Here is a 57,671-nt window from a genome sequence, read left to right on the forward strand (position 1 = left end):
CTGCAATGGGGCATCCACGTAATGGTTTCACAAAATGGAGGCGGTGAGTTGACCATAGGTGATTCGCACGAATATGGGCTGGTACATGATCCATTTGATAAAGCATTTATTAATAATTTAATAACCGACTACTTACATACGTTCGCCAATTTTAAGGACTGGAAGCTGATGCAATCATGGCATGGGATATATCCAAAAATGATGAATGGACAAACTGAACTGATCATTGAAACTGAGCCGGGAGTAACTGTTATCAATGGACTTGGAGGCAATGGTATGACGCTATCCTTTGGATTGAGTGAGCAGTTTTTTGCAGCAAGATAATTTAATATGCAGATGTGCGAATGTGCATATATGCGGATGATATTTGATTCATAATTTTATATAAAACTTGCAAATCTGCACATCTGCATATTTGCACATTAAAAATTCACATGAGCGACTCAAGAAGAGATTTTCTTAAAAAAGCAGCTTTATTAGCCGGTGCTACCGGCTTTGCTAATATTATACCTGCGTCCATACAAAAAGCAATGGCTATCAACGCCGCTGAGGGAAGCACCTATATGGATGCCGAACACATTGTGATATTGATGCAGGAGAACCGCTCTTTCGATCATACCTATGGTACACTGCAGGGTGTGCGTGGTTACAATGATCCTCGCGCTATTGATCTGCCAAACAAAAATAAAGTTTGGCTGCAATCGAATGCCGAAGGCGAAACTTATGCCCCTTTCCATCTCGATATAAAGAATACCAAAGCGACCTGGATGAGTTCGCTGCCGCATTCCTGGGCCAACCAGGTAAATGCGCGTAATGATGGCAAATTTGATCAATGGCTCAACGTAAAAAAGAACAGCATCAAAGAATATCGCCACATGCCGTTAACATTGGGTTATCATAACCGTGAGGATATCCCTTTTTATTATGCTCTGGCTGACGCTTTTACTGTATGTGATCAAAACTTTTGCTCGTCATTAACCGGTACTAATCCTAACCGGCTTTACTTCTGGACAGGCACAGTGCGTGAAGAACAGCATGAAAATTCAAGGGCGCATGTATGGAACGAGGATATGGATTATGGCACGCTGAAATGGAAAACTTTTCCTGAACGTTTAGAGGAACAAGGCATATCATGGAAATGTTACCAAAATGAAGTTGCTATTGATACAGGATTTGACGGAGATGAAGATCCATGGCTGTCTAATTTCCAGGATAATCCATTAGAGTTTTTCGGTCAATACAATATCCATTTGCACCCAAAACATATTGATGCATTAGAGAAAAGGACTACGCAGTTGCCTAAAATGATAGACGATCTGCAAAAAAAGATTGATGCTTTACCTGCCGGTGATGCCCACATCGATCATTTAAAACATCAGCTTAAGGAATTGCAGGAGTACCTTGAAGGTGTTAAAAAAGAAAAAGAAACTTATAAAGCCGGCCAGTTTGATAAATTATCTGACCATGAAAAGACCTTGCATTTGAAGGCGTTCGACACAAATTCAAATGACCCGAACCATCGCGAACTGATCACTTTTAAATATGATGATAACGGCACCGAACGCGAAATGCAAGTACCTAAAGGTGATGTGTTATATCAGTTCCGGGATGATGTTAAAAACGGCAAACTACCAACGGTATCATGGGTTACAGCACCAGAACACTTTAGCGATCACCCAAGTTCAGCATGGTACGGGGCGTGGTATGTATCTGAAGTTCTTGATATTTTAACGCAAAATCCGGAAGTATGGAAAAAGACCATATTCATACTGGCTTATGACGAAAACGACGGTTATTTTGATCATGTGCCTCCATTTGTGGCGCCTCATCCTCATAAAGAAAGCACCGGAAAAGTTTCTAAAGGTATAGATACAAGTGTTGACTTTATTACACTGGAACAAGAAAAGGAAAGGAAAGGTTTTCCTGAGCCATTTGACCGGGAATGTTCAATCGGGCTTGGATTCAGGGTACCATTGGTTATTGCTTCACCATGGAGCAAGGGCGGGTATGTAAATTCAGAAGTGTTTGACCACACCTCTACCTTGCAATTTTTAGAACATTTTTTATCCAAAAAAACAGGCAAAAAGATAACCGAATCAAATATCAGCGATTGGCGGCGTACCGTTTGCGGTGATCTTACCTCCGCATTCAGGCCATATCAAAATGAAAACATTGAGAAGCCTGAATTTGTAAAAAGAATCCCTTTTGTTGAAGGCATTCATAAAGCGCAATTCAAAAAACTGCCTACGGATTATAAATTGCTTACTAAAGAGGAAATAGACCAGGCAAATCGCGAGCCACATGCTTCACCGTATTTACCGCAGCAGGAAAAAGGAATTCGTCCGTCATGCGCTTTACCTTATGAATTATACGCAGATGGCAAACTGAATGCTGATAAAACCGCATTTGAAATGATATTCGCTGCCGGTAATAAAGTATGGGGAGATAAATCTGTTGGCGCGCCTTTTAATGTATATGCGCCGGGCAGTTACCTGCATCAAAAAGAAAACGGGCAAACTGCGTTTGAAAATGTACGCACATGGTCATACGGTTTAACTGCTGGTGATACTTTAGCAGATACCTGGCCAATAGCTGAGTTTGAAGACAAGAACTATCATTTGAGAGTTTACGGGCCAAACGGATTTTTCCGCGAGTTTAAAGGCAATGCCCAAGATCCATCAGTTCAAATCGATTTTAATTATCAGCACGCACTTACAGACAGTAAAAAACTGACCGGCAATATAGAATTGGTAGTGACAAATTTAACCAACCAACCACAAACCATTGAAATAACCGATCATGCTTATAAAAGTAATAACCATAAAAAAGTATTGCCCGCTTCTGGCAAAATAACGATGGCTCTTGATCTCAAGGACAGTCATAACTGGTATGATTTCGGAGTAAGAATCGCAGGACATCAGTCATTCGAAAAAAGATACGCCGGTCGGGTAGAAATCGGGGAACCGGGTTTCAGTGATCCATTTATGGGCAGAGTGATAGCCTGATCTGCTCAAATACCTTATCAGAGTAAAAAGAGACGACTTTTCAATCGTCTCTTTTTTTATTAAATCAACCGGATAGTCAAACAAAATCAGATTGAAATTAGTTTCATAAAGCATCCCGGGTACACTTTAATTAATTGCTTTATTTTCAAATTAAAGGCTAAAACATCTTATGTATATGGCCCAAGTCAACCAGTCGAAAAATAATGATTACCCATTTTTAAGAGACGGTGGAGAAATGGGCAATTTGATCCGCTCGATGGATTGGAGTTTGAATGTGCTTGGGACGCCCGAAAGCTGGCATATTGCTTTAAAACAATCAGTCAGCATGATGTTAAAAACCAATTTCCCTGTACTCATTTGCTGGGGGCCGGATTACATTCAATTATATAATGATGCCTTCCGGCCAATTAATGGCACCCACAAACACCCACAGGCCATGGGCAGCAGCGCCCGGGAAACTTATGCAGAAATATGGGATATTATAGGGCCAATGTTTAAAAGTGTGATGGCCGGGAATACAGTCAGTTTTCCAAACTTCATGGTTCCGCTTGATCGGAATGGTTATATAGAAGATTGCTATTTCGACTTTTCTTACAGCCCGATATCTGACTTAAATGGCAATATTTGCGGGGTGTTGGTTATCTGTGTAGAAACGACGGAAAAGGTCCATGCGATCAATAGCCTCAATATAAACCAGGAGAATATCCGGAACATGTTCAGGCAGGCTCCGGTGGGTATAAGTACACTAAAAGGAAGGGAACTGATAATTGAAACCGCCAATGACATGATCCTGAAAATTTGGAATAAATCCGAAAACATTATAGGCATGCCCCTGGCTATTGCGCTACCTGAATTAAAGGGGCAGCCCTATTTACAATTGCTGGATGATGTCTATACATCTGGTAAAGCATATTACGGTACTGAGGCACCGGCATTATTGGAACATGATGGTGAATTGCAGGAATTCTATTTTAATTTTATTTATCAACCCCTAAATAATAGTGGGAACACAAAAACCATTATGGTAGTGGCAATTGACGTAACGGAACAAGTAGATGCCAGGAAGGAAATGGAACGGGCATTTGAACAGGCTCGTTTATCAAAAGAAGCCGCAGAACTGGGAACTTTTGATATGAACCTGGAAAAAGGAACTATGGAATGGGACGAGCGTTGCCGCACCTTATTTGGAATAATCCACAATGATACTGTTACTTATGAAACTGATTTTATAGAGGGCCTGCATCCGGATGACCGTGAGCGCGTATTGAGGGTCATTAATAATGCGTTTATCAAATCAGTAAGTAATGGTGATTTTGATATAGAATACCGCACCATTGGCCTGGAAGATCAAAAGCTGAGGTGGGTTAAGGCCAAAGGCAAGGCGTACTTTGATAAACAGGATAATCCTGTGCGTTTTATTGGTGCCATGCTGGATATTACAGAACAAAAATTAGACGAAATACGCAAAAATGATTTTATTGGCATGGTGAGCCATGAATTGAAAACCCCGCTCACCTCATTGACTGCTTATGTGCAAATGCTGCTCGGAAAGGCGGGTAATAGCGAAGATGAATTTATAAGCAGCGCATTAGTGAAAGCCAATATCCAGGTGAAAAAGATGAGCAATATGATCAATGGTTTTCTTAATATCTCAAGACTTGAATCGGGAAAGATGCTTATCGAAAAACAAAGCTTTGAGCTCACTCAATTGATCCGCGAGATGATCGAGGATGTAAAATTGATCGCATCTACCTACGTTATTGGTCTTTCTGTATGCGATCCACTTGAGGTATATGCAGATCGTGATAAGATCGGTTCGGTAATTTCTAATTTGCTCAGCAACGCAATTAAATATTCACCAAAAGGCAAGCATATTGATATCCAATGTCAGAAAGTTGGTGATCGTGTGAAAATCAGCATCACAGATGAAGGTATGGGCATCAAACCACACGATATTGATAAATTATTTGATCGTTATTACCGTGTAGAAAGCAAGCACACCATGCATATATCAGGCTTTGGCATAGGCCTGTATCTTTCGGCCGAGATTATACATCGCCATGAAGGAAAAATTGGTGTGGAAAGCACTACTGGCGTAGGCAGCACTTTCTGGTTTACGCTGCCTATAAATAACGTATCACAGCAATTGAGCGTAGATGTTTAAAGAAAAGGACGGATAAGTTTACCCGCCTTTGAAAGGTAATTCAAGTCAATAGTTGGTATTTTAATTTGTCGGCACACAAGCATTGATATTTTTTATAAAACCCTTATCATTTTTCTTCTTATTAAACCAGGGCAGATTGATCATTGGCCTTTTTAAAGAATACTTATTAGCATTAACTAATAACACACTAAATAAAATCACCAGCAAGCCAAACAATTGTAAACCGGAAACATGTTCATGAGCAAACAAAACACCGAGCAACACTGCAATAACCGGGTTGACGTAAGAATGTGTGCTTACCTGAGTAGCCGGCCTAACCGATAATAGCCAAACGTAGGCGCTAAATGCGGCTATTGAACCAAACACAATTAGATATCCAAGGGCCATCCATGCTTGTGGCGGCACCTGGCTGATATGGAATGATATATATTCATGATGAACAAAGCTTGCTGGAATAAATGCCAATCCGGCAATGATCATTTGCCATGAAGTATTTACCCGTGCCGGTGCGTTGCTTCCTCTCTTTTTGGAATACAATGATCCTCCACACCAGGCTACAGGGCTTACAATTAATAATATCCAACCCGATAGTTGCGCAGTGCTTATGGTACCAGACATTGACTTGCTGATAGCTTCGCCAAAAAGCAACAACACGCCTGCAAACCCTAAAACTATGCCTCCCATTATGGTTTTATTACTCAGGTTGATTTTCCAGTTTACTTTATCCAGCACAACAAACCATATTGGATTAGCCGATACCATGATAGCCACCATGGCACTTGGCAAAGTTTTTTCAACCCATATGACAACACCCGTAGCTATAAATAGCATCAGTAATCCACTAACGGCCGAGGTAATGATATTTTTCCATATCCAAATTTTATCCCCTTTAAAATAACACCAGCTTAGTAATAATATGCCAGCAGTAAAAAACCGTAAAGCACCCATCAACATTGGAGGGAAACCATGTATTGCCATTTGTATAAAAAAATAGGTTGATCCCCATACGATATAAACAATAGCAAAAGCGATGATCACTAAAAGTAATGATGGCTTATTTGATAATGCAGTTTTCATTTTCTAATTGTTATAATGATGAATACTTGGTTTAATTAATAGTTTCCAGGTTGCTCTTGTCCTTGTAAGCATTTAGCTGACTATTGATCGATTTAGCAGATAACCATGAATCAACGCTCCATGCATAATAAGGCAAAGTAGCCAGCAGAATGCTTGCTGCGCTTAAGGTAAATACTGAATAACCCAAAGGCGAATCGATGCCAAATGATAGCGCCATAGCTACGGCAAAACACAGGCTTAATATTCCGCTTCCGATGGCTGCTATCCGGGTAAAAAAGCCGATCAGGATCATCAGTCCGAAAAGTGCTTCTCCAATTGTGGCTATGGTTGCAAAAAAGGGAACAAAGCTTGCAGGCAAAAAACTCATTACCTGGCGGGCATAGGTTATAAAATGTGCCCAATCGCCCCAGCCCACATGCGGGTGACCGTTGGCCCCTAATATTCCAAGACGGTCGGCAACCTCCCATAAATAAGCTGAGCCTATGGCTAATCTTAAATACAGAGATGATAATTTTGAATTGAGTTGCATAGATATTTTGTTTTGTTATACTAAATTATGACTTAATTGGACTATTTTTATAGTCCAGAACATACAAACAAAGTAGTCCAGTCATGTCTGTAATTGAAAGCCTATTATCCATTGATAAAAACCTACATGTATCCGTTTATCTCCAGATAACTAATGGCATTATCGGACACATCCGCAGGGGAACGTTAAAGCCCGAGAGCGCTTTACCCAGCAGCCGTGTACTTGCCAAAGCATTAAATGTACATCGTAAAACTGTAGTGGCGGCTTATGATGAGTTATATGCACAAAGCTGGATTGATGTATATCCCCGCAAGGGCATATTTGTAGCAAAAAATCTGCCGGATATAACGCCTAAGCCTTTGTCTGAGAGCAAAGAAGCAAGCGGTTTTCCTGTCAGCACTTTTTTTGATGTAAACGATCAGCGCGTTCCTTTTCCCAATTTATTTAAACCCGGGGCCGAGCGTAATCTTATTTTTAATGACGGTTTCCCCGATACGCGTCTTGCTCCTGTTGAGCTTTTAGTGAGAGAATACAGGCGTTTCGGAAATTATCGCTTTACCTCCAAATACCTGATGTATGGATCAGAACAGGGTTCAGAAAACTTACGTAATGAGCTGGCACGATTTCTTTCGGATACACGAGGTTTGCAGGTAAGTCCCGATGATATTTTGATTACCAAAGGCGTGCAGATGGCCATCTACCTCGTTGCCCAAATATTGCTGTCAAAAAACGATGTGGTGATTGCGGCTGATCCGGGATATCCCGGAGCAAACGAGGTGTTTGAACAGGCAGGAGCACAATTAGAATTAGTACCTGTAGATGAGTATGGCATCGATCTGAACGCTGTGGAAGCTATCTGCAAAAAGAAGAAAGTAAAGCTGCTATATGTGATACCACACCATCACCGGCCCACTACCATAACATTAAGCTCAGAGCGGCGCATGCAACTGTTGGAACTGGCAATGAAATATCGCTTTGCCATTATTGAGGATGATTATGATTATGATTTCCACTATAGCAGCAGCCCTATATTGCCACTTGCCAGTGCTGATTATTATGGAAGTGTTATTTATGTTGGTTCGTTTTGCAAAACCATTGCACCGGGTATCCGTATCGGGTTTGCCGTGGCACCCCAGAATCTGATGGTACAGCTTAAACGCCTCCGCCGGATGATAGATCGTCAGGGTGAGCAATTACTGGAAGAAGCCATGGCTAAGCTGTTAAAAAATGGCGACATCGGTCGCCATCTCAAAAAAGCGAATAAAATTTATCATGAGCGACGTGATGTGCTTTGCCAACTGCTGAATGAACAATTAAGCAACCACGTATCCTTCAAAATACCAGACGGAGGTTTTGCTATCTGGATGAAATATCTGAACAATCTGAACGCAGCTTCTGTATCCGAAAAAGCTGCTGAAATGGGTCTATCCCTAAGCAATGGCAGCGACTATTTCTATAACAATGACAACCACAGCTTCATTAGACTGGGTTTTGCTTCCTTAAATTTAAAGGAATTAGAAGAAGGAGTTGGGATTCTAAATAAGGCGGTGAATAAGCTGATATGATGCCCCACGTACACAAATAATAGTGTAGCAGGTGTAGCATAGCGCTACATATGCTACACTTTAAATCCTCTTGAATTAAGGATACCTTAAAAATCGGTAGAGCAGGTAACGTCTTCCCATTGACGTATCTCGTAGTGCAAAAGATCCAGTTTATGTAATGCCCTGTTGTAAGCATCGCCACCCAACAGCAAGTAAAGCGGTGCATCGGGCTCGCCGGCAATTTTGATAATAGATGCGGCCGCTTTTTGTGGGTCGCCTACTTGTTCGCCATTCATTTTTAAATATCTTTTATGTGATTCCCTTACATCTTCATATTCCTCGATAGGATTTGAGGTCATGGTTAATGATTCCCCGGTTAAAAAGCTAGTGCGAAAAGCTCCCGGCGCTACTACAGTAACTTTTATACCGAGCGATTTAACATCCTGGGCAAGCACTTCTGATAAACCAATAATTGCATGTTTTGCAGCCGCGTAAACTGACCATCCTATGCCGCCTGTAATACCCGCGATTGATGATATGTTGATGATATGCCCCGAACGCTGTTTACGCAAATAAGGCATTACGTACCTTATCACATTCATTGTTGCAAATACATTTACATCAAATGCATGACGTGTTTCCTGGTCGCTAAGTTCTTCAATAGCACCGCCAATGCCATAACCTGCATTATTGATCACAACATCTATCTGTCCAAATACTTCATAGGTATGCTGCAGGGCCAATGATACACTGCTTTCGTTAACAAGGTCAACTTGTAAGGGTAAAAAATTAGTGCTTTTATTATTAACTGCTTTGATCAGTTCCTGTTGATTCCTGGAAGTGGCGGCAACAAGTTCACCTGCACAAAGCAATTGTTTAACCAAACTGAGCCCAAATCCTTTTGATGCTCCGGTTATAAACCATACTTTTTTGTTGTTATCCATTTTCGTTCCTGATTCCATAGAACAAAGTTAAGACACGAAGCAGCGCAGAGCATTACATTATTCAAACCAATGGTTACAAAATTCAAACATTCCTAAAAGAAGATGGGGTAGTTTGAGTTTGTTTTTTGAAAAAATTATTGAAGTGGGTAGGTTCTTCAAAGCCCAGGCAGTAACCGATCTCGGCAACATTCCAATCTGTATGTTTCAGTAATGATTTAGCCTCACTCAATAAGCGCTCAGCAATATGGTCGGTAGTGGTTCTACCGGTGGTTTCGCGGATAGCCCTGTTCAAATGGTTAACGTGGACGGACAGCCGTTGGGCAAAATCACTTGCCGAACGCAATGAAAATCGCTGTGAGGGGGATTCTATCGGAAATTGCCGTTCCAGCAATTCTGTAAAAACCGAGGTTATCCGGGATTTGGCATCCGTATGCCTGTATAAATTATCAGAAGGTTGGGTTTTAAGCGCGTAATGAATTAACTCGCTGACGTAATTCCTGATCAGATCATATTTAAAGGCATAATCAGAATTGATTTCGTCCAGCATCTTTTCAAACAGGTCGTGTATATAATCGCCCTGCTTTTCATCCAGTGCATAAACAGGCTTTGCGCCGATAGCGAACATTGGCAACTCATTTAAACCACCTCTGAATTTTTCAGTAAAGAATGATTCCGTGAATATGCAAAAAAGCCCTGTCCGGTCATCAGACATCCTTTCGAACTTATAGGGGACTAACGGATTAAAAAATATAAGACTTGTACCCGACAATTTAATGCTCTGGTCGGCATAGTGAATAATATTATCGCCATGTGAAAGGCTAACTTTATAAAAGTTTCTACGGCTGTGGGTTACAGTCCTGGCATTGGGGCCAATAAAATCGGCCATCCTGAAAACATTAAAATGCCCAATATTTTGCTGCAGATTATCTGGCAGCCAGTCGAATTTCTTTTTATAGAAATCCTCAAGTGTTTCGGTTTCCATAAATCAAAATTACAAAATTCAAACTAAAAACCAAATGGGCACTAACAATATACTACTTACTTTGTATCGTCACCGCATCTGTAGCTCGCAGTCGTTTTCCCGGTACATCTTTTAAACCATGATCCGTGTAACTAGCCGTTAAGATATAAGCTCCTTTATTTGCAGAACTAATCCGAAAGAACCCTTCAAGCCCGGTATAGTAACTTACATTAGGATCTGCTGCGTTTTTCAATATCCACTGTACTGCATTCTTTATTTCAACGACAGTCAATTCATGATGCGTCGGCATTTTTTCTTTTCCACCCCACAAACCTGATGAGCCTTCCCTGATACGTTTGATTAATGTATCTGTATTGGCTTTGGTGACCGGATAACGTTTGTTGATCTCATACAAGGACGGGCCAATGGATTTCGAATTAAAATTATGGCAATTGATGCAATTGGAAGTCATAATAACTGTAAGACCGGGATCACTCGGCACTACTTTGTTCGAAGCAGGCTTCGATTTGGTTATCCGCCTTACCTCCAGCAAAACTTCCTTGGCATTTAGCTCATCAAATTTAGAATCTCCGTCTTCTTTGTCAGATACGGCTATCTTATAAGTAACTGGTACATTACTATCAAATGTGCTGTTATTCTGAGGTGAGATAATCTTTACCACAGGCGGGTTATTTTCCTGTGGTTTAAAATTCATGAAGGAGAATAAAAATAAGCCGAGCAGTAGAAATGGGTAGATAAATTTTGGCTTCATTGTCATTTTAATTTTATATCGCATAATTGACTCACCTCCAAAGGAGTCCTTCGGACCTGTCATTGCTACGCTCGACATCCCTCTCTTCTGCAAGCAGAAAAGAGGGAAAGAGGTGAAATAAATCCGAAATCGAACATCCGAAACGGCGAAGCCCTCTTGAGCCCCTTAAAAAACAAACAATAGCGAAAAATCCGAAATGTACTATATTTTATCGATCTCTTTTGCCACACGTTGTGCCGAGCGGATACAGGATTCCATACCACGACTCAAGTTATCGGCATAAGTACCCGCGAAATAGATCCTTCCTTCGGGCATCATCAGTTGCGGCCAAAATTTATGCATCTCACCTATCGGGAAAGGCTCCATTTCGCATGCAGGGGCAAATTTATCTTTAGTCCAATCGAATGTCAGGGCTTGTTCTATTGTATTATGCTTGCCAGGATATACCTGCCTGAAAGCAGCCAAAACACGTTGTGCAGAAATACCGCCGGGACCAAATGCCTTTAAAATAACCCGGCTGCTATCAACCTGGTTTGTTTCCAGCCAGATAGATGATATATCCGGGTGCTCAAATTCCATATTGATACTTTTGAACCCATCGTCGAGCCAAAATTTAGTGCTCGCTTCAAATACATAAAAAGGATGGGAAGAGTAAGCCATATTATCCACTACATATTGCTTTCCGGGCGATAAAGCAGGCGTTACCGGGATATTTTTAAATACGGGCAGCGTGATACAATTAACCAGCACATCTGCATCCATTTGCTTTTCCTCATCAACGCCATAAGCTTTGTAAGTAACCGTCACTCCTGTACTGCTGTGTTTAATGGCAGTAATGGGATGGTTCAATTTTACATGGTTGCCCAATTTCTTAGCGAATGCTATGGGCAATTGTTCATTACCGCCTTTTAAATGAAAAGTCTCCCCTTCGGATGATGGTATACCCCGGAAATCCATGATGGCCATCCGCCATAAATAATATAAGGCAGAAGTATGATTCCCGCCAAGGGAACGTAATGCTGCTGCTGAAGCACCTTCCTTTTTGAAGATATCCGCAATAGGTATTTTATCAAAATCATCATAGTCCACGCCAAATGGCTGATAAGGGTCGGTAAATTTGCCCAGGTATGGTTTAAGATAAAATGAACTCAAAGCATGCATAGGATTTTGCGACAGGAACTGAACTTCCTTATCATTAAAGCCAAACTTGATGAGCACAGCCGGATCTTTTAACTGTTCAGCTGTATAAAACTTACCACCTATCATTTTAAGTGCATCCTTATCATAAGCCGCTTGTGAGCCTTCTGCGTTAGGATAAGGAATGGCAGTCAGGTTAAATTCATTAACATAATCAAAAAATCGTTCATAGCCCGGTTTTGTAATATGGTCTGCGCCAAAATCAGCATATAGGCCATCCGATAAGCCATCGCGACCTGTAAACACATGCCCTCCATACCTGCCCGATGCTTCCAGTACAACCACATCATGCCCGGCCTTCATCAATTCATAAGCACAGCAAAGGCCTGTAATACCCGCTCCCGCCACAATGATCTTCTTACCGGTTGCCGATGCCGTCTCATCAGACGGGTTAGGGTTTAAATTTTCGGTCCCCTTTGCTAACAAAGCTTGCGGAACTATAATAGTACCTGCTCCGGCAATAAGCGTATTTCTAATAAACGTTCTTCTTTTTATTTTCTTCATGTGGTTGGCTGGTGATGAGATTTCTTTGATGCAATATAAAATTAAATGTGTTGTTTTCCGAAAGCAGATTAATTTGATAAAAGGCCTCTCAAATTGAGAGGCAATTCTTTTTGCTTTTCTGCTCTTTTAAAATAAATCCTCTATTTAAACGGTTTAAACACCTAATTCGCCCCTTAATGAATGAATAGGCATTCTTTTGGCATGATAGAAAATACAGCTAATCGAAAAAACATAGAGATTAACTGAAATGAAACCAAAAAAATGGAAGATGAACGAATTATTATAAGGTCGGCCATCCCGGCTGACGTGGTCTTTGCCGACCAGATTATTCACGAAATGGAAAGTTCCGCAATAGCAAGAGGCTCCGGAATTTCCAAAAGATCAGCAGCCTCAATCATAGAAAAAATCGATGCCGGCAAAGCCATAGTTGCCGTAACAGAAAATGGCGAATGGGCCGGATTCTCCTACATTGAAACCTGGGACAATGAAAAATTTGTTTCGAACAGCGGATTGATCGTATCACCCAAATACCGCAACCAGGGTATCGCCTCTCAAATTAAAACACAAGTATTCGAACTATCCAGGAATAAATATCCGCTGGCAAAAGTATTCAGCATCACCTCCGGACTGGCGATTATGAAATTAAATACCCGCCTGGGTTTTGAACCTGTTACCTACTCAGAGGTGGCACAAGAATCCACTTTCTGGGAAGGTTGTAAAAGCTGCGTTAACTACGATGTGTTGCAAAGTAAAAACCGGTGCAATTGTCTTTGCACCGCCATGTTGTTTGATCCAAACGTAAACTGATTATTGTTATGATTAAAGAAATAAAAGCAAGATCGGGCATTTTCGGAGTAAAAGAAAGCCTGCAATTAGATGGCCTGCATTTTAGCGAATCGATATCGTTGCTGCAACAATTGATCAAAACCCCCTCTTTCAGTGGGGAAGAAGATAAAGCAGCGGACCTGGTTCAGGAATACCTGGCCAGTTATTCCATAAAAACAAACCGGAAAGGCAATAATTTGTGGTGCTACAATAAGTACTATGACCCGGCAAAACCTACCATTTTACTTAACTCGCACCTGGATACCGTTAAACCAAACGAAGGCTATACCAACGACCCTTTTTGTCCTGAAATAGCCAATGGCCGTCTTTTTGGATTGGGCAGTAATGACGCCGGCGGTTGTCTTGTGGCGTTGATCGCGGCATTTCTGCACTTTTACAGTTATCAGGGTCTGGGTTTTAACCTTTGCCTCGCCGCTACCGCTGAAGAAGAAAATTCCGGCGATAATGGCATCAAATCAATCCTCCCGTTATTAGGTAAACTTGAGCTGGGTATTGTTGGCGAACCAACCCTGCTTCAGATGGCTATTGCAGAAAAAGGAAACCTGGTAATTGATTGCGTTTGCACCGGGCGTTCCGGTCATGCTGCCCGTGAAGAGGGAGATAATGCCATTTATAAATGCATGAAAGACCTGGAATGGTTTAGAGACTACCAATTCCCGCAATTAGTAAAAGGCGTAACACCTGTTAAAATGACTATTACAGTTATTAAATCGGGAACGCAGCATAATATTGTACCTGCAAAATGCGAGTTTACGGTGGATATACGCCACGATGATGCTTATACCCAACAGCAAATACTAGATGTTATCAAAAAGAATACCTCGGTAGAAGTTACGGCGCGCCCGGGTTCATTAGGTGCCTCATCGGTGTCGACCGATCATCCGATTGTTAAAACGGGCATTGCCATCGGTTGCAAAACTTATCACTCGCCAACATCATCAGACCAGGCATGGTTAAACATTCCATCAGTTAAAATTGGCCCCGGCAATTCAGCAAGATCTCATTCATCCGATGAATTTGTTTTCTTGGAGGAGATCAAAAAAGGGATCAGTCTTTATATCAAGTTACTGGATTCATTACCGCTAACGCTGATCAATAATCCCAATCAATATAAAAATGGGATGAAGCATATTAATAACTGAAGACTCCTATATCTACGCCAAAAAAAGCGGATGACATTACAGTTATCCGCTTTTTTTATGCTATTCTACTTAAACAGCATGCATACCTACTACGTAATTTCCTGCCGGTACACGGAAAGCAACATTAATGCGATTAAAACTATTAATGGCAATAACTGCCAAAGTCAGATCGACTATCTCTTCATCAGAAAACTGCTTCCTGGCATCTTCATAAACTTTATCTGGCACATTCTTATCAGTAAGTTTTGTAACTGCTTCGGCCCAGGCAAATGCAGCGCGTTCGCGTTCAGTATAAAGAGTCGTTTCGCGCCATGCATCCATCATATAAAGACGCTGCTCGGTTTCACCCTCTGCCCGCAAGTCTTTTGAGTGCATATCAAGGCAATAGGCACATCCATTAATTTGTGACACCCTGAAGGAGATTAAATCTTGCAGTGATTTTTCGATTGTCGATTTAGACAGGCCTGATGATAAACCAAAAAGACCTCGCATACTATTGTGGCCTTTTTCATAAGGATTGATTCTTTGTTCCATTACTATTGAATATTTGAATTATATCTTAATGAAGATCGGGATTGCAAAAACTGGACACGTTGTTGAAACTTTTTTAGACCTGTATTTGAATTACATCTTCCCTGATGAATAATATCGGATTATAATTTACGTCACACGTAAAATTTCCTTTACTCAACATTATTGTTTCTCGATAGATGGACATTTCATTAACTTGTACAACCTTATTTTCGATTTACCAGTTAACGCCATTGCGATATGAAAAAATACAATTACCTGCTTTTAATATTGATCAGTTTGTTTAGCTCCAAGGTGTTTGCCCAGCAAACCGATAGCACTTACCAGGTACGGGGATTTATTATAGCAGCTCCCAGGCCCAATGGTTTGGCAGATTTCATTAAATTTATTAATGAAGAACTGGCTCCGCGCAAAGTAAACACACTGGTGCTCCGCGTCGATTTTGATTACCAATACAAGAGTCATCCCGAATTACGCGATTCAGTAGCACTGTCAAAAAGCGACGTAAAAAAGATAGTGGAGGCTTGTAAAAAGAATAACATTACTATTATTCCGCAGATAAACTTATTGGGACACCAATCGTGGGCCAGCAAAACCACTAAATTATTGGAGAAATATCCTGAATTTGATGAAACTCCCTGGGTGAAGATGCCTGCTGCTGCAGATTACAAATGGCCCAATGCTGACGGCCTTTATTGTAAAAGTTATTGCCCGCTTCATCCCGGTGTACATAAAATAGTGTTTGATATTGTAGATGAAGTGATGGAAGTATTCGAAGCCAAAGCTTTCCACGCGGGTATGGATGAGGTGTTTTATTTGGGCGATGATAAATGCCCGCGCTGTGGAGGCCGCGATAAAGCTGTGTTATTTGCTAATGAAGTACAAACCATCCGCGATCACCTTGCCGAACAGGGCCGCGAGCTATGGATATGGGGTGACAGGCTGATAGACGGTCGCGCTACCGGCATTGGTATGTGGGCAGCAAGTTATAACAATACCTACAGGGCCATTGATATGATACCGCGTGATGTGGTAATATGTGATTGGCAATACGATCAGGATAACCAAACGGCAGTTTATTTCGCACTAAAAGGGTTCCGGGTAGTAACCTGTACCTGGAACCGGCCACAGGTAGCATTAAACCAGGTGGAAGACCTGTATCGCGCAAGAGCATTATCCAGCAGGGAGCTCAAATACCGCTTTTATGGGATCGCAGAAACAATATGGTCGCCACCCGCCCAGTTTTTAACCGGATATTATGCAAATACGCCCGGTTCGCCCGTTAGTGATAATACGCCATGGAATACCTTCCGTGTTATGTTTGACAAGATGGGTAAATTAGATCAGGCTGCTGCCGCCAAATAATTATATATTCTTATATCTATACTTCTTTTTGGGATTATTATGTAATTTAAAAACCCGCACTTCTGGTCCTGACCGGAACTTTAAGGTGCTGTCCCTGGGAGTAAATTTCGTGCTTTGTTCATAAGATGACTCATCCGTTTCGGATGGCCGGCTGTCACCGATAAGTCTGCCAACTTCATAATGCATTACAGCCAGGAGAATCACGTAAAATAAATACTTCGGTTTCATGATATTAATGTTTTATTGTCCATCTATTCTTTTCTGTTCACTATTTGGCCGCTTTAACATCCACTACCTCTCCATTTTAATATTTTCAGGTAGAAAAATCTGATTTAACACTATTCTTCGATGCTTTTTTACATATCAGCCAATGCAATATTTAATTCAAATAAAAGACTGTTTCAGGCAAGATGCACGATAATCAGGCTTAGTTTTGTTTCACATTTAAAAATGGAACCTAAGCGTCATCGGATGCAGATACAATCTTAAATAACAACAGATAGTTATATGGTAATAATTCTACAAAGGCAGGATTGAAACTACGGCCACCTAATCCTGCATATGATCCATTCACAATTTTATGCAAGATCACATGATCCGTCCAGAGCAATTAAAAAAGCCAGGCTTTTTGGAGCCTGGCCAACAACCTATGAAAAAAATGTGCAGAGTTACCACGAAATACTAAGCACACAACAAAGTTTGTAGGATTATTTTAAATTGCGAAGTAATTTGATTTTTTTGCCGTAGCATATTAAAATTTGAAACTGCAAAAATACTGTTCCATTTTAATCTGGCGTTGCATTTTCAAAACTGGCAGCTGCAGTATTTAATTAATCTGAAGGGTCGGCATCTTGCTTATGTCCACCGAAAAGAGCCTTATTGAGCCTTGGTAAAACATTATTAAGTATTAGAGTCACTTGTATGGCATTATAGCTATCTGAAATAGGGGTTAGGCATTCTATATTATTTCATTCCAAAAACAGAGACATTGGCGTTTCCATTTGCAGCCCCTTTAGTGTTATACCAAAAGTCAATCCTTCGTATTTTACGCTCGCCAGCACCCCTCAGGGCAATTTCACGGCTTTCCCCTCCCTGTGAAATATCAAAAAGCATTTCTATATTATCGGGCGCTCCGTCATCGTACGTAACTACCATTTTTACCATTCTAAGCGGGGCATTCGTTACTTTAAATTTTACCCTTGTGAAGTTATTATAAGGCCCCTGCACAATAATACCGTCATGATCTGCAGTAGACATGGCCTGAGTTGTACCAATTAACCGCCAGCCATCTGCCGACCCTGCGCCTGGATGACTCACCACCTGGGCCAAAGCAATTTGATTTATAGCAAATACCAGTATTAAATAACTGATTAAAGTCCTCATAATACTTCCCGCTTCGATAACTTTTATACTATGTTCCAATTCGCTTGGATTATCTTCATTTATACACCTTCCAACATTTTTTCGGCTTCACACTTAACTTTTCATTAAAGAAGAAAACTTCACTTCTACCAGGTTAAAATTATGACAATTATGCCAATAGGTATATTACGCTACAGGTCACTGATACCTTTAGTTGCAAAATCTGTATTCACAATTCAATTTATTTTGAAATCGATCAGCCCTTAATTTGCGAATCCTTTTGTATACTTATCAAGTATGCAAAGCAACCTGCCAATATGGATATTGCAATTCTGATTTCATATGTTTCAATTGCTTTTCTAAACAAAGGAACATACTTATCAAATAAATTAGTCTGTTTTTTGATATGGCTTTGGTGCATATTTAAAACTGAAACAATAGGTATCAAACTATTCTTGCAGAGTCTCCGGTAGCTAAAAAAACATCTTTTATCAGATTATGATCGGGGCTTTTTTTTTTTTGTAAATTACTCTCATACCCGGATTTTTGGCCTCGGTCTTAACCGGCAACATTAAATACAACATTGCAAGGAACCGCTTGATCTTAATTAAAAATTTACTATAGAATCTCTTTTTAGCCATCTCCTGATATTGAATATGCTTAACTCCTGTTTAGTAATATTTTAGTTCACATAATTTATATATCATAACCAATACTGTTAAAATCTGTACCCAATAAATACGATGGTTTTCGCCAGGTAAATAAAAATTATAGTCAGCGAAAATGTGTAAGCCTTCTTTACCGCTGTTTAATGCAAATGGATCTTTTGCGCGCACTCTTAGGGCGTAAGGTATTTGAAGAGAAATAAAAGAAACCAAAAAAAATATCGATTCGCTTTTCATATCCTTAAATTCAAGTGCTCTTATTTAATGTACTGTAAAACAATACAAAGCAACTATACAATTTTGAATTTAACGAGTGTTCTACTTAAAAAACAGTTGCATTTTTAAATGTAGAACAACTCGTTATAAGGAAATGAAACAAGTACCTGTTATGCACTGGTGCTGCTCTTTCTCAAGGCGTTAAAATATTCTGAAGGTGAAACCCCGGTAAACTTGATAAATGCCCTGAAAAAGGTAGTTCTTGAGGTAAAGCCTATTTCCCAGCAAATCCCTTCCAGGGTTAGGCGCTTCCATTCAATATCATCAATATGATTTTTCAGATATTCTATCCTTTTTAAATTGATATAGTCCTGAAAATGGAGCCCAAACTCACTGCTGATCAGGTTGGATAGATGATGAGCAGGTATTCCCGTCTGATCTGCCAGATCTTTTACAGTTATTCCTTTATTCAGATAGGGTCGGTTTCTTACAATTATGTCATCTAAAATAAGCAGATACTCGTCTTTCTTTTTGGTATTGAAAAGCACCTTTACAATCAATTCCTCATCATTTATATTATCCGTATCCACGCGTGTAAAAGGGCGGGTATAATCAGTTAAGTTAAGACTGGTGTGTTCAAGACTGTACAGTATATGGGGATTAAAGATTAAAAAGGTGAGTGTAAGCAATAGGATGAATGACATAGTAGTATCATTCACAAAATCAAGACTGATAAAACTAATATTAATGATTCGCTGAATAAGCAGTGAAGTAAACAAAACGATCAAAGTAATATTAAAGATCTTTACCCAGTTAAGTAATCTGTAGTTATAATGCAAATGCGGACTTCTCTTCCGCTCAAAGTTCATAATATATATGCTTTGCAATACTGTATAAAATATCCATAAAAGATTTTTGGCTATTGACAGGTCATAGTACAAATCGGCATGTGAAGTATTAACGAACCAATTGACCGAACTGTCGGACAAGGCTCTTTGAATCGACGACGGGTTCCGCAAACTTGTGTTGGTCAGAAGCAGCAGGATTAGTATGAAAGGAATAAAATGTACCCAGTCAAATTTTCTGAAAACATCATCGGGGTAAAAAATATTACGTATATATAAGTATGCGCATGGGGCAACAAGGTAAATGATAGATTTAGCAATAATAAAAAGAAAAGGTAAATCGGTTAGTGCCCCCTCCGTATAACAAAAATTATATACGGAGCACATTGCTAAACTAAAAACGCATAAACTTAAGTACAAGTTTTGTGATAAATGTTTTCTCGAAGATATCAAGATAGTTGATACTCCCAATCCTGCCAACCCGGTTGAAAAGAAGAAAAATGGTAATAGGTTTAAATTCATAGGTCTATTTTTAAAAATTAAAAACGGACTCAGGTGCAGTGATAACTTAATAGCAATAGGCCTGCTTCATATTATAATTTATCGGGTATTATAATATGCAAAGTTTTTTAAAGTATAAACTACTTCTGACAGCCTATGCTAAATGATTTAAGTATAAAGAACGACACTTTTGAGCCTGTTTTAGTTGAACACTACTTTGATATCTAATTATTTGAGATAGTGGCTGAAATAATTATGGACAGTTTAAAATGCAAGCAAGTATTTGCCGGCATCGCATAAACCAATAAATGGAAGTGAAATCTATTTGGGGGGATAAATAGGCTTTTCTCTCAATCCGGGAGAAAATACAGTTCCATATTAATTATAATTATAACGATAATTTATAATTAACCTAGACCTGTACACTTGGGCTATTTTACTTAATCAATAGGGTATCATTAATCAATAGTAAATATACAAACCGTTTTAATAAAAAGAAAGCATTTATAATATTATTTCATCTTTTTAAACAATTATTATTATCCGGGTTGTCAATCGTGTATCAAATTAAAACTTGCAACATATGGATATTGGTCTACACATCTGTTCCGTAGCTAAACGACCTATATTTAAATGGATTTTTCAGATAAAGTTGTCATCATCAGAAAAATTCGACTTTATGAAAAAAAAACAAACTATTGATCCCGTTTTTGGGCCGGATTATGAAAAATCACGTATCAATGCACTTACCAGTTATAGAATAGCCGGCACCGCTCCAGAAGAAATATTTGACCATTTTGTACAGATGGCCGCTCTTATTTTTAGGATGCCGGGCGTGATCATTGCTTTTGTAGGAGAAGATACAGTATATTATAAAGCAAGCGCCGGCATAGGTGACATAGAAAATTGCCAACGATACGGGAACATTTGTGCTGAAACTATTGAAGGCAAGAACGACATTTTCATCACTAATCTTCAAGAGATCAATTACTGGCCGCCATCGTCTCCCGGTGTCCGTCCAACATATACTTATTATGCGGGTACACCAATTCTCACTCACGACGGCTATGCCATTGGCTGCTTATCCCTGCTTGATTATAAAACTCATGATTTGACGACAGAACAAATCTCCGTATTAAAAATACTTGCTTCATCGGTAATGGATGCAGTTGAAGAGCGCTTAAGGGGATTACAGGAAAGGGAGCGGAACCAATGGTTTTCAAAAACAACCCAGGAAGGGATGTGGGAATGGGAAATTCAACAAGATAAAATATGGTGGAATGCCGGCTTCTGCATGTTATTTGGTTATCCGCCGGTAAATGCAACACATTATGACCTGGATTTTTGGTGCAGCAGATTTAATGACGAGTCCGCTATCGAAATAAAAAGCGCCATGCAATCATTCAACCTTGATGGAGAATTCTTATTCAAAAGAGCTGATAATACACTGGCTCGTGTACTCATCAGGTCTATTGTGATTATGGACGAGATTGGGCAGGCGGTAAGAATTATCGGTTCCATTCTTGATATCAGCGAGCGGTTTAAAAATGAAGAAATAAACAGGGAAGCCAATATTGAACTGATGCGCAGTAAGGATGAATTTATCAGCATTACAAGTCATGAAATAAAAACACCGATAACGATCATTAAATCATATTCCCAACTCATCGGAAAGGAAGCCAGACAGGATGCTTATCAAAACACCAATTTTAATTTGTATGCAGAAAGAATACAAAAACAGAGTGAAAAGCTATTGAAACTGGCTGAAAACTTACTTGATATATCCAGCATCAACAATGGCAAGATGATCATTTATTCCGAAACGTTTGATTTTATAAAGTTGCTTGAGCAAACTATTGATGAGTTAGATACAGGAAACGGCACACATACCATTGAAAAAACCGGAGACTCGTCATTAAATGTTTATGCTGATAAATTTCGCATTGGCCAGGTATTAACTAATTTAATCACCAATGCTATTAAATATTCGCCACGTGCTGATAAGATCATTATTACTTATCGTAAAAACATAAAAAAGAATATTGCAACAATCTCTATCAGGGATTTTGGTATCGGCATAGCAAAGGATGACCAACTAAAGATATTTCAAAAATTTCAGAGGGTGCTTCATTTTCATGAAGATCGTATATCAGGAACAGGATTGGGCCTAAACATTGCCACAGAAATTATTAAACAACATGGAAATACTATCACACTTGAAAGTGAACCAGGAAAAGGGTCTGTTTTTTCGTTCAACCTGGCGCTGAAGCCGGCTTTCAATTCAAATTTCTAAAGCAGAAGTAGAAAATTTAACCTTATCCGTATCAATGCCACTGTCAATCACTTTTATGTACCGGGATTAATTTATGATCGGCCGCTTCGCGAAGTTTCAAATAATCTTTTTCATTTTGATCTGCATATCCGGCAGCAAAATCTGTAACAGCTTCAGCAAACGAATCGTTGCTTCCAATGTAACCTGTGATCTCCGGAGACATCCCGCTTTTAGCGTGTGATTTTGCAAGTGACCAACCGCATAATAAAGCACAATTAGCCAGTATGCCCGGTGTGAAATTTTCGATACCGGCACTTGCCTTACATAAAAATCACGCCCTTCTGGCCCACTAAATAATTTGCATAGATATCCATTAGGCAACCATAATCATTAATGAATGGAAATATCAATAAAAAATTTATTGATATTATTCATCACAATATTGACGCCAGTAACAATTTAAAACTTGTTTATTTAGAACTTGGCGCTACAAGTCCGTCTTTTACCATCTGCTCTGAAATTGCTTTTTCATATCCTTGCAGAAAATCTTCTAATGAGCTCGGCTCATATGTTTTGGATTGAGCGGACCAAATCAGCTTTTCTGTTTTGGCATCAAACAGGTTTGTTTGTATATAATATACCTTTTCTGTTTGATAATATCCGGGCGAATAGAAGCTGCCATAACCATAACGATAATATCCTCCAAATGTGCCTCCGTAAGCGCTGCCTTGAACATAGCTAACCTCGGTTTCTTTATTGATGAGTGCAGTAGTTAAGATGCCGTCACAATTTGTGGCACGCATCCTCGAAAGCACAGTATCCTTGTCTTTATCATTCCCGCTTGAATGAAAATCCGGAGGGAATACGTCCGTACTTTTAACCACGGCTATTCCTTTTGTACCTAAATATTGTGCGATACTATTCTCAACAGTTTGTCGAACCGATGCGGTCGCCGTAAGCGCTGATACAAATACTTTTTTGTATGCTATCTGGCCCACACCAGGTGCTTTGTATGAACTCGTTATTGAAGTGGTTGACCCACATGCTGAAATAAACAATGTTGCTATCAACATTAAATTCCGATACTTTAAATTTTTCATGACATTTGATTTAATTGTTTAATTAATATGTTTTAACTTTTACTTTTCTAATTATCTGTTTTTTTAGGAAACACTAACGTAAAAACACCCCTAAACCCAAAATCTGGTTTTAAGCCCGACGACGCAGTCACCGGATTCGACATTTTTTTTGCAAGTTCTTCCGCACTCGTTCTACCAGCCGGAGCCTCCTTGGCATTAGCAATTACAACTAATAAAAAGTTGATCAGGCATGTTAAAATAATCCATTTTGAGACTCTCATAGCTGATGGTTCCAGGAATTTATGGCGCGGCAAAGACCAGGCCTATTGTTATTGGGAACTGAGACAAGTGATTAATTTTAAAAGCATCCTCACTGTTGGTTGCGTAATTATAGGCTACGCTCAGGAAGCCTGAGACATTGCGGGCAAGATTTCCTGTAAGTCCTGCTTCGGGCCTTACTACAAAACCCCAGTTAGTTGCTTGCACGATATAAATATTAAAATATGCGTCCTGTTCTGCATATTCTGTACCTAATCCGATGCCTATATAAGGCTTTAACCTGTTACCCTCAAAGTAGTAATGTGCGCTTACAGTTATAGGAGCAGTATAAACATGTCTTATCATATCGCTGGTTACAGATCCTGTTCCGTCAGCCCTTTGGTAGGTCTGCTTTGGAAAGTATTGATTAAAAGAGTTATAGCTAGTACCAATACCAATAGAAACATTTGGTTTTATCATATAGCGGTAATCGAAACGCATGCCGGCCCAGCTGGTCTTTGTAAGATAATTGCTGTTGGTTGGTATAGCCACTTCATAACCTACAAAAAACAGATTGGTTGCTGAGCTTTGGGCTTGTGAATATTTGCAAAGCCCTAATAATATGATGAGTATATATGCTGATTTTTTCATGACGATGTATCTTTTGTTAATAAACATTTGATTTAATTAGCCTTTAAATAAGGAGATTGAATAAAGCCCTGGTTAATTCCATTAACCCCTCTTGTGATATTACCACTGGAATTTGAACCTAAGGCCCCAAAAGCTGTGCAGTTCCATACAACATCATATTGGTGGGTAGTCGTAGCGTTCTTTAGATCATAAGTATCCAAAATAAGTGTACCCGTGGTATAGGTATACACTGTTGAGAACGGATAATAATATGGATATCCGCCGCCCCAGTAACCGGGATAACCCCAACCGGGATACCCACCCCACCAGCCAGGATAAAAGACCTCAACATTAACAACTTTTATTACTCCTAACTTTAGTCCCAGGTCTGGATGAGCGAGTCTTGGAACAAAGGTATATCCCCTTGCCGCCATATTGTTTTTTACGGTTGTCACAAGTTGTTGGGCGCCGGCGTCAGTCAAAACTGTATCGGCCCCGCTGCCTCCCAGGTTGGTGACCGTATCAGATATAAAATATGTTTTATAGCTACCAAATGATGCGTTTTTATCCAGGTTGGTTGATACAACAAAATCAGACGATAACTGGCTTAAATCAGGCGTTTTTTGGCATGACGCAAATCCTATTGCGACAACCATCATTAAAAAAATAAGATTTTTCATATTAGAATATTTAAAATAGTATTTGAGTTTTTAACTGAAATGGATCAATTCTTGATCCGGGAGCTATTTATATATTCAGTTTTGCTAAGGATCGATAGCAGCAATGGGTGTCATTTGCCGAAACTTTGTTGCTCCGCTCCGACTAAGAATTATTTTTATGTTGAGTGTGAGTTTTCCCATTTTCTTGAATTTCAGATGAATATTTTATCAGTAAAATCTATCTGAACCAATTACTGCCGAACACGAAATAATATGCCCATTGTTCAGGGCCCCGGGCTACATCTACCCCCATACGCAGTCCAAATTTTCGTGCGATGAGATACCTGAAACCAGTGCCATAATTATATACAAGGGGATTTTCAAACATATTATCCCAGCTATCATAGGCGAGGCCGGTTCCTCCGTAGAATACCATGCTCCAGCGCCGGTAAAGGTCCCAGCGGGTTTCCGCTTCTGTTAGTAATGTTGTATTCCCCTGGTAGCGGAGTGCCGGCACACCTCTTAAATTGACGTATGGTAAAAGATAAAATGGCGGCTTTCCAAGTGATTGCTGCCCTTCTAGCCGTATGCCGCCAAATAATTTTGGGGCGATTGGTGTAAAACCGATAAAAGTAAAGTTGATACGCCAGGAGTTATAATCACTGCCGATGACACTGTCTGACCAGTAAAAATTACCTTGTACCCATATACCTTTATCCGGAGTAAATATGTTATCCCGGTGGTCATATTGAAGAATCCCCCCCAGCTGACTGATTATGCTGGTTCGCTGGTTGTCAGCAATTACAGGTGGCAAAGATTCACCAGTCGGGGATACTTTAGCATTCAGGAAAAGGTATTGAAGACCAGCGCTCCAATGAGCATTATTAAATTGCTTTAACCCCTGCAAATAAACAGGAACGATTTTGAAGTTGTAACTAAACTCCTTTTTGCCTACAACGGGTAAAGTATTATAAAATTTAAGGTTAAGGTCGCCATACGCTGTTATTACCCTATAGGTAATACCTACTTTAGCAAATGTTCCCGATCGAAAAAGTCCCGTCATCCAGCTTTTATTGGCCGTATACATAATCATGGCCGCTGTAATGTCCGGGTTTACAGGAGTAGTCTTAATCTTGCCATTAACGGTATCGATCACCGAATTTCTTTTCTTTAAAAAAACCGGGACAAGTGCTCCCCCAATGCCTCCCAAGGAAGGTTCAGTAATAATTGTAGGCATCACCAAAAAGCCACTTGAATAGATCATATCGTTGCTCAAGTCAAATGCCCCATCAAGAGAATCCTTCAAGGATACCTTCTGTTTGACTTTGTCCTGGGCCGTGGTTACACTGGCAGATAAACAAGTAATTACCAGTATAAGCAGAATAGATATAATGTGCTCTTTTTGCATAGTGACATAGTCCAATCGGTAATTAGATGGTACTAACGCTGAGGATTTATTCTAGAAAATCATTATGCCGTTAATGCTTTTGCTTGTCCAATTCTCCTATAAATGGAATTTGGTCCTGAAAATGCAGCCTCACAATTAATTGCAGATAGTTTTCCACTTGAAAAAACTTAGCGGCATTTTTACCCCCTACAGCGCCTGAAAATTTTGGAAAGAATGATTGTTGCAGATTATTATAAGATTTTTCATTTGCAAATATTCGGTTCATCAGGGCTGCAGAATGCTCATCAGTTAATTTGTCATAATTTTTTAAATAATCCTCAATAATCGCCACACGTTGGTTACTTAAACTAACCCGTTCTGCCTCATATTGATCATATATAGGCCAGAACGCTTTACTTTGTGCATCGCTTAAAGTCAGACTGCTTTTTACTAGATCTGCCTTGTTTTTTGAATACACACTTTGAATAACTGCGAGGTCGTAACTTTTACCCTGAGCAAAGGCACTAAGGCTGAATGCCGCTAAAATGGTTGCTAAAATGATTCGTTTCATGATGATGGTTTTTTTTTAATTTTTACATTCTAAAAAACAGTGTTAATACCTGCAAAGTAAGTTGATACTATACATAAAAGCCTTTAAAAGGCCTCCTTACATTGTTGCAACTCAAAAGATGCAACATGTTTATACAACGATACAGGGAATATTTACTGTTTGGCTTTAATTTGGGAGTGGGTAATTGAAACGGAAAATCAGAATAATCAATATCTGCCCCATGGCATACAACGGATTGTCACTTTAAGCCGAGATGTTGTATTTGATCTGGTAATTAGGGTAATATTCCGCACGAATGAAATAATCAGGGCAGCAACCGCAAACTCTGAAATAGGATTGACCTCTTAAAAAAAATCGCGTTACGGTAATAATACCAACAATCATTATTACACATTATCACTGTAACGCGTGATCCTTTATAACATGATTAATGCCTTTGTTTATCTAATTCTCCGATAAATGGAATTTCATCCTGGACATGCAGCCGTACAATCAGTGTCAGATAGTTTTCTAATTGGTAAAATTTAGCTGCATTTTTACCACCTACAGCAGCTGCAAATTGAGGGAAGTATGATTGTTGCAGATTAGTGAAAGCTTTATCGTTTGCAAATACACGGGTCATCAGGGCGGTTGATGACTGGCCGTTCAATTTGTCATACCCTTTTAGATAATCGTTGATAATGGCTACGCGCTGATTGCTTAAGCTAACACGCTTTGCCTCGTATTGGTCATATAAAGGCCAGAATGCCTTGCCTTGCGCATCACTTAAATTTAGTTTGCTTTTTATAATATCCGCCTTGTCTTTCGAATAAACACTTTGAATAATAGCCAGGTCATCACTTTTAATCTGAGCAAAAGCGCCAACGGTAAATGCCATTAAAATGGCTGAAAAAATGATACGTTTCATAATGATGAATTTTTAATGCTGAATATGATTTGTTAATACCATACAAAGTAAATCCATATCATGTGCAGAAGCCTACAGATAAGCTACTTACATTGTTGCACCTCAAAAGATGCAACGTGTTTGATCAAATTAATTTAACTATGTGTTTAATTTGAACTCAGTTTATTAGTACCTCCTGGTTTCACATCCATTACACAACGGAAACCAATATGATTTGATGCCGATCTGTACTCTCCTTTACCACGGGTGCCTACCATATAGCGTGTACAATATTGTTCGGTACATAAAAATGACCCTCCGCGCTGTACTTTCTTTTTCGTATCAGGTTCATCCTTATCATAAGGACCCGGAGGTCCTGCAGGGTTGACGGTTAATTTATTATTTGAAACAGTTTCATAATAATCAGAGCGGAACCAATCATTGCACCATTGCCAAACATTGCCGGCCATGTCATATAAACCATACCCATTCGCAGGAAATTGCTTTACCTGAGCAACACCGGAATAGCCATCTTTCCCGGCATCCTTATCAGGAAATGATCCTTCAAATATATTGGCCATCCATTTGCCCTTTGGCTTCAGCTCATTGCCCCAGGCATATAGTTTACCTGATTGTCCTCCCCTGGCAGCGAACTCCCATTCAGCTTCGGTTGGTAAACGTTTGCCTGCCCATTTTGCATAAGCGGCGGCATCTTCCCAGCAAACCTGTAAAACAGGATAATTGTCTTTACCAATTATATTACTTTGAACGCCCTCCGGGTGTCTCCAATCGGCGCCCTTTACATATGCCCACCACCTGTAAAAATCATTCAACGGAACTTTTTCTTTTGGTGCTGTAAACACCAATGAACCGGCCACTAAATTTTCCTCAGGTGCAGTTGGAAATTCCTCTTTTGTCGGCTTTTGTTCAGCAACAGTTACATAGCCGGTTGCTTTAACAAATGCTGCAAATTGTTTATTGGTAACTACCGTGGCGTCCATGTAGAAAGGATTTACTTTCACCCTATGAACCGGCCTTGCATCAGCCATTTCCTCATGACCTCCGCCTTCCATTCCAACCGGATTTACACCACCCATGCTAAACTCCCCACCCGGTATGTATTTCATTCCGGTTGGAATACTTACTTTCTTAGCTGTCGCATTTGCGATGGTCTCCATAAAATCTCCACCCCCTCCGTTCATATACAAAGCACTGTCTGAACGTTTGAGCCCTGTCGGATGACAAAAAGCGGCACCGCTTTTGGGGTACAAGCCCGCATCGACCAGCGATGCCTTTATCACTTTGACTTGCTGCGGCTGACTGGCGACCGTTTTATTTTTATGTTCCTTGCATGATAGAAAGGCAAGCAGAGCTATCGCTATAATAAGTGCCGGTTTATTTTTCATAGCTAAACTGATCATAACACCTGTTTAAGTTACACAATAATTTTTTTATACTAACTATCCTAATAGTTATTTTATATAAATACAAAGCCCAGGGTCGGATGAAATGAAATTCCTTCCAGTCTATTTTTGTGATGATATTTTTGAGTTCGGCCCAACTCATATGCTTTTCCTAAACAAACTAACTATACCAGTAAATAGCTGGCCCAGTAACACCAGTACAACCGCCACCGCCAATGGATAAAAGTACAGCAGCACTATTGGCATGTAGGTTTCTTCATCATACACAACCGGGTGTAGTTTATCCAGCGTATTATAAACCTGTTTTAGTTGCCCCTGGTTCATCGCATTGAAGTATCGCCCATCAGCTGTTGAGGCTATTTCCTTTAGCGTTTTCTCATCCAGATCATAACCTCCGCTATTACTGGCCTGCCCAATACCTATGGTGTAAATCTTTATCGAATCTCTTTTAGCAGCCTGTGCCGCATCAAGCGGAGGTATACCTTGCCCACTATCGATGCCATCTGTCAACAATAGCATTACTTTTTGCTTAATGGTATCCTGTTTAAATATTTTGGTACTGTAAGCTATGGCGTTTCCTATGCCGGTCATTTGTCCGGCCATACCCACTTCGGTTTGATCCATCAGCCAGTTGACGGTTTCCAAATCAGTTGTAAAAGGCGATTGCAGATAGGCATTACTGCCAAACATTACCAGGCCAACCTGGTCGCTTTTGCGGTCTTTTACAAAATCTTTCATGTTGGATTTTATGGCGTCCCACCGGCTCAATCTTTTGCCGCCAACATTCCAACCAGTTGTTGCCATGCTGAATGAGATATCCGTCACGATCAAAAAGCTCCTTACCGTTTTAGTTTTTTTAGCCGGCTTGCCCACATAACGTGGAGAGGATGCTGTTGCGAGTAAACAAAACCAGCACAGTATCAAAATCAGCCACGAAAAGGCGTTTTTACGACTTATCCACGCTCGTCTTCCTAAGTGTTGATTAGAAACTGATGCCGCCCTTTGCAAAAATGGGGTAACTATGCCGCCCCTTCTTTTACGCAAAACCGGCAATATGGCATATATTATAAAAGGCAATACAGCCAATAGAAAGACCCACTTATGTGCTATTTCAAATTTCATGGATATATGTTTTTTGTGCTTTTTTATCCATCGACGGGATTTTTCCGCAAAATCTGTTGCCTCATTTACTACTTCAGCAGGATATGCTGTTTCCTTATGCTTGTTGAAACTGAACATAATATATTTTCCGGTAGATCAATATTGAATAATAGCCTGAATCGCATCAAGCTACTGCCACCGCTTTTAATAATTCATCGATTGCTGCATTGGCATTTACATCTTCTGTGTTGGCATCATAGCTTAATATCAGCCTGTGTCGTAACACATCATTTACTATAAAGCGAATGTCATCGGGTGTTACATAATCGCGTCCATCCAACCAGGCTACAGCGCGTGAGCATTTATCTATGTTAATAGTACCACGCGGGTTAGCGCCATAGGATATTTGGTTTCTTTTGAGCCACGGCACTCCCTGCAGTGGCTAATACGAGTATAAGACTTAAAATTGCCCGACGTTCAATTTGTTTTTTTTTAAAGGCTGACATAGTTTTCCGTTTAAGTAAATGATAGTTTCCCTGGTATGCATTTTTGCAGCGATCAACGAATACGCTACACAAAGTAAGGGATGAAAGGATGGAAAATCGTAAAGGAGAGGTTGTATCCTGTTGCACTTTTAAATATGAAACATTGTTTGATCTAAACAGGTTACAGTATGCTTTTAGAAAAAAAATTAATTTTGCAGAAAAAGAAACCTCAGCAGGATATTAACTTTTGGGAAATTTTATCCAAAATAAAGGGCCCAGATATGGAACTGAGCCTTTTCCTAAGGGAATACCGGCATTATAAAAAATGCCAGTTTGCATAACAAAAAGTTAATATACTTAAAGTAGCCGGATACCGTTACATTAATTACAAATAAGGGTTAGATTTGGTTAAGCAAATTCTGTTTCCTCTTTATTGCCAGTATAAGGATAAATTGTTTTACTACATTTGCTGCATTTGGAAACACCGTTATTAAGGTCTTCCCAGTAATGATCACATTTGGGTTTATGATTTATTAAGGCAGTAGTTACAGCTATTACTAATACCACAAATACTATCAATAAAATTATTATTAAAATCATATTCTTAGATATTAAAAGTCAGTAAAAAATCATTAATTAATAGTATAAATTTACTGAAATAAACTTTTTACTATACAAATTGTTTTAAAACCGCTTAATTTTTATCAGATTTTATTTTTTTACATCAAAAAAATAGGAAACCATCACGATTTTCTTCTTATTTTGAATAATATTGAGTATTTGGTAAAAAAATTGAACCTAAAAACAGCATAGAATGTTAAATAATAAACATTTTATTGTTAAAAAGATGATTTCTAATTGAATTTTCGAAAAAACTTCCTGAAAATTTAAATTTCAAGAGCACTTAACGCTTTTACAGCGAAAATAAATCAGGCAGAAATATAGCCCTCATTTCCTGCCCCCATCCTAATAATCTAATCCAATTTTATTTGGTTGCCCCGTTGCGCAGTCTTTGAATTTCTTGCACTTGATCATTCTCTATACGCGCCAATATTAGGTATTGGCCATATTCCAAATCTACCGCCCAAATGGATCGCGACTCTTGCTCTATATGTATTACTGTAGTTATTTTACAATCCTTATATTTTTTATAAATCATATTACTCAGATCATTGGGCAAACTACTTGCGTTACCATATTTAATGTGGTAAACGAGGTATCCATTCTTATTATACAGTGCTGCATTTTTTTGGTCCTGTGTCATAAATTTAACCATGTAGTTTTTATTTGCATTATACCATGTGGTATTCACATCATTTTTAAACTTAGCATCAAACGCTTCGGTGACCTTTGGACTAATAGCAGATTTGCTGCTTATAACAAGGGTGGGCATAGTATCAGTTTTCATTGTCTGACCGAATAAATTATTGGCACTCCATGTGATCAAAAGTACCGCTGCAATTCGAAAAATAATTTGTGCTCTCATGTCTTTTAATTTTTAATAGTGAAATGAATCAAAGTATCACTAACCTGATAAATTATTGTAACTATAACAAAATAAGCGAATTATCAATCAAACAATGAAATATCTTACTGACTTTAGGGTTGCATTTTTTAAAGTGATACATGATTTATGATTGAAAATCTGCCAGCGTGTGATTTAAGTATGAAACTTTAGAAGATGAATACTTTTATATTTGTTCAGTTGACTAGCTCATTAATCGAACAATTATTCAAATGCCTACCTTTTACCATACATTTCTTCATTCGCTCTTTGTTGGGGTCATTGCCCTGTTCCCAGTAGTAAATCCCATCGGATCAGCATTTATTATTAGTCCTTATTTTACTGATCTTAGTAAAAGCGAGAAAAAAAAGGCTGTGGGCAAAATAGCTTTCTATGCCTTCTGTATCTGTACTGTTTCTTTGTTTGCCGGCCATTGGATACTTGAATTATTTGGAATTTCTATCCCTATTATTCAATTGGCTGGAGGTATTATGATCTGCAAAATAGGATGGGAATTTCTCACATCTGATAAAAAAGACGAAAGTAACACAAGTGATAAAGGAGAAGCGGCCAAACACTCGGGATACGAGAATATAGAAAATAAACTATTTTACCCAATCACTTTCCCAATTACCACCGGAGCTGGAACTATCTCTGTATTGTTTACGCTCAGTGCAGACAGTGCGATGTCCGGTATAAAAGACTACTACATCAATACAGGAGCTATCCTGCTATCCATTGTATTTATGTGCATGCTTATCTACATATTCTATCTCAACACAAAAACCATGATACATTATCTGGGTGCAAACGGAGAAGTGATATTTAACCGGATCATAGCATTCCTTATATTTTGTGTGGGCCTGCAAATTGCAGTAACAGGAATAAAAGGTCTTATAAAATGATTCTCTCTAATTAGCGCCTGGCAATAACAAGGGTGCTGTTGAAAATTTTGCAGATACGGTAGAGTTTATTGGCGATCAATATGATGAGAAAATCCGCAGGTATCCACCAGCGATGAGAAAAAATAATCGTATGAGACTGGTGTTCACGTTCATGCGCATGAACGCTCATGAACGCTTACAAATCATTTGCAAATCAGCATTTTATACTTTAAGGAGTACTGACAAATTACTGTCACCAAACCAATCAATCAGTTTCTAACAATTTTTTGAATTGCCGAAAAGTAGCACCAAATATCTTAAAGACCACCGGCCAATTGATTAAGTGCCTTCATCCCCGGCATAAAAAAATAGGCGCCCCCTTTTGTGGTGACAAATTCGGGCAGGTCATGAATTCTTGTCCTGACCGGGCAGGCCGGTATGCTAAAAACGTTCCCGTCATTTCGTTGCCCTATCAAGGGATCCGTCTCATTATTTAATGCACTAAAGGACGGGTTGTTAGACCAGCTTTGTTGCATAAATTCAAATTGCCTTTCAATATTACTGTTCAGGCAAATAAAGTGCAAGCCACGCTCTTTGCCGTCATCTACGAATACGTTTGCAGACCTGTCGCCATAAGAGCGGCCCCTCCGGATGATCCGGTGTCGTTTTACTGTACGCAGGGAAACCTCCGGGTCATCAAATAAAGAATCCCGTGGATTGGTACGGCGGATATGGGCGCCTATGGGGCAGCCAAGGCCTGTATCATCTTCCTTCGCGAAAGAAAAATTATTATTCTGGTTTACTCCTGGTGGTATCTCCGGATCTGTGTGAGGATGGGTAGTAACCGGTGCTCCGCTCTTCCAGCGCCCTACTATTTTTGCGCCCAGTTTATCCTGTTCCGGGGGCACACTATTGCCTGATGCATCACGTGTCACTTGGTCTATGTATTGCCAAAACTGATGCACATGCTGCTCCAATTGCCTAAATACCAGGTAGGTGCCGTTCATTCCGAAAGCAGGCAGGTTCAGTCCTACCGGAAGTGGGTCCGGCTTTAACATTTCGTTTTCGTGGCCCAGTATAAATTCACCTGCTTTAATAACCGTTGCATGTCCCGTTCTGCTTAGCTGTTTTGCTTCTCTGCCGGTTCCTTCGATAATAGGTTGCCCAATGCCATCTAAAAAGCCAAAATGTTCCTTCGAATCCGGCTGACGACCAGCACCCAGCACCTTGATCAGCGTAACACCTCCGCTATCTTTGATCTCTGTTTGTCGTAATGTCACTTGTTTACCGAGTTCTTCTTCGCCATTGGCAAACAGCAGTAGCAGGATATCAACAGGATTTTGTGCATTCCCCCACGACCAGTTATCGGGCGCGCTGTTACCTGAATCTCCCAGTAATTGCTGCCGCACCGCAGTGCTCATGCCTTCCTGGAAAGGGGCCGAAAAGGTTTGCAGATCATTTGCTGTGATCCCCAATTTTTTAAAGGCCGGAGCAGTAAAGGCGATATTAAGAGAAAAATCGCTTTTACGGTCTTTGCCTGTCGTGATCAGGCCGGAGATCTGAGTTAACCACTTCCGGCATGATGGCGCATCAGTGATCGTTAACAGCAGGTAATTAGCGCAAGGCATATTGCTGGCATAAGAGGTCAGTAAAAATCCCTGGATGTCTGAAAAATCTAACGTTGCCATATTTAGAAGTGTTTAAGCCATGTTTTGGTGTCTGTTTCGGAAAGGTCTGTCCACATATCTTCCCTGATAGCGCTGTCCTTATCAATATTTTGAACGGTGAGGTCTGGGTAGGCACTATACCACACAAGGGATGGTATCTGCATGTTCCTGGCAAAAGCTTTAAAGCGTAGTTCGTCACGGGCTCCGTCAAGTATAAGGAAACGGGTTTCAGGAAATCCTACAGCGTTGGTCCAAACCCCTGTCAGTCCGGGACTGGCCTTATCAATAAAATCATCCAAATAGCTGGACCAGCTCCCGTCAAAATTGCTTAGGAAAAGTAATTGTTTATTGTTGATGATAGACCAGTGCGCAAAGTGTATGCTCGGGATGCCACTCAGTTTTCCTTTATTTGCAATTCTTGCTACTGTGTTCACTGCAAATAGCACAAACTTCAGTGTATAAAGACGGAACTTACCGGGTTTGATATCGGTGATACTAGCCAGGTGGTTTTGTGCAATTTGGTTCTCAGTGGTCATTAACGCATCGACATGAGAAAGTGACGCAGGGTCCTTCTTAGGCTGGTCCGTTTTTTCTTTATGACGTAATATCAGGATCAAAGCGATTGTAACCGGGAAAAGCCCAACAGCAAGCACAACCAACACCAGCCCCAATATGATTAGCCGAACCCATGGTATTACCCTTTCGGATAACGTTTGATGGGGAGGAAGTTCAGCGGACAAATCGGACGCAATATCGCTTTTTGCGAATGCCTGTATATTTTTCCGAAGCTGAGTTTCGGAAAGATTTGCCGGTTTTGATAGGTTGAAAAGCTGGTCCAGGTAGTCTTGTAATTTTTTTCGTAGCTCCCGGTTATTGGCAACATCCTTTGCTGCACGACCGACATTCCCGATATGATATGCGTTTGGTGGGATGACGTGTGAGGTCAGAAATGATTTTAATTCCGCAGCCTGGTAACCAATACAGCATTGATATAGCTGGTCAACGCCAACTCCGGCAACACTTAGCAACTGATCAAGGTAATCCGATAGATCGCCGTCAAAATTATTTTCAAATACCAGCAGTGAGGGGGATCCTGTTTGATCAACGATCACAAAGCTGGCAAAATGCACCAAACTGATCTTTGAAAAGGGAAGGTACCGGTTATTATAAAGATCGCCCTGTATTTCGACCAGTATACCTTTTAATTGCTCAATTTTTTTCGGATCAATTTCTGTAATAATGGTCAGTACGGTCTGTTTCATATTTTTAGAAATTTGCAATTAATAAGGTAACGAACGGTAAAACCTCAGGTCGAAACTACTTTAGGTTAAGTACCTGAAAGATAAAGCCTTTATACTTTATAGACAAGCGTATTTTTACGGTACTTTTCATGTTATTTTACTGTATTTCGCAGAAAGTAAGAATAGTGGAAGATAACACGGCAATATATAGTCGATCTAGGCTTTTGTAGCAGTCCCGGCAAGGACAAAAGCAGTTCCGCTATATGCAAGCGCTAAAATTGCACTGGTAATTTCATCTGCTATATCGGCAGGAGATGAAGCCATTACCCTGGGCATATGAAGGGAAATAAACCAGAGAAAAATCATCACTCCTAATAAAGCGGCAATTAACCCGGTCCTGATCTTCAAAATAATTGCTATACCTGACCCAAGTAATGCCACACCGGCAAAATACATCCAGAACAAATGGTAAGGAATCCATGATGGAACATAACCCTGTGCTTCTTTTGCATACAGGAAGTGATCAATGCTAAAACTGATGATAGTTATCGGAAATAAAGCAGCCCCGAATGGTATTAGCTTCCCCAGGAACCTGGTAAGTGAGCCTTCATTTTTTCTCGGAAAACAGTAGGCAATAACAAATGCTCCTCCGGCTAGTGACAACTCTTTTGCAGCATTCTCCCAGTCCCCGAAATGCATATAATTTGTGCTTATTAAAAACTCATACGGGATATAGTAAAAGCAAAATGCCAATAGAAGTATAGCTCCAAACAGGAGAGAAACCTGCCTGGTCTTTTTTTCAAAAACAATGCACGTCCCTGCCAAAATAAATATAGCTCCGACAATAATGGCAAGCGTTATCAGGCCGGGTATCCATAAATTTTTTGGAAGAGGTACTATGTAAGGAAAATTGTGATAATAAATTGTTTGAATCCCTATCTCCGCAATAGCTACACCATAAAAAATACGACCTGTTTTAAATAGATTTTCCATAAAGATTAAATGGTTTGATCTGTTGGTTTTGAATGAAGATAAGTACTTCTCGTTCAAAATGATATAGACAAATATGATAAACAAATAATAGAAAAAGATAAGTCATTTATACCTAACTGAAATATTCCCAAATATTTCTGATATATCAAAGTAGTATTTCGGGGTATTTGGGGTCAGAAAAGCTTTAAGGCTTTTGACCTGATCCGGCAGCAATTTATAAGTAATTGATATTGAATTAATTAAATTACAAATTACAGACTGCGCTGTATTAAAACCGTTCGCCTCAATGTGCGGTTTTGGGCATGTGTTTGAGTAAAAGCCTATGCCGAGATGATAATTGCTAAATGCATGTTTGCAATACATTCTGTATATAAAAATGCGTTCCGTATCTCACCCCGGAACGCACCCCATAGTGTTTCAACTAAATCTCAGATCGCACGTTTATGGACCTAAGTTCTTTTTGGCATGCTGATCGGGTCATTAGTCATTGGTCATTAGTCAATAGTTGCCAGGTTAGCCGCTTTGCACAAATGACCAATGACCAATGACTAATGACCAATGCCAATCCTACTCACTCCTCAAACTCTTCACCGGGTTGGTCAACGCGCTGTTGATAGCCTGGTAGCTTATAGTTATTATGGTAATTATAATAGTCAAAGCTGCAGCTATTAAAAATGCTCCCGCTCCTATCGTGATCCGGTAATCAAACTTTTGCAGCCATCCATGTAAAAAGTAAAGAGCAATAGGCGATGCAATTAAACAGCTGATAATAACGAGCATTATAAAATCAGCCGATAGCAAAACCCAAACCTGCACCACCGATGCCCCCAATACCTTTCTGATCCCTATTTCTTTTTTCCGTTGCTCCGCTACGTACGCTGCAAGGCCAAATAAACCAAGGCACGAAATAAATATTGCCAGCCCGGCAAAGATGCTTGCCAGTGTACCTACCAATGCCTCAAGTTGATAGGTCGCGGCGAAGGCTTCATCTGCAAAACGGTAATCGAACGGGAAGGATGGGTTGTATTTGTTAAATATTGCCGATATTTTTTTTATGGCCTGCTGCCTGCCGGCATTCGGGTTAAGCCGGTACATAATGGCGCTCGTCCAGCCTGGATTGTATACATAAAGAGCAGGGCCGGCCGCGTAAAAAGGCGACCCAACGATCGCGTTTTCTACCACTCCAATGATACGCATTGGGCTTTTGCGATAATCCAATGTGATCAGTTGGTTCAACGGGTCTTTTAACCGGAATTTTTCTACGGCAGCCTCATTCAAGATAATATTTAGGGTATCGGGGCCTCCAGCGTTTGCAAAATCACGCCCGGATTTCAATTTCATCCCTATTGTTTTAAAATAGTCAGGTGAAACGGCCGTAGTAGCCATCTCCAGCGATTCGCCGATTTTTTTACCGGGAAAGTCCTTTATGGAGAACGAGGCCGGGAAATAGGTCATACTGCTTGCTGCTTTGGTAACACTTACTACCTGGTTGCTTTGAAATAGGTCGTGTTTAAGCGCATCATAATTTTTGTTAAGATCGCCGCTGCTGTTCATCATCACCAGGTTATCGGGGTTGTAGCCTTTTGGCCTGTCCTTCGCATATTTTATCTGCTGATAAATGATTAGTGTACTGATGATCAAAGCAATTGAACAGGTAAATTGCAGCACAACCAATATTTTACGGGGAAGCGTGGCCCTTTTGCCCAGTTGAATAGTGCCTTTTAAAACCTTTACAGGATTGAAAGAAGAAAGATAAAAAGCCGGTCGGCTGCCGGCCAGCAAACCTGTTATCAGCACGTAGCCCAACATGATTAACCAAAAGGTCAAATTGCTGTAAGGGATTGTGATATTGCCGTATATTATGGTATTAAAATAAGGTAATGCCAGCTGAACGATCCCTATCGACACCGCAAACGCTACAAAAGTGATCAGCAATGATTCGCCCAAAAACTGGATGATAAGATCCCGTCGCGATGAGCCGATCGATTTTCGTACGCCTACTTCGCGGGCTCGTTTTTCGGCCCGTGCGGTCGACAAATTCACAAAGTTGATACAGGCAATCACCAATACCAGTATACCTATGATGGCAAATATGCGCACATACTGGATAAAACCGTCGGTTGCCTTGCCATTTTTAAACTGCGTAACTAAGCGCCAGTTTTTTGCGGGCTGCAGGATCACCTCAATTTTAGTGGTCTCATCCTTAACATTTTTGGCAATGATATTTTTTATTTTGCTTTCAAAGGCTTCCCCATCCGCGCCCGGTTGCAGCTCCACATATTCAAGGTAGGAATAGTTTTGCCAATGGATGCGCTCCTTTTTAGTTTCCGGATAGGTCTGCTCTAAGTAACTATAGGGTAAAAGATAGCTGAACTGGAAAGTGGAATTGACCGGCAAATCTTTCATCACACCGGTTACCGTAACATTATTTTTATTATCTATCCTGATGGTTCTATTAATAGGGTCCTGGTCACCAAACAAGGCCTTCGCAACTGATTCTGTTAAAACGATGGAATTAGGGTTGCTAAAAACCGAATTAATGTTTCCTTTCAGCATTGGGTAAGGGAACATCTTTAAAAAATCAGCACCAACAGTTAAGCCGAAGGGGTCAAGTTTCTTGTCGCCGATAACAAGGCTATGCTGCCCTCCCCAGTCCGTTTCCGACGCATGTTTTACTTCGGGATAGTTTTTGCGGAACTCTTCCACCAGGGGCAGCGACGATCCACTTTGCGTTCGTATCTCACCGCTATGATAAAAGTTAAGCTTTACCTGGTATAGTTGATCATAATCAGGCAGGAAACGGTCGTACGAATACTGCTCGTATATCCAAAAGCCAATAAGCAGGGCCACAGCCATCCCGGCGGCAAGGCCGGCAATATTAAGCGCGCTGTAAACTTTGTTGTGCAGCATATTGCGCCACGCGATTTTTAAATAGTTCCTGAACATATAATTGTGGTTTAATTTCTCAGAAGACCACCTTGGAGGGGCTTCGTTATACGAAATTACCGCTGTAAATTGGGATAGAGGTTCCAAGTTATAAGATGGTCTCTCTTTTTTCAGATCGCTCTTATATTCTGCCGGGCTTTTCCCTGTCATTTGCCTGAAAGCGCGGTTAAAAGTAGTTTTGGAATTGAAGCCGGCGTCAAATGCACTGCCCAGCAGAGTTATCCGGTCATAAGCCGGGTCCTGCATTTTCCGGATCACCTCCCGGATGCGATATTCATTAATGAAATCATTGAAGTTTTTCCCGAGCGCCACATTAATGATACGGGATAATTCATTGGGATGCACATCCAGCGTTTCAGCCAGTGAGCGCAAATTGAGTTCAGCATTCTGATAAAACCGGCCCGCTTCCATGGCTTTCTGCAGCCAATTACCTTTTTTCATCAGTTCCGCCGATGGTTTTGAAACCCGGGGTGCAGGAACAGATTTTTCGTTCTGTATTGCCTCTGGCTTTGACAATACTTCCGTACCGATCCAGATAATTACCGCAGCTAAAAAGAGATATAATGGACAATAGGTATAAATGCCTAATTGATAGTGATAATAAAAATAATCCGCGACTTTAAGAGGTATCCACAATAACCAGAACAGCCCGAAACCCGCCAGCAAGCGATGCAGCCTTGCAGGCTGGTTGATCCTTTTGGTAAACCATAATAGCAGGGTAAAAGTCAGCCCGATAAAAATCATTCCAAGGAAGGCCAGGTCATACAGGTTGATATGGAATATATATGGATTCAAGTAATTTAACTACCTCAATCGCTGTTCCAAATTGCTAATATGCTGACATATAGAAAATTATGGTTGAAACACAATAGGGGTTTGTAACAAAACCGAACGTTAGGTTGTTCGGTTTTGAATGGCAAAAAAAGATTGTTGACTTTCGACCTTTTCCATGGCTAGTAAGCTATTCTGAACGAAGGCTTTTCACCGGGTTCGCCAATGCCGCTTTGATGGCCTGGAAGCTGATAGTTAACAGGGTAATGATGATAGCCGCTATTCCCGAAGCGATAAATACCCCAACGCCGATGCTGACGCGGTAGGAGTACTTTTGGAGCCAATTGTGCAGGTAATAGAACGCCACCGGCGAAGCGATGACGCAGCTGATCACCACCAGCACAATAAAATCGCGAGAGAGCAGCAGCCAAACCTGCGCTATGGATGCACCCAGCACTTTGCGGATGCCGATTTCCTTGGTGCGCTGCTCAGCAACGTAAGCGGCCAGCCCGAACAACCCGAGGCAGGATATAAATATGGCCAGCCCGGCGAACACGCCCGCCAGCTTGCCCACCAGTACCTCCAGGTTGAACTTGTGCTCGTACTCATCGTTCACAAACTTGTACTGGTAGGGGTAAGCCGGGTTATATTTGTCAAATATCTTACTGATCTTTTCGATCGCTGTATGTGTACCAGCGTTTTTCATCAGCCGATAGGTCACCACAAACCCGAAGGGATTATGCCCGAAAACAGCAGGTTCCACAGACTTATATGGCGATTCCATCAATGCATCTTTAACCACACCAACGATTCTTACGGGTTTATTGCTGCCGTTCCACGATATCAGTTGGTTAACCGGGTTCTTCAACCCGATGCGCCGTACCGTAGCTTCGTTAACGATTACATTCAGCGAATCATTTTTCCAATCGCCCGTGAAAGCGTGGCCGGCTGCCATGGTCATCCCCATGGTTTGGAAGTATTCATTCGACACCCAAATCGCACCGATGTTCACATTTTCGTCGCCTGCATTTTTGCCCGGCCATTTCTCCAGCGAAAAATGACTGTACACCTGCGTCGCCGGTGAGGTTGACGATGCAACGCTCTCCACCATTCCTGAAGACAGCAAGTCGTTTCTCAGCGCTTCGTAATGCTGGGAAAGGTCGCTGTTCATGTCTGTCATCATTAGCCTGTCGGCGCTGTAGCCCGTCGGCCGGTCCTTCACGTATTGTATTTGTTGATATACAATCACTGTGCTAATGATCAACGCGATGGAACACGTAAACTGCACCACCACCAGCACCTTCCTCGGCATGGATGCCCATCGTCCCATTTGGATGCTGCCCTTCAACACCTTAACAGGATTGAAAGATGACAGGTAAAACGCAGGCCGGCTCCCCGCTATTAAACCGGTAAACAGCACAAACACAATCATGATACCCCAAAAACCGATATTGCCATACGGAATATGAACATCGGCGCCAGTCAAAATATTGAAAGCCGGCAAGGCCAGCATAACCAACAGTAAACCCAGCAGAAACGAGATAAATGTGATCAGTATGGACTCCGTCAAAAACTGGTAAACCAAATCCATACGTGCTGACCCGATGGCCTTGCGAACTCCGACTTCCCTCGCCCGTTTCTCAGATCTTGCTGTCGAAAGGTTCATGAAATTGATACAGGCGATAGCCAGCACCAGTATACCGATGATGCTGAAAAGGCGCACATATTCCACAAAACCACCAACCGGTTTACCGTTTTTAAAATCAGTTATCAAATGCCAATCTTTTAAAGGATGCAGGATCACCTCAGTCTTTGCTACCCGCATCTCCGGGCTTCTTTTACTCACGATGTCCCTGATCTTCGGGGCAATCTGCTCGTAGGTCACCCCCGGTTCCAGTGCCACAAAGGCTGAAAATGAGTTCCAGGTCCACTTGGTGCGTCCGAGCCGAACCCAATCCTGGGTAGCTTCTGCAAAGGCAAAAGGTGTAAGATAATTAAATTGCAGTGTTGAATTTTTAGGAATGTTCTTAAGCACCCCGGTTACCTTTAGGCTCTGCGCATTATCAAACCGCACTATTCTTCCCATTGGATCGGCATCGCCAAATAATGCTTTGGCGGTCGATTCGGTTAAAACGATGGAATAGATATCCTTAAAAGCGGAATTCGCATTGCCTTTGACAAAAGGGTACTGAAACATTTTAAAGAAATCCGCACCGGCAGCACCACCGCCCAGGTATAATTTTTTATCGCCAACCAAAAGGCCGTGGTTCATTAAACCTATTGCGTCTGATTCGGCAACATACTTTATACCGGGTATCTCTTTACGCAAAACCTCGGTTAGCGGCAGTGCTATGGATGTCTGTGTATTTGTACCGTTGTGCTGGCTGGTCAGGTTCATCTCAACCTGGTACAATTGCCGGTAGCCGGGCAGGAAACGGTCATAAGAATATTGATTAACCACCCATAGACCAATCAGCAGCGCTACTGACATGCCCGCCGCAAGGCCAGCGATATTCAACGCGCTGTAAACCTTGTTGTGCAGTGTGTTGCGCCACGCCATTTTTAAATAATTTCTGAACATAAATCTTCGGTTTGATTTCTCAGTCGAAATTACCACCGTAAGCCGGGAAGCAGCTGTCAAATTATAAATTGGGAGTTCTTTTTTATATTCCGCAGGGGTTTTTCCGGTCATCTCTTTGAATGCACGGTGAAAAGTGCTTTGCGAATTGAAACCGGAATCGTAGGCTATACCCAGTAGGGTGAGCCGGTCGTAAGCCGGGTCCCGCATTTTGCGGACAATTTCACGAACCCGGAATTCATTAATAAAATCGCTAAAGTTCTTTTCCAATCCCATGTTAATGACCCGGGACAGATCATGCGGATGGATAGCCAGTTTCACCGCGAGTGTGGTCAATGTCAATTCGGCATCCTCGTAGAGGCGGTTTGCGGCCACCGCCTCCTTTAGTCTACGGCCCTTCTCCTTTGCATCCGATCTATCAGTTATTGGCATTGCCAGTTGAGCGGTGCCATCCAGTTTTAGCAACACTTCCGCTGCCATTCCGATCAGTACAAAAGCAACAGCAAAACTGAAAGTCTCATTAAACAGCGACAACACACAAAACAGGCCGAGCACCAGTAACGACCTCTCTAGCCGCCTGAACGCAAAACGCGGCCTGTCCATCAGCACCGGCCGCAAGCGGCTATAGAAATCCTGTATCAGCCGGTGCGACAGGTACAGGTAGATGATAACCGAAATGAAGATCATCCAGGCCGGCATCCAATATCCCGCGAGCAAGGGGCAAAAATGCAGCATATCTTTACGCCGGAACCGCTGTTCAGAGGATGTTAGCTGTCGTACATAAAAATACAGCAGTGGACCAAGCGCAGATAAAAGAACCGGGGAAAGGCCGCCTGTCTTCAGTACAATTACGGCTAAGGCCAGGCTTAAAAACAGGTTGGCTGTTTGCCCAACCCTTTTTGCGAATCCTAAAAGCAGCGCAAGCGTCAGCCCCGAGAACAGTGTTCCCATGGAGACCAGGTCATACAGGTTGATATGGAATGTATAGGGATTCAAGTAATTCAGATAGCCCAAACGCTGTTCCAAATTTACAATATATTGATATATAGAAAATTATATATTATTTGAAATGTGTATTTGTAACAAAACCGAACATTCAGCCGTCCGGTTTTGAATTGCACATGGTGCATTCAGTTTCTAAACCGAGATCAAAATACCGCCTGTTCAATAGTTACATCTCTTATACTAAAAGCGTCTTTTAGTCGGGTATTTACCTGTGCAAGCTCAACGCTATTATGAGTATGGGTATAAGCCAATCGCAGGCCTGTTAACGACCAGCCGTTTTTAGGATTAATAACCAGGTCGCGTTTTAAGACAGCAATTGCTTCGTCGTAATTACCGGCTTTAAGCAATACGTTTGCCAGGAACTGCCGTGCAGGGATCGGCCAGTCGCGGGGTTCATTATAAATCAGGTGATCTTCAGCTTTAACTGCCTGCTGTAAAAAATCGATCGCTGCCATATTGTTTTTCTGGCCTTCGGCAATAACGCCCTTTAATATCAGTTGCGCCACCGTAGCCGGTTCAACCGCCGGACTAAAGATCATTTGATCTTTCAAAGAGTTATCAGGTAATAGTTTATTAAGCATTCCCAGCTCTTTTTCCGCAGATGAAAAATCACCTTTCCGGCTATAGGCAACACCCCTGGCAAAGTGCGAAATAAGCGAGGCAAAGATCATGGTATCGGCAACCTGGGTTTTAATGATCTCATCCCATTTCCCAAAACGAAGGTTGGTAATGGTGGGTTCCATGTAGACATACTGTACATAGTTACCCATAGCCCCTTTCAATGAGTAGTAAAAAGGTGGTATAGATGCCTGCAGGTCCCTCGAAGCATCCTTCGCTATTTGATAATTGCCGGCCATTTGCGCACAATTGATCTTCATATGCACGTTATGCGCCTCATACAAGGGATAATCATTCTCAACGGGTGCATACACTTTGAGATAATACTTGTAGCCTTTTACCGCTTCATCATTATTAGTGATCCCTTTCTTATAGTCGCCTGTTCGAATATAAATATGCGAAGGCATATGGGTTAGGTGCGATACCTGCGGCATCAGCGTATCCAGCAAGTTGGCGCTTTTTAAAGCCAGCTCAGGTGTTGCAGAGCCTTCCATGGTGTGGATATAGTAATGATTAGCGCCGGGGTGGTTCGGCGAAAGCTTCAGCGCCTGCTCAAAAATGAAGCGAATCTGCAGCGTCCAGGCTTTAGGCGTAAAATCATGTTCGTACAGATCCCATGGGTGAAGCAAAAGCAAAGCATCCCCATAAAGCGTCACAGCCTCGGCATTGGTTTTATGCTTTTCATAAACCAGCTTCATAGCATCCGTATAATTCGCTTTCAGCTTGTTTACATCTATGGTTGTGTCCGCACTGTAACGCTGGCGTATGGCATTGATCAAGTCCTTTTCCAGCCCGGTACATTCAACCGAAAGCTGCTGACCTTTAACAGCAGCCTCGTAGGCTCCTGAAGGCGCACGATAGCCATTAGGGTAATTGATATTGGGTCCTAATGCCAATGCCTTGCCATACCATGCCATTGCGCAATCGGGGCCAAGGCGCGTGGCTTTGGTAAACGATGCTACCGCCTCAATATCATGAAAGGCATAATACATGTTAATGCCCTGGTTAAAATAAAACTGAACGCTGTCGGATGCATGGGATATCTTCCATTTATAGTTGCCCCAGCCTTTCAGCGCCGGAATGTCTATAGCCGTATCCGCTGCGTTATATAACGGCACACAAATAGCTGTGGGTCGCGGAAATGTCTTGAAATACGTACGCGGTACGGATACGTCTGTTTTCTTTGTCCGAAAATAAAATGATTGCGTTGCAATAAAACCAATGGCCGTAAGCAGGCTTATTGCGATGGAATACCTGGTTTTCATATAGTTTGGCGATTTGTATTACAACCTATAGATCAGAAAGTTACAGAATTTAATTCGAAAACAAAATAGCCGGGTAGCGAAAAAAACAATTATTTTTTGAAGTGTTCTTACTTTTTTCATGCAGGCCAAACCCGTGCGCAAATCCGGATATCGTATCCAAACTTTAATAATTGAAGATTTGTAATCCCCTAAGTAGTGATAAAACAAAAAAAAGCCTTCAGTTTTTCACTAAAGGCTTTCTCTTTCAAACGTAGCCCGGGCAAGACTAAAGTCGAACTGCTTGAAGGAAAATATACGTCTTTATCTGCAATCATTTAATGGTTCGTGCCCATTTAAGGGACATTTGATTAATTAATGCTCTTCTCTGAGGCTGGGCTGAAAGCAGCGACTCTCTAATTAACAGAAAGAGCTCAGTGTATATAATATCCTAATTGTCCGTATTTTACAACCTTAAATTATTTCATTGTTACGTATTTGTAACACATTTTGATCTTGCATCGCAACGTTTCGCTTTCAATCAAATTTAATAAACAATCCAAAAACCAGCAAATATCACCATGTAATTCTGCGTAACAATACTTCATACTTTGTTAACATTAATAAAATTTACCATTAGTGAACATTACTTATTTTTGTTGAACACTTGTTCAATCAAAAAACTTCCCGAAAGTTAAATGGCAAAACGCATTACTGAGAAAAATTTAATCCGGGTATCACAATTATTCGATTGAAGAAATTACTAACTAACATTTATATACCCATCTGATAGATATGAAAGTTCCACAATCCCTTTTGATAAAAAGTTTATGCTTGCCCTTTTTACTTTTGGCTAGTCAATACCTGCAAGCTCAGGCACCTGAAACACCTGAGCGAAGAAAGGACGTTAAAGCTCCTGCGGACACCTCATGGAACCAACTTTCTGCAGGTGATAAAATGTTTGTTAACAGCCAGATATTCAATCCTGCTGGTCTAAGCCTGGACTTAGCCAAAGGAACCCGAATATTGAATCTGGAATTGGTTCACCAAAATAAATTGCTCGTTTCAAAAAGCAATATAGGTCTGGCTGTTATTAACGCGAACAACTTTAAGGTAGTTAATCAGTTTGCGTATGAAAAAGGCGAATCGGGTTCGATGTACGGCCTGGCTGTTAGTAATGATGACTCTACCGTTTACTTCACCGGCGCACAAAGAAATTTATACATAGGAAACATTAGTAAATCCGGCGGATTTAAACTGACAAAAGAAATTGATTTATCGGTTAACAAGAAAACAACAACACCTTTAGGAATAGGGTTGGTTGATGATCACATTGCTTATGTGGCACTTGCTATTCCAAACCAGGTTGCAGTTGTGGCTATTGATAAGGGCAAAGTGCTGAGCAAAATACCAGTTGGCGTTTGCCCTTATGCTATCGTTATCAGCAACGACAAAAGATATGCGTTTGTTAGCAATTTTGGCGGCCCCAACCCTAAAAGGGAAGACAGAACTGAAGAATCTGCCGGAACAAAAGTTGCCGTTGATGACCGTTCCATCGCGTTGCGCGGTTCTGTTATGGTAATTGATATTCAATCAAGAAAAGTAATTCATGAGATCAAAACCCGCATTTACCCTGAATCAATGGTTTTGTCCTCCGATGGCAACTTACTTTATGTAAGCGATGATAGCGGTGACGGTATAAGCGTGATAGATGTAAAAAAAATTAAAGTTGTACAAACGATCAATACCAAACCTGATCCGTCGCTTCCGTATGGAAGCCTTACAACAGGGTTAGCATTTAGCCCCAACGGGAAAGTATTATATGCAGCCAATGCAGGTAATAATTCAATCGCCCTCATTGACCCTCAGCAGCCGCAAAAAGGTCCGTATGGATTTATTGCAGGTGGCGGATTTCCGGGTGCAGTATGCGTTACAGCGCATGACCTGTTTATAGGTAATGTGACCCCGTTGAAGCAGGGTTCCTTACAAAAGGTTGTACTGCCCGGCAATAAAACTCAATTGGACAACTACACTGCAAAAGCAGAGAAAGGATTTCATTTTATCGAAATGCTAAGAGCGCAGGCAGAAGCGAATTTAAACGCCAGGCCAAAACCGGTTCCGGTAAACGTAGGCGAGCCTTCTGCAATCAAACATGTTGTCTATATCATCAGGGAAAACAAAAAATTTGACCAGGAATTAGGCGATTTTGGAAAAGGGAACTGCGACTCTGCGCTGGTTGAATATGACAAACAGGTAACTCCAAATGCGCATAGCCTTGCCGATCAATTTGTTCTGTTAGATAATTATTATTGCAACGGCGTTAACTCAAGTGACGGTCATCAATGGGCAACCCAGGGCATTACTTCGCCCTACCACGAAAAAGATTTTTCAGGCGGACGATGCGCATATGACTTCGGCACAGATCCTTTATGCTATGCTGGTTGTGGTTTTATCTGGAATCACCTGTTGCGTAAAGGTATATCTTTCAGAAATTTCGGGGAGTTTGATTTAGCGGATGTGACAAAAGGTAAAACCTGGACAGACTTATACAATGGATGGAAAGATCAAAGCGATTCCACCTGGTACAAGTGCGGATACCAGGCGAAAAGTCTGGAAAAATATAGCGATTTGCGTTTCCCCGGTTGGAATTTGACCATCCCGGACCAAATAAGGGCTGATGTATTTGTTAAAGCGCTAAAGGAGTATGAAGCAAAAGACAGCTTTCCAGACTTTACCATTATTTATCTGCCGAACGACCACACCAGCGGGTATGACGAAAATCTGCCTGCTCCACGCGCTTATGTGGCCGATAATGACCAGGCAACAGGCAGGGTCATCGAAGCGCTTTCAAAAAGCCCTTTTTGGAAAGACATGGCCATATTTGTGAATGAAGATGACCCGCAAAGCGGAACAGACCATGTAGATGGCCACAGGTCGGTTTGTTTTGTGGCAGGCCCTTATGTAAAGCGTCATACCATCATCAGCAAATTTTATAACCAGTCATCCGTGCTGCATACGATCTGCCAGATTTTTGGCGTGCAGCCCATGAATCAATTAGTGGCAATGGCGCCTTTAATGACAGAATGTTTTAAAGAAAATCCTGATTATACTAGTTATACCTCTTTAACGCCGGCTATTGCGATAAACGAGATGAACCCCCCAAAGAAAAAAATGACCAGTAAAACTACTTCAAGGTTAGCGCCATTAACAGCGAAAATGAATTTTTCCAAACCCGATCTCAATGATAAAGATGCGTTGTTATTTAGTGAATATCTGTGGTCAACGGTTCACGGTGACCAGCCATTTCCGAAAGCGTACTTTGGGGCACATGGAAAAGGTTTAAAAGCGCTCGGCCTGAAAACAGACCCTCAGTTCAAGGATGACGACGATTGAGAACAGTTTGAATTGATTTTCTCAATACTTCGATAAAATAAACTGGCAATGGTATAGTGTATCTATAAAACTTTCAATCTTTTGATTGGCATACTTAAATAAGGCTGAAGTAACAGGACTTTTTTCCTCAAAAACGATTAGCTGGTTTGATGCGAATTAAGCCCCAGGATTTTGAAGGCTTCCACCCGGTAATTTTCTGAGCAACGATCATATTCGGTTGGATCATCGATCATACTTAGAAAATAGTATGCGCCATCTGATATTACAAAGATTACCTCAGCAGCATGTGCAGGATCATCACATTGAATTAATTTTTGATCCACGCACTCCTGGATCAAGGTTTTGAGCCACCTTCGGAGTAACAAGTGCATTTCCCTGAAGCGGGATTTGATCAGCGGATTTCTGAAAATAAGAGCAAAGCAATTATAAAAGATACTGTCATCGATATAACAATTCCATTTTTTCGAAAATATGTTATTCAACACTTTGGTAAGTCTTTCCAATGAATTGACGTCAGCGCTTTCCGGCTGATAGATTTGTTTATAACTGGTAATAATAAAGTCAATCAAACCAAGCAGCAATTCTTCCTTATTGGAGAAATAGTGGACCACGAGACTGGGGTGCATCTCTAATTCTTTTGCCACTTTTCCAAAAGAAGTATTTTCAATTCCTTCCTTGATTGCGATGTTGTAAAATGCTTCGATGATCTTCTTCTGCTGATCTTCTTTTAAACTTTTTCTACCCATAAATTGCTCAATTTTAGCTTTAAAAAAAAGTATTGTAAAAATAATTTTACTGAATGTTCAGTTTATTTAACTATGCCTTTACATGCCCTTAACATTCGACAGGTTACTTTGACATACGGGCGCTTCAGACTTTAAGAATAACAAAACACATCATTTACGCGGTAGACAAATATCAGCGGAACACATTTCCATGTTGCCCCGGAACGACTGATCATTTTCAGCGGTATACCAACCTAAATATCACAATTTATATTAATAAATGTTTATACTCTTTATACTTAATGATATTAATTATTATTGGTTGGCTTGGCGTGATTTTATGCACAATGGGCTATTTATTATTAAGTATGAAAGTTATAACGGCGGAGCGCCGTGGATTCCAGTTGTTCAATATAATAGGGGGACTTTGTCTGGTAATAACTGCAGTTTATAGTAATGATCTGCCCAATGTTGTTGCTAATCTGCTATGGATGTTTATAGGAGTATATGCTTTAGGTCGTCAGATAAGAATCAATAGAGATGCTAGAAAAGCTTGACGGATCTATTCCTAAAATTTGATAGGCTTTAACTTTATAATAATCTAGCCTTTGATCATAAACCTCTTTGTCTTTTTCCAGTGAAAGATAGAAATAAGCACCATCAACCAGGACAAAAATTAAGTCAGAAGCAGTCTGGTAATCCGGAACATTTATCAGATTGCATGTATGACATTGTTCTATCATAGATGCAAGTGCCAGCCGAAGTGAATCCAGGATAGTTTTATATTTTTCTCTTATTATTTTTTCCCTAAATGCCAAAGCGTAAAAAGTATAAAATAAGCCATCGTCAAATAATAAATTCCACTTTTTGGAAAAAAGGGTTTCAATTGTATTGATCAAGTCCGAAAGCACAATTTTTTCCTTATTTTCTATTGTAAAGATCAGTAGATATCGTTCAAGAATATAATCCATCAAAGCGTAAGTAAGATCTTCTTTGGTGGTAAAATAATGAAGTATAAGGCTGGGATTAACATCCATCACCTTTGCTATTTTCGCTATTGATGTGTTTTCGTACCCCTCTTCTCTGGCTATCTTGTAAAATATTTCTATAATTTCGATCTGTCGTATGTCTTTAAGGCTTTTTCTACCCATGTTAATAATTGTGATGAGCTAAACTACTCAAAAGGAATTTTTAATTTTAATTAATAATAGATTGATTGTTTAATTAATTTAAACTTTCTATAATTCTTGAAGGAAGATAAGGCTGTTTTTATAAGTCAATTTTGACTAATGGTCGTCAATAAAATTTGGAAATGGATTTATCACTTAACTCAAAAGGGCCGTTTCCAATTGAAAATTGTCCTTTTTTTTGTGAGATTTTGTAAGAAAATCAAAAATTGTCGAAATTTAATTCATACATCAGCTTTTGATTTTGACTTATGAAACAACCTCGTCTTCTCCTGATGCCAGGCCTGAACTTAGTAAAATGTTAATGATAATACGACATTTTTCATAGGGCTATATATAAATACTTTTAAAAAAGGAATTGTATCCTCTGTGGCTTAATTTTTTGCTAATATATCAGTATGTTTTAAGCGATTATTAACATTGATTAATTGATGAGGTCGCATTCTCTACGACCTCATCTTTCTATTAGTGTGTGTAACTAAGCAGCCATGCTTATCATCATGGTTGAAGCAACCACATTACGCCATTAATGTTATCCCCATTCGGGTATTGGCTCTTAATGGCATTATTTACATTAGTTGCGTTATTGCCAATCTCATCTGTAGGATACATCCATCTTTTAGGAACAGCATTCACCCCATTCACCTGGTTTATTATCCCCGCCCCTGCAACTTCAAAAACCGGAAAGCCCGTACGCAGGTTTTCAAAAAATGGTTGTAGCCCTGTGTTCATGAACATACTGATATATTTTTGCGTAATTATCTGTTGTATCTCGGTTCCGGCCTTTAATGGGATCACCGGCTGGCTTAAATAGGTTTGAATATCATTATCAGTGTATAACTGGCCTACGTAAGGAACCCCCTGCGCGGCAGGAAAATTATAATCGGAGAATTGCATCGCGGCCGTTATCCCTGCTGTATAATAACTATTTGCATTTCCGCTTATCCAGCCTCTTATTACCGCTTCGGACAGAATAAATTGTAGTTCGGCATAACTCATTAATACGCTTGGTTCGTTAGCGGGTTCGAAGTAATAACGGGAGTTGAATTGAGAAACGTTCCCCGATGACTGTTGTTGCTGAATAACACTAATCACGGCACTTCCCTGCACACCGTTATAAGCATTAAAATCTGTCGGAGTAAGCCCGGCTGAGGTTGCATTGACTGTAGGCGCTGCATATACAAAAAGTCTTGGATCTTTTAGCCCTTTAAGCATTTGTACAAATGAATTATCCATCAGGTAGTATATTTTGGCTTCACTACTATTATAATAAGGATATCTGCTTCCGGCAATATCATGGTACTGCAATTGTGCATTGTCGGCATTGGATGCAAACAATGGATATTTGGTTGGATTGGATACAACCTCGTTAAACCGCTGCGTGATATTAAGGGTGGCATCATTGGCATGTAACGAAAGACTCATTAATACCCTTAAATAATAGGAGTTAATCGCTTTTTTCCATTGTGTGATATTGCCGCCATATATAAGATCGTTATTAATTGCACCTCCGGCATCAGAAAGCGAATCGCTGGCAAGTTTTAAATCGTTCAATACCTGCAAATAAATGGCTTCCTGTTTATCATACGCTGGATGTAAAGCGGCCGCGCTGAAGTTGTTACTTATAAGGGATTGTTCGGCTTGCGAATAAGGCACATCTCCAAACATTTGGGTAGTGCCTACAATAAAGTATGAAGCGAAAAACTTGCCCAGGTATTTATAATTAGGCTTATTTACACGCGCAGCTTCCTGCTCCATTTTTATAACCTGGCTCAAGTTGTTGTAGTTGAAAGATCCTCTCGTCCAGCCGTAATACTGTCCATTATCTGCACTTTCACTATATACCATATAACGGCAGCTGAACTCATTCTCAACCGATATAGTCGAAAAAAATATTTGCTCAACATTAGGTAACAGGAGCGAAGGATCGGCCTGGGTAGGAAGATTCGGATTTATTTGGTAATAACTAAACTTTTTGCAAGACGAAAAAAGACATCCTAACAGCAGTAAGAAACTTAGTAACCAATATTTATTTTTCATACAATAAATTTAAAAATGAATGATTGAGATAACTGACAATTGACGTTAAAATTTAAGATTGAAATTAAACCCTATACTGCGTGTAGAAGGCGTTTCATAGCTGTCGAGCAGCTGGTCCGGGTCGGAATTTGGTAATTTAGAGAACAGCAGTAAATTATTACCAATTAATGATACAGAGGCTGATTTGAATACCTTTTGCTTACTTAGCATTTCTTTCGAAAAGGTGTAGGTAAGTGATACTGTGCGCAATTTCAAATAAGTACCGCTATAGTAAAAGTAATTGTTTTGATATGGGTTGCCACCTGTAGACTCCATATAGGAAATATAATTTACAGGAGTGGTGTTGGGCGCGTATTTTCTGGTGTCGGTAAGTAAATTTCCATGACTGTCATACGAGGCGTTACCCGAAATGACTACTTCTCCCGGAGCTATAAAAGTGCTTTTCCCTGCATTGGCATCGATCCTATATTGATTTACAGTACTAAGGGCGGTCCCGCCCCATGCCATTTTTTCATTAAGCGTAGAGTATTGCAGGCCTCCTAAACGGCCATCGACCGATATGCTGAGGGAAATATTTTTATAATTGAAAGTATTTTGCCATCCATATATCCATTTAGGGTCAGTGTACCCCATAGGAGTTGAATAAAGAGCATTTAATGGGTAGCCATTTGCTCCTACAATAAGTTTACCATTAGCCGAAAACTGACCTTCACTTACATAGAGTTTATCTATTCTGTCTCCAACTTTAAGGTATTGGCTATAGTATCCGGGGCCATAAGTATCGTTAGTTACTTTTTTGATCCATGTATGATTATTGCTGAAGTTAAAACCCGATGTCCATTGAAAAGTATTTGTTTTTATGGGGGTGCCGTTTAGCACAAATTCAAATCCTTTTTTTACAAATTCATTGGCATTTACAAGCAGCATGGAATATCCGCTTGCCTGGGAAGGTGTAATGTTTTGAAAGTTGTTAGATTCCAGATTTCTGAAATAGGTAACATCTAAATTTATTCTGTTTTTCAGCACACCTAATGCCAAACCCGATTCCCATGACTGCACAGTGTTGGGTATAAGATTAGGGGTATCATAGCTGGTTGGATAGCTAAGTGAGGATACACCGTTAAACTTGTTGGCATTACTATAAGTGTTGATGCTTGCATAAGGATTATTGGCAGTACTATAAGTGCTGATGCTTGCATAAGGATTAGTGGAGCTAATCGCACCGCTATTTACCTGTGCCCAGGTAGTGCGGACTTTTAAATATGAGATAATTTCCGGCAGTTTTAATGCGTCAGACAAGACGACGGAAATACCTCCTGATGGGTATATAAAGGCATTATTCGCAAGGGGCAATGTAGATGTCTGGTCTCGTCGTGCAGTACCTGATAAATAAATAAAGTGGTATAACTCCAGGTCGAGATTAGCATATAAACTGTTTATCTGTTTTTGATCTAAGTAGTTTGATCCTGTTATTGGATTTATGGAATTACTCAGGTAATACTGACCAGGTATGCTAAGCCCATCAGTTGAGGTGCTTAAACCTTTATCGTCATTAAAAAAGCTGCTAGCGCCTGCAATTGCCGATAGGTTAAAATTATTGCTGAACTTATGCTTGTAGCTTAGGATCAGGTCGGTAGTAATATCAAAATGAGTAGCATCAGCGGTTGAAAAATTACCATCTGGATTACCGCCTATAAGGCTGTATGGATAATCTTCGTCCTCATTAAGAGAATTTGCATTGAAACCCGAACGTAGTTTAAGAGATAAGTCCTTAGTAAATTGATAATTGAGCGATAAGTTGCCAAATGTTTTATCAGAATGATAACCGTTTAGCTGCTGATAGGCCAGAAAATAAGGGTTGTTGTAATAAGACAGGTTGTAATAAGATTGTTGCAGGCCCACCTCGCCGGGTACCCAATAATTTTTAAGGTCCCGTATATCAATATCGGCTCCCATCCACAATGCAACGTTGTAAAGTAAAGTATTTTGGCCATAGCCGGTTGTTGGAATGTTGTCACTGAATTGCCTGTTGTAACTTAATCTCCCATCAAGGGTTAGTTTGGGGGTAAGATTGTAATTGCCTGCAATAGAGAATGACGAATTATTTAAACTCGTATTGGGTACAACACCCTTTTGATAGTTGTTTGCGATCGAAACTCTAAAAAACCCTTTGTCTCCACTGGTAGTTACCGAAACACTATTGTTTGACATAATACCTGTTTGGAAAAAATTATCGACATTATTCGTACCCCTTGATATCCATGGAAGAGGCTGGTAGTGACTGGTAGCCGTTGTCCCGTTGCCCAAATCGTAGGTATACGTTACATTAGGGTTATAGGGGCTGTTAAACTGTGGCAGTTCTAAATAGCCGCTGGCTGTATTGGGGTCTTTTTGGTTAAGAGCAGGCCCCCAAATCCAACCACCGCCTTCTAATCCATTTCCACTACCATCCTGATAAGAATATATCCCATTATTACCAGCCCCATATTGAGTTTGTACTTTAGGTACTGCTAAAAATCCTGTTTGAAACATGGTAGAAGAGTTCAATTCTACATCTGTTACTCCTTTTTTGCCTCTTTTGGTAGTGTATAAAATCGCTCCGTTTATACCAATAGAACCATAAAGTGCTGCTCCGGCCGCCCCTTTTAGCACGGTAATGCTTTCAATATCGTCTGCATTTATTTTATACGGATCTGCGGTAGGATCGGGTATACCGTCTATAACAATAAGCGGCGTTTGCCCGCGTAGTGTAATGCCCGGATTTTGAAAAAAGTCAGAAGTGGTTTGTATATCCAAACCGGCCACCTGACCTACCAAACCGCCTATTGCAGTAGGCGTCTTCACTTTTGCCAATGTTTCTCCGTCCACTGTTTGTAATGCATAGGTAAGCGATTTTTTTTCCTTTTTTATATTCAGCGCCGTTACCACAACCTCAGTCAATGCTTTAGGATCTTCCTTCAGCTGGATATTGTAGTTTGCCGTCTGGCCTATTGTTATTTCCTGAGAAACAAAACCAATGAACGAAACAACCAGAACATCACCATTGTCCGCCTTGATGGTGTAATTTCCTGACCCGTCGGTCACCGTACCTTTCGCAGTACCTTTAATCTTGACCGAAACGCCTGGCAAAGGCTGGCCCTTTTCATCTGAAACCTTACCATTTATAGTAAATGAATCATTTGAAGTTATCGTAACGTTTCTTTCAACTAAAGAAATTTTGTGAGTACGCACGGCGGCACTGGTTTGCATTAAAGTAATCGCAGTTATCAGCGCTGTTATATTTACCCGTATAATTACGCTTTTAAATAACATGGGGTTACGGCAGGTAACCTTCCTCAAGCGGGTTAGGGCCAGTTGTAGATTAAGCAGTACATTGGATACCGCCTTAAAAAAAGTAAAATTCATTATATTCGTAAGATTTGAGTTAGGATTCTATTTCAATTATTCCAAATTATTTATCCCGAAAATTTATTGGGAACGGTTTGCTCAAATTATTGCCGGGATGTGCTTCGACTCACAACCCGGTTTTTTTTTGAGAACCAGCCTGTATTCTAGTTTTTGTTTATCATGTTTTTTGATTTAATGTTAGGGGATCCGGTTAATTGCTCATTTGAAATCAGGATATAATCGATTTGTCGCAACCCATTTAGAAGATGTGATTGTACTTATCACTGGGCATGTTTAAACATGCCGACTGCATCTGCTCTTGTGAATAACGGGGGCAATATCCCGATATCTTGTTAATTATATATTAGGTTATAATTAATAAATTAATTGAACGTTCAGTCAATTAATTTTAATGGCAATTCCGGCCATGATGTCAGCGAATTTGTAGAATTATAAAAACCGGATGGAGGCTTTTTGAGATTCGTTTACAGCGGTTTTTTGATTTAACTCATTTACCTTATTTCTATTGACAGTAAACGGAAAAGCCTCGTAAATTCCTCACTTGCAAC

General features: G+C 40.4%; 41 protein-coding genes and 1 pseudogene (1 of these 42 only partly in view). 11 read left to right on the plus strand and 31 right to left on the minus strand.

Annotated elements, in window-relative coordinates; genetic code table 11:
- The 3 genes from ACPPVU_RS22145 to ACPPVU_RS22155 form a co-directional block, all read left to right on the plus strand.
- A protein-coding gene (locus ACPPVU_RS22145; RefSeq protein WP_426668914.1) for a TIGR03364 family FAD-dependent oxidoreductase crosses the window boundary here: on the plus strand, positions 1–324 show its 3' end. 801 nt of this gene lie to the left of the window's left edge; the window shows 324 of its 1,125 coding nt (coding positions 802–1,125); the start codon falls outside the window, past its left edge; it ends in the stop codon at positions 322–324.
- Positions 325–434: 110 nt separating this feature from the next.
- On the plus strand, positions 435–3,005 hold the full coding sequence (locus ACPPVU_RS22150; RefSeq protein WP_426668915.1) for a phosphocholine-specific phospholipase C: 2,571 nt from the start codon (positions 435–437) through the stop codon (positions 3,003–3,005).
- Between the two features lie 175 nt (positions 3,006–3,180).
- The gene (locus tag ACPPVU_RS22155; protein WP_426668916.1) at positions 3,181–5,169 is read left to right on the plus strand and encodes an ATP-binding protein; all 1,989 of its coding nucleotides are present in this window, start codon (positions 3,181–3,183) and stop codon (positions 5,167–5,169) included.
- A 60-nt stretch (positions 5,170–5,229) separates the two neighbouring features.
- Here ACPPVU_RS22155 and ACPPVU_RS22160 read toward each other — a convergent pair whose 3' ends face one another.
- Positions 5,230–6,246: an EamA family transporter gene (locus ACPPVU_RS22160; RefSeq protein ID WP_426668917.1), complete on the minus strand. Its 1,017-nt coding sequence runs from the start codon at positions 6,244–6,246 to the stop codon at positions 5,230–5,232.
- Positions 6,247–6,277: 31 nt separating this feature from the next.
- Complete coding sequence (locus ACPPVU_RS22165) at positions 6,278–6,775, minus strand: DoxX family protein (protein WP_426668918.1); 498 nt, start codon at positions 6,773–6,775, stop codon at positions 6,278–6,280.
- An 83-nt stretch (positions 6,776–6,858) separates the two neighbouring features.
- Between ACPPVU_RS22165 and ACPPVU_RS22170 the strand changes: the two genes are divergently transcribed.
- Positions 6,859–8,340 carry a PLP-dependent aminotransferase family protein gene (locus tag ACPPVU_RS22170; RefSeq protein WP_426668919.1) on the plus strand — a complete coding sequence of 494 codons (1,482 nt, stop codon included), beginning with the start codon at positions 6,859–6,861 and terminating at the stop codon, positions 8,338–8,340.
- 86 nt (positions 8,341–8,426) lie between these two features.
- On the opposite strand, the gene ACPPVU_RS22175 is transcribed toward ACPPVU_RS22170, so the two are convergent.
- The 4 genes from ACPPVU_RS22175 to ACPPVU_RS22190 form a co-directional block, all read right to left on the minus strand.
- The gene (locus tag ACPPVU_RS22175) at positions 8,427–9,281 is read right to left on the minus strand and encodes an SDR family NAD(P)-dependent oxidoreductase (RefSeq protein WP_426668920.1); all 855 of its coding nucleotides are present in this window, start codon (positions 9,279–9,281) and stop codon (positions 8,427–8,429) included.
- Positions 9,282–9,345: 64 nt separating this feature from the next.
- The gene (locus ACPPVU_RS22180) at positions 9,346–10,245 is read right to left on the minus strand and encodes a helix-turn-helix domain-containing protein (protein ID WP_426668921.1); all 900 of its coding nucleotides are present in this window, start codon (positions 10,243–10,245) and stop codon (positions 9,346–9,348) included.
- A 52-nt stretch (positions 10,246–10,297) separates the two neighbouring features.
- Positions 10,298–10,996, minus strand: a complete 699-nt coding sequence (locus ACPPVU_RS22185; protein WP_426668922.1) for a c-type cytochrome — start codon at positions 10,994–10,996, stop codon at positions 10,298–10,300.
- Positions 10,997–11,197: 201 nt separating this feature from the next.
- Positions 11,198–12,697: a flavin monoamine oxidase family protein gene (locus ACPPVU_RS22190; RefSeq protein ID WP_426668923.1), complete on the minus strand. Its 1,500-nt coding sequence runs from the start codon at positions 12,695–12,697 to the stop codon at positions 11,198–11,200.
- A gap of 261 nt (positions 12,698–12,958) precedes the next feature.
- On the opposite strand from ACPPVU_RS22190, the gene ACPPVU_RS22195 reads away from it, so the two are divergent.
- Positions 12,959–13,504 carry a GNAT family N-acetyltransferase gene (locus tag ACPPVU_RS22195; RefSeq protein ID WP_426668924.1) on the plus strand — a complete coding sequence of 182 codons (546 nt, stop codon included), beginning with the start codon at positions 12,959–12,961 and terminating at the stop codon, positions 13,502–13,504.
- An 8-nt stretch (positions 13,505–13,512) separates the two neighbouring features.
- A complete protein-coding gene (locus ACPPVU_RS22200) occupies positions 13,513–14,685 on the plus strand; it encodes a M20 family metallo-hydrolase (RefSeq protein ID WP_426668925.1) in 1,173 nt (390 codons plus the stop codon).
- 69 nt (positions 14,686–14,754) lie between these two features.
- On the opposite strand, the gene ACPPVU_RS22205 is transcribed toward ACPPVU_RS22200, so the two are convergent.
- Positions 14,755–15,219, minus strand: coding sequence for a carboxymuconolactone decarboxylase family protein (locus ACPPVU_RS22205; protein WP_426668926.1), 465 nt, complete (start codon positions 15,217–15,219; stop codon positions 14,755–14,757).
- Between the two features lie 237 nt (positions 15,220–15,456).
- Here ACPPVU_RS22205 and ACPPVU_RS22210 point away from each other — a divergent pair, with 237 nt between their 5' ends.
- Positions 15,457–16,581: a family 20 glycosylhydrolase gene (locus tag ACPPVU_RS22210; RefSeq protein ID WP_426668927.1), complete on the plus strand. Its 1,125-nt coding sequence runs from the start codon at positions 15,457–15,459 to the stop codon at positions 16,579–16,581.
- On the opposite strand, the gene ACPPVU_RS22215 is transcribed toward ACPPVU_RS22210, so the two are convergent.
- From ACPPVU_RS22215 to ACPPVU_RS22225, 3 genes are all read right to left on the minus strand, one after another.
- Complete coding sequence (locus tag ACPPVU_RS22215) at positions 16,582–16,809, minus strand: hypothetical protein (protein WP_426668928.1); 228 nt, start codon at positions 16,807–16,809, stop codon at positions 16,582–16,584.
- 735 nt (positions 16,810–17,544) lie between these two features.
- Positions 17,545–17,964, minus strand: coding sequence for a hypothetical protein (locus ACPPVU_RS22220; protein WP_426668929.1), 420 nt, complete (start codon positions 17,962–17,964; stop codon positions 17,545–17,547).
- Between the two features lie 1,030 nt (positions 17,965–18,994).
- Positions 18,995–19,813 (minus strand): helix-turn-helix domain-containing protein, encoded by an 819-nt coding sequence (locus tag ACPPVU_RS22225; protein ID WP_426668930.1) that lies wholly within the window; start codon positions 19,811–19,813, stop codon positions 18,995–18,997.
- A gap of 1,036 nt (positions 19,814–20,849) precedes the next feature.
- Between ACPPVU_RS22225 and ACPPVU_RS22230 the strand changes: the two genes are divergently transcribed.
- A complete protein-coding gene (locus tag ACPPVU_RS22230; RefSeq protein WP_426668931.1) occupies positions 20,850–22,463 on the plus strand; it encodes an ATP-binding protein in 1,614 nt (537 codons plus the stop codon).
- 43 nt (positions 22,464–22,506) lie between these two features.
- On the opposite strand, the pseudogene ACPPVU_RS22235 reads toward ACPPVU_RS22230, so the two are convergent.
- From ACPPVU_RS22235 to ACPPVU_RS22285, 11 genes and pseudogenes are all read right to left on the minus strand, one after another.
- A pseudogene (locus ACPPVU_RS22235) lies at positions 22,507–22,752 on the minus strand (DUF2252 family protein); the annotation flags it as partial.
- Between the two features lie 160 nt (positions 22,753–22,912).
- Positions 22,913–23,542: a hypothetical protein gene (locus ACPPVU_RS22240; protein WP_426668932.1), complete on the minus strand. Its 630-nt coding sequence runs from the start codon at positions 23,540–23,542 to the stop codon at positions 22,913–22,915.
- Positions 23,543–23,821: 279 nt separating this feature from the next.
- Positions 23,822–24,430 carry an outer membrane beta-barrel protein gene (locus tag ACPPVU_RS22245; RefSeq protein ID WP_426668933.1) on the minus strand — a complete coding sequence of 203 codons (609 nt, stop codon included), beginning with the start codon at positions 24,428–24,430 and terminating at the stop codon, positions 23,822–23,824.
- Positions 24,431–24,462: 32 nt separating this feature from the next.
- Positions 24,463–25,089, minus strand: coding sequence for a DUF4136 domain-containing protein (locus ACPPVU_RS22250; RefSeq protein ID WP_426668934.1), 627 nt, complete (start codon positions 25,087–25,089; stop codon positions 24,463–24,465).
- Positions 25,090–25,306: 217 nt separating this feature from the next.
- Positions 25,307–26,476 carry a BamA/TamA family outer membrane protein gene (locus ACPPVU_RS22255; protein ID WP_426668935.1) on the minus strand — a complete coding sequence of 390 codons (1,170 nt, stop codon included), beginning with the start codon at positions 26,474–26,476 and terminating at the stop codon, positions 25,307–25,309.
- A 70-nt stretch (positions 26,477–26,546) separates the two neighbouring features.
- On the minus strand, positions 26,547–27,026 hold the full coding sequence (locus ACPPVU_RS22260) for a hypothetical protein (protein WP_426668936.1): 480 nt from the start codon (positions 27,024–27,026) through the stop codon (positions 26,547–26,549).
- 427 nt (positions 27,027–27,453) lie between these two features.
- Complete coding sequence (locus ACPPVU_RS22265; protein ID WP_426668937.1) at positions 27,454–27,933, minus strand: hypothetical protein; 480 nt, start codon at positions 27,931–27,933, stop codon at positions 27,454–27,456.
- 146 nt (positions 27,934–28,079) lie between these two features.
- The gene (locus ACPPVU_RS22270; protein WP_426668938.1) at positions 28,080–29,333 is read right to left on the minus strand and encodes a formylglycine-generating enzyme family protein; all 1,254 of its coding nucleotides are present in this window, start codon (positions 29,331–29,333) and stop codon (positions 28,080–28,082) included.
- A gap of 141 nt (positions 29,334–29,474) precedes the next feature.
- Positions 29,475–30,575, minus strand: a complete 1,101-nt coding sequence (locus tag ACPPVU_RS22275; RefSeq protein ID WP_426668939.1) for a VWA domain-containing protein — start codon at positions 30,573–30,575, stop codon at positions 29,475–29,477.
- Positions 30,576–30,621: 46 nt separating this feature from the next.
- The gene (locus ACPPVU_RS22280; RefSeq protein WP_426668940.1) at positions 30,622–30,867 is read right to left on the minus strand and encodes an AAA family ATPase; all 246 of its coding nucleotides are present in this window, start codon (positions 30,865–30,867) and stop codon (positions 30,622–30,624) included.
- Between the two features lie 1,040 nt (positions 30,868–31,907).
- Positions 31,908–32,408 (minus strand): hypothetical protein, encoded by a 501-nt coding sequence (locus tag ACPPVU_RS22285; RefSeq protein WP_426668941.1) that lies wholly within the window; start codon positions 32,406–32,408, stop codon positions 31,908–31,910.
- A 251-nt stretch (positions 32,409–32,659) separates the two neighbouring features.
- Here ACPPVU_RS22285 and ACPPVU_RS22290 point away from each other — a divergent pair, with 251 nt between their 5' ends.
- On the plus strand, positions 32,660–33,331 hold the full coding sequence (locus ACPPVU_RS22290) for a MarC family protein (RefSeq protein WP_426668942.1): 672 nt from the start codon (positions 32,660–32,662) through the stop codon (positions 33,329–33,331).
- A 296-nt stretch (positions 33,332–33,627) separates the two neighbouring features.
- Here the strand turns inward: ACPPVU_RS22290 and ACPPVU_RS22295 are convergent, their stop codons facing one another.
- From ACPPVU_RS22295 to ACPPVU_RS22320, 6 genes are all read right to left on the minus strand, one after another.
- Positions 33,628–34,998 (minus strand): Dyp-type peroxidase, encoded by a 1,371-nt coding sequence (locus tag ACPPVU_RS22295; protein WP_426668943.1) that lies wholly within the window; start codon positions 34,996–34,998, stop codon positions 33,628–33,630.
- A 2-nt stretch (positions 34,999–35,000) separates the two neighbouring features.
- On the minus strand, positions 35,001–36,239 hold the full coding sequence (locus ACPPVU_RS22300) for a hypothetical protein (RefSeq protein ID WP_426668944.1): 1,239 nt from the start codon (positions 36,237–36,239) through the stop codon (positions 35,001–35,003).
- Positions 36,240–36,434: 195 nt separating this feature from the next.
- The gene (locus ACPPVU_RS22305; protein ID WP_426668945.1) at positions 36,435–37,211 is read right to left on the minus strand and encodes a hypothetical protein; all 777 of its coding nucleotides are present in this window, start codon (positions 37,209–37,211) and stop codon (positions 36,435–36,437) included.
- 567 nt (positions 37,212–37,778) lie between these two features.
- Positions 37,779–40,952 (minus strand): ABC transporter permease, encoded by a 3,174-nt coding sequence (locus tag ACPPVU_RS22310; RefSeq protein ID WP_426668946.1) that lies wholly within the window; start codon positions 40,950–40,952, stop codon positions 37,779–37,781.
- A gap of 166 nt (positions 40,953–41,118) precedes the next feature.
- Complete coding sequence (locus ACPPVU_RS22315) at positions 41,119–44,532, minus strand: ABC transporter permease (RefSeq protein WP_426668947.1); 3,414 nt, start codon at positions 44,530–44,532, stop codon at positions 41,119–41,121.
- Between the two features lie 122 nt (positions 44,533–44,654).
- Positions 44,655–46,394, minus strand: coding sequence for a hypothetical protein (locus ACPPVU_RS22320; RefSeq protein ID WP_426668948.1), 1,740 nt, complete (start codon positions 46,392–46,394; stop codon positions 44,655–44,657).
- Between the two features lie 810 nt (positions 46,395–47,204).
- Here ACPPVU_RS22320 and ACPPVU_RS22325 point away from each other — a divergent pair.
- Entirely contained in the window at positions 47,205–49,763 is a 2,559-nt protein-coding gene (locus tag ACPPVU_RS22325; RefSeq protein WP_426668949.1) for a bifunctional YncE family protein/alkaline phosphatase family protein, read from the plus strand.
- A gap of 137 nt (positions 49,764–49,900) precedes the next feature.
- On the opposite strand, the gene ACPPVU_RS22330 is transcribed toward ACPPVU_RS22325, so the two are convergent.
- Positions 49,901–50,509, minus strand: coding sequence for a TetR family transcriptional regulator (locus tag ACPPVU_RS22330; RefSeq protein ID WP_426668950.1), 609 nt, complete (start codon positions 50,507–50,509; stop codon positions 49,901–49,903).
- A 347-nt stretch (positions 50,510–50,856) separates the two neighbouring features.
- Here ACPPVU_RS22330 and ACPPVU_RS22335 point away from each other — a divergent pair, with 347 nt between their 5' ends.
- Positions 50,857–51,045 (plus strand): CBU_0592 family membrane protein, encoded by a 189-nt coding sequence (locus ACPPVU_RS22335; protein ID WP_426672218.1) that lies wholly within the window; start codon positions 50,857–50,859, stop codon positions 51,043–51,045.
- Here the strand turns inward: ACPPVU_RS22335 and ACPPVU_RS22340 are convergent.
- The 3 genes from ACPPVU_RS22340 to ACPPVU_RS22350 form a co-directional block, all read right to left on the minus strand.
- A complete protein-coding gene (locus tag ACPPVU_RS22340; protein ID WP_426668951.1) occupies positions 51,001–51,639 on the minus strand; it encodes a TetR family transcriptional regulator in 639 nt (212 codons plus the stop codon). The two genes, ACPPVU_RS22335 and ACPPVU_RS22340, sit on opposite strands and share 45 nt — an antisense overlap.
- Positions 51,640–52,173: 534 nt before the next feature.
- On the minus strand, positions 52,174–53,715 hold the full coding sequence (locus ACPPVU_RS22345; RefSeq protein WP_426668952.1) for a SusD/RagB family nutrient-binding outer membrane lipoprotein: 1,542 nt from the start codon (positions 53,713–53,715) through the stop codon (positions 52,174–52,176).
- Positions 53,716–53,760: 45 nt separating this feature from the next.
- A complete protein-coding gene (locus tag ACPPVU_RS22350) occupies positions 53,761–57,120 on the minus strand; it encodes a SusC/RagA family TonB-linked outer membrane protein (protein WP_426668953.1) in 3,360 nt (1,119 codons plus the stop codon).
- Between the last annotated feature and the right edge of the window lie 551 nt (positions 57,121–57,671).

Source organism: Mucilaginibacter sp. McL0603 (assembly GCF_049992945.1).
GTDB lineage: Bacteria > Bacteroidota > Bacteroidia > Sphingobacteriales > Sphingobacteriaceae > Mucilaginibacter.

Coding starts and splice junctions, on each gene's coding strand:
- ACPPVU_RS22170 (WP_426668919.1), top strand. CDS start 6,859: ATGTCTGTAATTGAAAGCCTATTATCCATTGATAAAAACCTACATGTA.
- ACPPVU_RS22340 (WP_426668951.1), bottom strand. CDS start 51,639: ATGGGTAGAAAAAGCCTTAAAGACATACGACAGATCGAAATTATAGAA.
- ACPPVU_RS22270 (WP_426668938.1), bottom strand. CDS start 29,333: ATGATCAGTTTAGCTATGAAAAATAAACCGGCACTTATTATAGCGATA.
- ACPPVU_RS22195 (WP_426668924.1), top strand. CDS start 12,959: ATGGAAGATGAACGAATTATTATAAGGTCGGCCATCCCGGCTGACGTG.
- ACPPVU_RS22165 (WP_426668918.1), bottom strand. CDS start 6,775: ATGCAACTCAATTCAAAATTATCATCTCTGTATTTAAGATTAGCCATA.
- ACPPVU_RS22305 (WP_426668945.1), bottom strand. CDS start 37,211: ATGGAAAATCTATTTAAAACAGGTCGTATTTTTTATGGTGTAGCTATT.
- ACPPVU_RS22175 (WP_426668920.1), bottom strand. CDS start 9,281: ATGGAATCAGGAACGAAAATGGATAACAACAAAAAAGTATGGTTTATA.
- ACPPVU_RS22255 (WP_426668935.1), bottom strand. CDS start 26,476: ATGCAAAAAGAGCACATTATATCTATTCTGCTTATACTGGTAATTACT.
- ACPPVU_RS22335 (WP_426672218.1), top strand. CDS start 50,857: ATGAAAGTTATAACGGCGGAGCGCCGTGGATTCCAGTTGTTCAATATA.
- ACPPVU_RS22290 (WP_426668942.1), top strand. CDS start 32,660: ATGCCTACCTTTTACCATACATTTCTTCATTCGCTCTTTGTTGGGGTC.
- ACPPVU_RS22250 (WP_426668934.1), bottom strand. CDS start 25,089: ATGAAAAATCTTATTTTTTTAATGATGGTTGTCGCAATAGGATTTGCG.
- ACPPVU_RS22205 (WP_426668926.1), bottom strand. CDS start 15,219: ATGGAACAAAGAATCAATCCTTATGAAAAAGGCCACAATAGTATGCGA.
- ACPPVU_RS22260 (WP_426668936.1), bottom strand. CDS start 27,026: ATGAAACGAATCATTTTAGCAACCATTTTAGCGGCATTCAGCCTTAGT.
- ACPPVU_RS22320 (WP_426668948.1), bottom strand. CDS start 46,394: ATGAAAACCAGGTATTCCATCGCAATAAGCCTGCTTACGGCCATTGGT.
- ACPPVU_RS22245 (WP_426668933.1), bottom strand. CDS start 24,430: ATGAAAAAATCAGCATATATACTCATCATATTATTAGGGCTTTGCAAA.
- ACPPVU_RS22190 (WP_426668923.1), bottom strand. CDS start 12,697: ATGAAGAAAATAAAAAGAAGAACGTTTATTAGAAATACGCTTATTGCC.
- ACPPVU_RS22150 (WP_426668915.1), top strand. CDS start 435: ATGAGCGACTCAAGAAGAGATTTTCTTAAAAAAGCAGCTTTATTAGCC.
- ACPPVU_RS22180 (WP_426668921.1), bottom strand. CDS start 10,245: ATGGAAACCGAAACACTTGAGGATTTCTATAAAAAGAAATTCGACTGG.
- ACPPVU_RS22160 (WP_426668917.1), bottom strand. CDS start 6,246: ATGAAAACTGCATTATCAAATAAGCCATCATTACTTTTAGTGATCATC.
- ACPPVU_RS22185 (WP_426668922.1), bottom strand. CDS start 10,996: ATGAAGCCAAAATTTATCTACCCATTTCTACTGCTCGGCTTATTTTTA.
- ACPPVU_RS22295 (WP_426668943.1), bottom strand. CDS start 34,998: ATGGCAACGTTAGATTTTTCAGACATCCAGGGATTTTTACTGACCTCT.
- ACPPVU_RS22220 (WP_426668929.1), bottom strand. CDS start 17,964: ATGAGGACTTTAATCAGTTATTTAATACTGGTATTTGCTATAAATCAA.
- ACPPVU_RS22350 (WP_426668953.1), bottom strand. CDS start 57,120: ATGAATTTTACTTTTTTTAAGGCGGTATCCAATGTACTGCTTAATCTA.
- ACPPVU_RS22265 (WP_426668937.1), bottom strand. CDS start 27,933: ATGAAACGTATCATTTTTTCAGCCATTTTAATGGCATTTACCGTTGGC.
- ACPPVU_RS22275 (WP_426668939.1), bottom strand. CDS start 30,575: ATGTTCAGTTTCAACAAGCATAAGGAAACAGCATATCCTGCTGAAGTA.
- ACPPVU_RS22215 (WP_426668928.1), bottom strand. CDS start 16,809: ATGAAACCGAAGTATTTATTTTACGTGATTCTCCTGGCTGTAATGCAT.
- ACPPVU_RS22210 (WP_426668927.1), top strand. CDS start 15,457: ATGAAAAAATACAATTACCTGCTTTTAATATTGATCAGTTTGTTTAGC.
- ACPPVU_RS22230 (WP_426668931.1), top strand. CDS start 20,850: ATGAAAAAAAAACAAACTATTGATCCCGTTTTTGGGCCGGATTATGAA.
- ACPPVU_RS22330 (WP_426668950.1), bottom strand. CDS start 50,509: ATGGGTAGAAAAAGTTTAAAAGAAGATCAGCAGAAGAAGATCATCGAA.
- ACPPVU_RS22200 (WP_426668925.1), top strand. CDS start 13,513: ATGATTAAAGAAATAAAAGCAAGATCGGGCATTTTCGGAGTAAAAGAA.
- ACPPVU_RS22300 (WP_426668944.1), bottom strand. CDS start 36,239: ATGAAACAGACCGTACTGACCATTATTACAGAAATTGATCCGAAAAAA.
- ACPPVU_RS22285 (WP_426668941.1), bottom strand. CDS start 32,408: ATGAGAGCACAAATTATTTTTCGAATTGCAGCGGTACTTTTGATCACA.
- ACPPVU_RS22155 (WP_426668916.1), top strand. CDS start 3,181: ATGGCCCAAGTCAACCAGTCGAAAAATAATGATTACCCATTTTTAAGA.
- ACPPVU_RS22240 (WP_426668932.1), bottom strand. CDS start 23,542: ATGAAAAATTTAAAGTATCGGAATTTAATGTTGATAGCAACATTGTTT.
- ACPPVU_RS22345 (WP_426668952.1), bottom strand. CDS start 53,715: ATGAAAAATAAATATTGGTTACTAAGTTTCTTACTGCTGTTAGGATGT.